55 protein-coding genes, 1 tRNA gene and 1 pseudogene (1 of these 57 running past the window's edge) are annotated in these 54,601 nt (G+C 72.0%); 29 read left to right on the top strand and 28 right to left on the bottom strand.

All coding sequences use genetic code 11. From position 1 onward, the window contains the following. From AMK18_RS17045 to AMK18_RS17025, 5 genes are all read right to left on the bottom strand, one after another. Positions 1-350, bottom strand: partial view of an alpha/beta hydrolase gene (locus AMK18_RS17045; protein WP_073863434.1) — the 5' end (the start) only. It extends 703 nt beyond the left edge of the window; only the first 350 of its 1,053 coding nucleotides appear in the window; it begins with the start codon at positions 348-350; the stop codon falls past the left edge of the window. A gap of 150 nt (positions 351-500) precedes the next feature. Next, entirely contained in the window at positions 501-1,184 is a 684-nt protein-coding gene (locus AMK18_RS17040) for a response regulator (protein WP_018103338.1), read from the bottom strand. Between the two features lie 13 nt (positions 1,185-1,197). Then, the gene (locus AMK18_RS17035) at positions 1,198-2,418 is read right to left on the bottom strand and encodes a sensor histidine kinase (protein WP_073863433.1); all 1,221 of its coding nucleotides are present in this window, start codon (positions 2,416-2,418) and stop codon (positions 1,198-1,200) included. A gap of 16 nt (positions 2,419-2,434) precedes the next feature. Beyond that, entirely contained in the window at positions 2,435-3,373 is a 939-nt protein-coding gene (locus AMK18_RS17030) for a DUF4429 domain-containing protein (RefSeq protein ID WP_073863432.1), read from the bottom strand. 87 nt (positions 3,374-3,460) lie between these two features. Further along, positions 3,461-4,672 (bottom strand): alpha/beta hydrolase, encoded by a 1,212-nt coding sequence (locus AMK18_RS17025; RefSeq protein WP_073863431.1) that lies wholly within the window; start codon positions 4,670-4,672, stop codon positions 3,461-3,463. 313 nt (positions 4,673-4,985) lie between these two features. Between AMK18_RS17025 and AMK18_RS17020 the strand changes: the two genes are divergently transcribed. Continuing rightward, positions 4,986-5,369 (top strand): peptidase inhibitor family I36 protein, encoded by a 384-nt coding sequence (locus AMK18_RS17020; protein ID WP_018103342.1) that lies wholly within the window; start codon positions 4,986-4,988, stop codon positions 5,367-5,369. 80 nt (positions 5,370-5,449) lie between these two features. Here AMK18_RS17020 and aceE read toward each other — a convergent pair whose 3' ends face one another. Then, positions 5,450-8,191 carry a pyruvate dehydrogenase (acetyl-transferring), homodimeric type gene (aceE, locus tag AMK18_RS17015; RefSeq protein WP_073863430.1) on the bottom strand — a complete coding sequence of 914 codons (2,742 nt, stop codon included), beginning with the start codon at positions 8,189-8,191 and terminating at the stop codon, positions 5,450-5,452. Positions 8,192-8,732: 541 nt separating this feature from the next. On the opposite strand from aceE, the gene AMK18_RS17010 reads away from it, so the two are divergent. From AMK18_RS17010 to AMK18_RS16985, 6 genes are all read left to right on the top strand, one after another. Next, positions 8,733-9,170, top strand: coding sequence for a DUF3052 domain-containing protein (locus AMK18_RS17010; RefSeq protein ID WP_018103344.1), 438 nt, complete (start codon positions 8,733-8,735; stop codon positions 9,168-9,170). Between the two features lie 228 nt (positions 9,171-9,398). Then, the gene (locus tag AMK18_RS17005) at positions 9,399-9,857 is read left to right on the top strand and encodes a peroxiredoxin (RefSeq protein WP_018103345.1); all 459 of its coding nucleotides are present in this window, start codon (positions 9,399-9,401) and stop codon (positions 9,855-9,857) included. Between the two features lie 149 nt (positions 9,858-10,006). After that, positions 10,007-10,582 (top strand): TerD family protein, encoded by a 576-nt coding sequence (locus tag AMK18_RS17000; RefSeq protein WP_026171553.1) that lies wholly within the window; start codon positions 10,007-10,009, stop codon positions 10,580-10,582. 159 nt (positions 10,583-10,741) lie between these two features. After that, positions 10,742-11,317 (top strand): TerD family protein, encoded by a 576-nt coding sequence (locus AMK18_RS16995; protein WP_018103347.1) that lies wholly within the window; start codon positions 10,742-10,744, stop codon positions 11,315-11,317. Positions 11,318-11,387: 70 nt separating this feature from the next. Beyond that, a complete protein-coding gene (locus AMK18_RS16990; protein ID WP_073863429.1) occupies positions 11,388-12,515 on the top strand; it encodes a DUF475 domain-containing protein in 1,128 nt (375 codons plus the stop codon). 154 nt (positions 12,516-12,669) lie between these two features. Next, on the top strand, positions 12,670-13,404 hold the full coding sequence (locus tag AMK18_RS16985) for a TerD family protein (RefSeq protein ID WP_073863428.1): 735 nt from the start codon (positions 12,670-12,672) through the stop codon (positions 13,402-13,404). Positions 13,405-13,410: 6 nt separating this feature from the next. On the opposite strand, the gene AMK18_RS16980 is transcribed toward AMK18_RS16985, so the two are convergent. Beyond that, positions 13,411-14,217, bottom strand: coding sequence for a TerD family protein (locus tag AMK18_RS16980; RefSeq protein WP_073863427.1), 807 nt, complete (start codon positions 14,215-14,217; stop codon positions 13,411-13,413). A gap of 221 nt (positions 14,218-14,438) precedes the next feature. Here AMK18_RS16980 and AMK18_RS16975 point away from each other — a divergent pair, with 221 nt between their 5' ends. The 4 genes from AMK18_RS16975 to AMK18_RS16960 all read left to right on the top strand — a co-directional run bounded on the left by AMK18_RS16975 (position 14,439) and on the right by AMK18_RS16960 (position 19,657). Continuing rightward, positions 14,439-15,602, top strand: a complete 1,164-nt coding sequence (locus AMK18_RS16975) for an HpcH/HpaI aldolase/citrate lyase family protein (protein ID WP_073863426.1) — start codon at positions 14,439-14,441, stop codon at positions 15,600-15,602. A 65-nt stretch (positions 15,603-15,667) separates the two neighbouring features. Further along, positions 15,668-18,145 carry a phosphoribosyltransferase gene (locus AMK18_RS16970; RefSeq protein WP_420707098.1) on the top strand — a complete coding sequence of 826 codons (2,478 nt, stop codon included), beginning with the start codon at positions 15,668-15,670 and terminating at the stop codon, positions 18,143-18,145. Further along, positions 18,142-18,969 carry an HAD family hydrolase gene (locus tag AMK18_RS16965; RefSeq protein ID WP_073863425.1) on the top strand — a complete coding sequence of 276 codons (828 nt, stop codon included), beginning with the start codon at positions 18,142-18,144 and terminating at the stop codon, positions 18,967-18,969. The genes AMK18_RS16970 and AMK18_RS16965 overlap by 4 nt, the downstream gene beginning before the upstream one ends. Positions 18,970-18,997: 28 nt before the next feature. Further along, positions 18,998-19,657 (top strand): O-methyltransferase, encoded by a 660-nt coding sequence (locus AMK18_RS16960; RefSeq protein WP_018103354.1) that lies wholly within the window; start codon positions 18,998-19,000, stop codon positions 19,655-19,657. A gap of 59 nt (positions 19,658-19,716) precedes the next feature. Here AMK18_RS16960 and AMK18_RS16955 read toward each other — a convergent pair whose 3' ends face one another. The 3 genes from AMK18_RS16955 to AMK18_RS16945 all read right to left on the bottom strand — a co-directional run bounded on the left by AMK18_RS16955 (position 19,717) and on the right by AMK18_RS16945 (position 22,404). Continuing rightward, positions 19,717-19,932: an FmdB family zinc ribbon protein gene (locus AMK18_RS16955; RefSeq protein WP_026171556.1), complete on the bottom strand. Its 216-nt coding sequence runs from the start codon at positions 19,930-19,932 to the stop codon at positions 19,717-19,719. A 74-nt stretch (positions 19,933-20,006) separates the two neighbouring features. Beyond that, positions 20,007-21,326: a hypothetical protein gene (locus AMK18_RS16950; protein ID WP_073863743.1), complete on the bottom strand. Its 1,320-nt coding sequence runs from the start codon at positions 21,324-21,326 to the stop codon at positions 20,007-20,009. A gap of 310 nt (positions 21,327-21,636) precedes the next feature. Then, a complete protein-coding gene (locus tag AMK18_RS16945; protein WP_018103357.1) occupies positions 21,637-22,404 on the bottom strand; it encodes a DUF4097 family beta strand repeat-containing protein in 768 nt (255 codons plus the stop codon). 174 nt (positions 22,405-22,578) lie between these two features. Between AMK18_RS16945 and AMK18_RS16940 the strand changes: the two genes are divergently transcribed. Continuing rightward, positions 22,579-22,650, top strand: a tRNA-Val gene (locus AMK18_RS16940). Positions 22,651-23,278: 628 nt separating this feature from the next. Here AMK18_RS16940 and AMK18_RS34755 read toward each other — a convergent pair. Further along, entirely contained in the window at positions 23,279-23,434 is a 156-nt protein-coding gene (locus AMK18_RS34755; RefSeq protein WP_158071804.1) for a hypothetical protein, read from the bottom strand. Positions 23,435-23,826: 392 nt separating this feature from the next. On the opposite strand from AMK18_RS34755, the gene AMK18_RS16930 reads away from it, so the two are divergent. The 4 genes from AMK18_RS16930 (at position 23,827) to AMK18_RS16915 (ending at position 26,056) form a co-directional block, all read left to right on the top strand. Continuing rightward, positions 23,827-24,090, top strand: coding sequence for a hypothetical protein (locus AMK18_RS16930; RefSeq protein ID WP_073863423.1), 264 nt, complete (start codon positions 23,827-23,829; stop codon positions 24,088-24,090). After that, a complete protein-coding gene (locus AMK18_RS16925) occupies positions 24,059-24,592 on the top strand; it encodes a DUF6879 family protein (protein ID WP_073863422.1) in 534 nt (177 codons plus the stop codon). The genes AMK18_RS16930 and AMK18_RS16925 overlap by 32 nt, the downstream gene beginning before the upstream one ends. 19 nt (positions 24,593-24,611) lie before the next feature. Beyond that, positions 24,612-25,466: a helix-turn-helix domain-containing protein gene (locus tag AMK18_RS16920; RefSeq protein WP_073863421.1), complete on the top strand. Its 855-nt coding sequence runs from the start codon at positions 24,612-24,614 to the stop codon at positions 25,464-25,466. A 248-nt stretch (positions 25,467-25,714) separates the two neighbouring features. After that, positions 25,715-26,056 carry a DUF5713 family protein gene (locus tag AMK18_RS16915; protein ID WP_073863420.1) on the top strand — a complete coding sequence of 114 codons (342 nt, stop codon included), beginning with the start codon at positions 25,715-25,717 and terminating at the stop codon, positions 26,054-26,056. A 163-nt stretch (positions 26,057-26,219) separates the two neighbouring features. Here AMK18_RS16915 and AMK18_RS16910 read toward each other — a convergent pair whose 3' ends face one another. Further along, positions 26,220-26,882 (bottom strand): M15 family metallopeptidase, encoded by a 663-nt coding sequence (locus tag AMK18_RS16910; RefSeq protein ID WP_073863419.1) that lies wholly within the window; start codon positions 26,880-26,882, stop codon positions 26,220-26,222. A 77-nt stretch (positions 26,883-26,959) separates the two neighbouring features. On the opposite strand from AMK18_RS16910, the gene AMK18_RS16905 reads away from it, so the two are divergent. Both AMK18_RS16905 and AMK18_RS16900 read left to right on the top strand, forming a co-directional pair. Further along, positions 26,960-27,934: a threonine/serine dehydratase gene (locus tag AMK18_RS16905; protein ID WP_443333223.1), complete on the top strand. Its 975-nt coding sequence runs from the start codon at positions 26,960-26,962 to the stop codon at positions 27,932-27,934. A 28-nt stretch (positions 27,935-27,962) separates the two neighbouring features. Continuing rightward, a complete protein-coding gene (locus AMK18_RS16900) occupies positions 27,963-28,349 on the top strand; it encodes a DUF6578 domain-containing protein (RefSeq protein WP_073863418.1) in 387 nt (128 codons plus the stop codon). 52 nt (positions 28,350-28,401) lie between these two features. On the opposite strand, the gene AMK18_RS16895 is transcribed toward AMK18_RS16900, so the two are convergent. After that, positions 28,402-28,869, bottom strand: coding sequence for a DUF4240 domain-containing protein (locus AMK18_RS16895; protein ID WP_073863741.1), 468 nt, complete (start codon positions 28,867-28,869; stop codon positions 28,402-28,404). A 63-nt stretch (positions 28,870-28,932) separates the two neighbouring features. Here AMK18_RS16895 and AMK18_RS16890 point away from each other — a divergent pair, with 63 nt between their 5' ends. After that, positions 28,933-29,445 carry a GNAT family N-acetyltransferase gene (locus AMK18_RS16890; protein ID WP_073863417.1) on the top strand — a complete coding sequence of 171 codons (513 nt, stop codon included), beginning with the start codon at positions 28,933-28,935 and terminating at the stop codon, positions 29,443-29,445. 13 nt (positions 29,446-29,458) lie between these two features. On the opposite strand, the gene AMK18_RS16885 is transcribed toward AMK18_RS16890, so the two are convergent. Next, on the bottom strand, positions 29,459-30,511 hold the full coding sequence (locus AMK18_RS16885; RefSeq protein ID WP_241836583.1) for a hypothetical protein: 1,053 nt from the start codon (positions 30,509-30,511) through the stop codon (positions 29,459-29,461). Between the two features lie 23 nt (positions 30,512-30,534). After that, positions 30,535-30,807: pseudogene (locus tag AMK18_RS35510) on the bottom strand (MerR family transcriptional regulator); the annotation flags it as partial. A gap of 169 nt (positions 30,808-30,976) precedes the next feature. On the opposite strand from AMK18_RS35510, the gene AMK18_RS16870 reads away from it, so the two are divergent. From AMK18_RS16870 to AMK18_RS16860, 3 genes are all read left to right on the top strand, one after another. Further along, positions 30,977-31,162, top strand: coding sequence for a hypothetical protein (locus AMK18_RS16870; protein ID WP_018103370.1), 186 nt, complete (start codon positions 30,977-30,979; stop codon positions 31,160-31,162). Between the two features lie 54 nt (positions 31,163-31,216). Continuing rightward, positions 31,217-32,461 carry an MFS transporter gene (locus AMK18_RS16865; protein ID WP_241836582.1) on the top strand — a complete coding sequence of 415 codons (1,245 nt, stop codon included), beginning with the start codon at positions 31,217-31,219 and terminating at the stop codon, positions 32,459-32,461. Between the two features lie 80 nt (positions 32,462-32,541). Continuing rightward, entirely contained in the window at positions 32,542-33,315 is a 774-nt protein-coding gene (locus AMK18_RS16860) for a class I SAM-dependent methyltransferase (protein WP_073863414.1), read from the top strand. Between the two features lie 62 nt (positions 33,316-33,377). Here the strand turns inward: AMK18_RS16860 and AMK18_RS16855 are convergent, their stop codons facing one another. The 4 genes from AMK18_RS16855 to AMK18_RS16835 all read right to left on the bottom strand — a co-directional run bounded on the left by AMK18_RS16855 (position 33,378) and on the right by AMK18_RS16835 (position 37,232). Next, a complete protein-coding gene (locus AMK18_RS16855) occupies positions 33,378-34,190 on the bottom strand; it encodes a hypothetical protein (protein WP_241836581.1) in 813 nt (270 codons plus the stop codon). Between the two features lie 237 nt (positions 34,191-34,427). Continuing rightward, complete coding sequence (locus AMK18_RS16845) at positions 34,428-34,766, bottom strand: PadR family transcriptional regulator (RefSeq protein ID WP_073863412.1); 339 nt, start codon at positions 34,764-34,766, stop codon at positions 34,428-34,430. Between the two features lie 25 nt (positions 34,767-34,791). Next, on the bottom strand, positions 34,792-36,081 hold the full coding sequence (locus AMK18_RS16840; protein ID WP_073863411.1) for an MFS transporter: 1,290 nt from the start codon (positions 36,079-36,081) through the stop codon (positions 34,792-34,794). Positions 36,082-36,275: 194 nt separating this feature from the next. After that, a complete protein-coding gene (locus AMK18_RS16835; RefSeq protein WP_073863410.1) occupies positions 36,276-37,232 on the bottom strand; it encodes a LysR family transcriptional regulator in 957 nt (318 codons plus the stop codon). 90 nt (positions 37,233-37,322) lie between these two features. On the opposite strand from AMK18_RS16835, the gene AMK18_RS16830 reads away from it, so the two are divergent. The 3 genes from AMK18_RS16830 to AMK18_RS16820 all read left to right on the top strand — a co-directional run bounded on the left by AMK18_RS16830 (position 37,323) and on the right by AMK18_RS16820 (position 39,587). Further along, on the top strand, positions 37,323-38,798 hold the full coding sequence (locus AMK18_RS16830) for an MFS transporter (protein ID WP_073863409.1): 1,476 nt from the start codon (positions 37,323-37,325) through the stop codon (positions 38,796-38,798). Positions 38,799-38,864: 66 nt separating this feature from the next. After that, positions 38,865-39,305 carry a DUF7144 family membrane protein gene (locus tag AMK18_RS16825; RefSeq protein ID WP_018103379.1) on the top strand — a complete coding sequence of 147 codons (441 nt, stop codon included), beginning with the start codon at positions 38,865-38,867 and terminating at the stop codon, positions 39,303-39,305. A gap of 57 nt (positions 39,306-39,362) precedes the next feature. After that, a complete protein-coding gene (locus AMK18_RS16820) occupies positions 39,363-39,587 on the top strand; it encodes a DUF2277 domain-containing protein (RefSeq protein ID WP_018103380.1) in 225 nt (74 codons plus the stop codon). Here AMK18_RS16820 and AMK18_RS16815 read toward each other — a convergent pair. The 5 genes from AMK18_RS16815 to AMK18_RS16795 all read right to left on the bottom strand — a co-directional run bounded on the left by AMK18_RS16815 (position 39,574) and on the right by AMK18_RS16795 (position 44,303). Continuing rightward, a complete protein-coding gene (locus tag AMK18_RS16815) occupies positions 39,574-40,233 on the bottom strand; it encodes a DedA family protein (RefSeq protein WP_026171563.1) in 660 nt (219 codons plus the stop codon). The genes AMK18_RS16820 and AMK18_RS16815 overlap by 14 nt on opposite strands. Positions 40,234-40,471: 238 nt before the next feature. Further along, on the bottom strand, positions 40,472-40,930 hold the full coding sequence (locus AMK18_RS16810) for a DoxX family protein (protein WP_018103382.1): 459 nt from the start codon (positions 40,928-40,930) through the stop codon (positions 40,472-40,474). A 470-nt stretch (positions 40,931-41,400) separates the two neighbouring features. Beyond that, positions 41,401-42,045 carry an HNH endonuclease family protein gene (locus AMK18_RS16805; protein WP_018103383.1) on the bottom strand — a complete coding sequence of 215 codons (645 nt, stop codon included), beginning with the start codon at positions 42,043-42,045 and terminating at the stop codon, positions 41,401-41,403. 370 nt (positions 42,046-42,415) lie between these two features. Continuing rightward, positions 42,416-43,078: an HAD-IA family hydrolase gene (locus AMK18_RS16800; RefSeq protein WP_073863408.1), complete on the bottom strand. Its 663-nt coding sequence runs from the start codon at positions 43,076-43,078 to the stop codon at positions 42,416-42,418. Between the two features lie 163 nt (positions 43,079-43,241). Then, positions 43,242-44,303: a peptidoglycan-binding domain-containing protein gene (locus AMK18_RS16795; RefSeq protein ID WP_073863407.1), complete on the bottom strand. Its 1,062-nt coding sequence runs from the start codon at positions 44,301-44,303 to the stop codon at positions 43,242-43,244. 135 nt (positions 44,304-44,438) lie between these two features. On the opposite strand from AMK18_RS16795, the gene AMK18_RS16790 reads away from it, so the two are divergent. After that, complete coding sequence (locus tag AMK18_RS16790) at positions 44,439-46,502, top strand: MDR family MFS transporter (protein WP_073863406.1); 2,064 nt, start codon at positions 44,439-44,441, stop codon at positions 46,500-46,502. A 7-nt stretch (positions 46,503-46,509) separates the two neighbouring features. Here the strand turns inward: AMK18_RS16790 and AMK18_RS16785 are convergent, their stop codons facing one another. Then, positions 46,510-47,013 (bottom strand): GNAT family N-acetyltransferase, encoded by a 504-nt coding sequence (locus tag AMK18_RS16785; protein ID WP_073863405.1) that lies wholly within the window; start codon positions 47,011-47,013, stop codon positions 46,510-46,512. Between the two features lie 56 nt (positions 47,014-47,069). On the opposite strand from AMK18_RS16785, the gene AMK18_RS16780 reads away from it, so the two are divergent. Further along, positions 47,070-48,164 (top strand): serpin family protein, encoded by a 1,095-nt coding sequence (locus tag AMK18_RS16780; protein ID WP_073863404.1) that lies wholly within the window; start codon positions 47,070-47,072, stop codon positions 48,162-48,164. Here the strand turns inward: AMK18_RS16780 and AMK18_RS16775 are convergent. Then, positions 48,161-49,291, bottom strand: coding sequence for a DUF2330 domain-containing protein (locus AMK18_RS16775; RefSeq protein WP_073863403.1), 1,131 nt, complete (start codon positions 49,289-49,291; stop codon positions 48,161-48,163). The two genes, AMK18_RS16780 and AMK18_RS16775, sit on opposite strands and share 4 nt — an antisense overlap. Positions 49,292-49,605: 314 nt before the next feature. Between AMK18_RS16775 and AMK18_RS16770 the strand changes: the two genes are divergently transcribed. Beyond that, positions 49,606-51,627 carry a bifunctional glycosyltransferase 87/phosphatase PAP2 family protein gene (locus tag AMK18_RS16770; protein ID WP_073863402.1) on the top strand — a complete coding sequence of 674 codons (2,022 nt, stop codon included), beginning with the start codon at positions 49,606-49,608 and terminating at the stop codon, positions 51,625-51,627. On the opposite strand, the gene AMK18_RS16765 is transcribed toward AMK18_RS16770, so the two are convergent. Beyond that, the gene (locus AMK18_RS16765; protein ID WP_073863401.1) at positions 51,590-52,546 is read right to left on the bottom strand and encodes an AEC family transporter; all 957 of its coding nucleotides are present in this window, start codon (positions 52,544-52,546) and stop codon (positions 51,590-51,592) included. The genes AMK18_RS16770 and AMK18_RS16765 overlap by 38 nt on opposite strands. Positions 52,547-52,661: 115 nt before the next feature. Here AMK18_RS16765 and AMK18_RS16760 point away from each other — a divergent pair, with 115 nt between their 5' ends. Continuing rightward, positions 52,662-53,939, top strand: coding sequence for an alpha/beta hydrolase (locus tag AMK18_RS16760; RefSeq protein WP_073863400.1), 1,278 nt, complete (start codon positions 52,662-52,664; stop codon positions 53,937-53,939). Between the two features lie 82 nt (positions 53,940-54,021). Here the strand turns inward: AMK18_RS16760 and AMK18_RS16755 are convergent, their stop codons facing one another. Then, a complete protein-coding gene (locus tag AMK18_RS16755) occupies positions 54,022-54,459 on the bottom strand; it encodes a transglycosylase SLT domain-containing protein (RefSeq protein WP_018103393.1) in 438 nt (145 codons plus the stop codon). Between the last annotated feature and the right edge of the window lie 142 nt (positions 54,460-54,601).

The raw sequence follows: 54,601 nt of genomic DNA, 5'->3' as shown, positions 1-54,601 counted from the left end.
AGGTGGGCGTAGCGGGGGTCGTGCGAGGCGTGCAGGGCAAGGGCGTTGGCCCGGTAGCGCAGTTCCACGGGGGCGCCGTCGAGGTTGCCGACGACGAGCGGATGCCGTGCGGCCAGGGCCTGTTGCTCGGCGTCGGTGAGACTCGCGAAGAACCGGGCCGTTTCGGCGGGCGAGTCCCGCTCCGGGTCGGGCAGTTCGCGGCCCAGCGTGTGGTCGGCCCGCCAGGACGCCGTGCCCGGCGGCGGGCCCGTGACCGCCTGCTGGGCGTTGGCCGTCACCCATCCCGCCGTCCCCGACACCACGGTGACCGCCAGCGCGGCCGCGACCAGGGTCCTCGCGTAACGCCGCATCCGCCCCGCCCTCCCTCTCCGGCCCAACCGGCCGGTCCCCGCACGCCGTTCGGCGCGACGGGAGGAAGGTAGGAACGCGGTGGGTGCGCGGGCGTCACACCGGGGAGCCAACTGCCGTGTGATACCCGGGTAGGGGGTGGGGCGGGTGCGTCAGGCGGAGCCGGGGACGACGAGCCCCGCCTCGTACGCGAAGATCACCGCCTGCGCCCGGTCCCGCAGGGAGAGCTTCGCCAGGACGCGCCCGATGTGCGTCTTCACCGTCTGCTCGGCGAGCACCAGCTTCCCGGCGATCTCCTGGTTCGACAGCCCGCGCGCGATGAGTTCCAGGACCTCCGTCTCGCGCGGCGTCAGCCCGTTGAGCCGCAGTGTCGCGCCGCCCCGGGCCGCCGCCGAAGGGCCCTGCTTCGCAAAGTCGGCGATCAGACGGCGCGTCACGGACGGCGCGAGCAGCGCGTCGCCCGCCGCCACCACCCGGACCGCCGCGATCAGGTCGGCGGGCGGCGCGTCCTTCAGCAGGAAGCCGGACGCCCCGGCCCGCAGCGCCTCGTACACGTAGTCGTCCACGTCGAACGTGGTCAGCATCAGCACCCTGGGCACATGGACCACGCCCGGTGGCGGTTCCAGCAGTGCGCGGGCCGCCGCGAGGCCGTCCATCTCGGGCATCCGGACGTCCATCAGGACCACGTCCGGGTGGACCCGGCGGCTGACCTCGACGCCCTGGCGCCCGTCCGGCGCCTCACCGACCACGTCGATGTCCGCCTGCGCCGCCAGCAGGGCCGCGAAACCCGCCCGCACCATGGCCTGGTCGTCGACGATGATCACACGGATGGGCACGGTTCCTCCGGACTCAGGGGGCGTCGTCGGGCCCGGCCGGGGACAGCGGCAGCCGCGCGGCGACCCGGAACCCCCCGTCCGGCAGCGGCCCGGCGTCCAGTGAGCCGCCCGTCAACCGTACGCGCTCCCGCATCCCGACCAGACCGTGGCCCGTTCCCGCCGACTCCAGCGGCGAAACCGGCTGCTCCGGCGGGCTGTTGACGACCAGCACCGTCAACTGGCCCCCGTCCGAGGTGACCGAGACCCGCGTCGGTGCCCCCGGCGCGTGACGGACCACGTTCGCCAGCGCCTCTTGAACGATCCGGTACGCAGACAAGTCAACGGCCGGCGGTACGTCACCCAGATGGGCAGCCAGCGACAGTTCGGCGGGCAGCCCGGCCCGTACCGTCGTCTCCACCAGCTGCTGCAAGCGGTCGATCCCGGGCTGCGGGGCCCGCTCGCCCTCCGCACCGTCCCCGCGCAGCACCACGAGCAGCCGCCGCATCTCGGTCAGCGACTCCCGCGCGCTCGCCGCGATCGTCCCGAACTCCTCGCGCGCCTCGTCCGACAGCTCCGGCAGCCGGTAGGGCGCGGAGTCCGCCTGGACGGTGATCACGGACATGTGGTGGGCGACCACGTCGTGCAGCTCCCGGGCGATCCTGGCCCGCTCCTCCAGCAGCGTCCGCCGGGCGCGCTCGGCCTCGCTGACGGTCTCCTGCTCGGCGAGCCGGCGCTGTGCGACGCGCCGTTCCCGTACCGCCGCGCCGATCACCAGCACCACGGCCGCGAACAGGGGCAGCAGCAGCGCGCTGCCGTTGCTGCGGTCGGCGCGGACCAGGTGGAGGATGAGGCTCGCCGCCGCGGTCGCCAGCCAGACGGCGACGAGCACCCGCCGGGACCGGCGCAGGGCCAGCGCGAGGAGCAGGAAGAGGCAGGCGATCAGCGGCGCGGGCGGCCACGGCCAGACGTCGTACTCGCGGGCCGGCTTCCCGAGGAGCACCAACGCGCCCGCGATGTCCGCCGGGAAGACGATCCACCAGGCCCACAGCGGCGACCGCGCCAGCATCAGCAGGGGTCCGCACTGGGTGACGGCGAGGGCGAGGGCGACCCCGATGTCGAGTCCGTACTGATCGCGGAGATTGGCCAGGGTGACGGGAAGGAAGAGCACCGTCAGCGCGACGGCGGCCGCCTGCGGCAGGAACCTCGTCCACCCGGTGGGGTGCGCGGGAGCGGGCGCGGGTATCGGCTCGGTCATCTCGGGCGGCGGCCGGTCACAGCTCGGCCAGGAGCTGCGCCTTCTTGGCGCTGAACTCCTCATCGGTCACCAGGCCCGCCCGGTGCAGCTCCCCGAGGTGGTGGATGCGCTCCGCGATGTCGGCCGGATCGCGCCGGGCGGCGGCGGTGAGGGGAGCGGCGGCCGGGGGCGCGGACTGCTTCCTGCGTACGGATTCGAGGACGGCCGCCGCGAAGGGCAGCGACTCGTGGACCGGGCCGTAGCCGAGCCCGAAGATCACCGCCGCGGGGTCCTGGTCGGCCCGGGCGGGCCGGGGTATCACCGGCTGGACGCCGGTGGCGGTCCCGCCCGTCGCGGGGCCGCTGAGCCCTCCGGACGCGTGGACCACCGCGTCCGAGCCCCTGGGCAGCAGCCGCAAGTAGCCCTCCAGGCCCTCCGGCGAGCGCCACTCGACCCCGCACAGATCCGTGACCGGGAACGTCTGGTCGCCGGCCTTCCACTTCTCCGAGGAGGCGCCCGTCCAGAACCAGCGGAACGAGATCCGCTCACCGTCGAAGCCGGCCCGCCCGTCGTACGCCTTGAACTGCATCGGGGCCTCCGGGGCCGCGACCAGGAAACGGTCCGCGGGCTCGTCCGCGTCCGCGCCGATGCAGGCCCGCAGCTCGTCCGCGTAGTACTCGGCCAGGGTCTCGCGCGCGGCGGGGAGCACCAGCCGGTACGGGTCGCAGCCGTCCTTGAGCTGCCCGGCGGCGGCTTCGAGGAGTGGATCGGCCCCGGGGCGCGGGACGGCGCGCAGCACCACCGTGCCCCGCTTGCCCGGGGTCAGCGTCACCGACGACAGCGCCGCGTGCGGGACGCGGCGCTCGCGGAGGCTCTGGAGGAGTCTCGGCGTGCGGATACCCCGTTCGTAGCGGATGAGCACGGAGTCGGCGTCGAACTCCCAGGTGGCATGAATTCCGGCCAGCACATCACCCATGCGCCTCATCGTATGCGGCACTTGCCCGCCCCGTCCCCTCTCGGAGTCGACCGCTTCCGGAGGCCGGACGCGGTGTCTCTACGCGCGTCAGGCTGTCGAGTTGGCGTACACCCCGTCGTTGCAGGTGCTGTCGGCCGTCGCACAGGTCACCGACGTGTACGCGCCAACTCCGATCGCGGCGAAGTTGTCCAGGCTCTCGGTGCCCGGCTCGAAGTAACCGCTGTGGCCGACCGCTCCGTCCGCCGAGACGACCCGGGCGCCGAAGCCGTGGTCCACCGGATCCGCCCCGTGGCCGAGGCCGCCGAACTCCAGGTTCGGCACGTCCTCGATCCAGTCGCCGCTGTCCCGCATCGCCCACACATGCGCCCGGGTGTGCAGCTGACCTGCGTTGTCCGCCCGCATGCCGGGGCTGCCGGCCACCGCGATGTCCTCGACCCGGCCGGGCAGCCTGCTCGCGGCGACCCCGCACAGGACGGAGCCGTAGCTGTGGCAGAACAGCGAGACGGGCGCCGGTCCCGGAAGGGCCCGGACGAGCGCGTCGAGCCGGACCGCCCCACGCTCGGCGAGATTGCCGAGGGCGGCGTCCATGCCGATGCCGACGGGCGTCGTGTAGTCGGCCCAGGCGATGACGGCGGTGCGCGCCCCGGGGCTCGCGGCGCGCTCGGCGGCGTACAGCGACTTGGCCATGCCGACGGGCGCGGCGTTGGTCTTGGGCCCGGTGCGTTCCAGGGTCAGCAGATTCGTGTCGACTCCGGGCACGACGAGCGAGATGCGCCGGGCCCGGTCCAGGTCGCCGAACACCTCGGCGGCGAGCCCGCGCCCCGACGGGTCGAACGCCAGGAAGTGGCGGTCCCGGGCGAGCATCGACCGGAAGCGGTCCAGGCGGTGCTGGGCCTCGGCGCGGCCGGACGCGGAGAGTCTGGTGTCGTGGACGCGTTTGCGCTCGACCGCGCTCGCCTGCCCGATCGCCCGCCGGTTCGCGCGGTAACGGGTGGTGACCGGGGCGCCGTTGAGGTTCCCCACGACGAGTGGGTACCGGTCGGCGAGGTGGGCGCGTTGCGCCGGGGTCAGCGTGGCGAAGAAGTGCGCCAGCTTGTACGGCGGGGTGTCGGCGTCCGGCAGCGGCTGTCCCGCTATCGACCCCTTGGCCCAGGCGGCCAGCGCGAGCGCGCGGGAGTCGCCGGAACGCTGATGGTGCACGGCGGTCCAGCCGGTCGTCGCGAGCATCACGAAGACGACCGCGACGGCGAGCAGTGCGCGCCAAGCGGTGAGCGTGGGAGAGGAGTCGAAGGAAGTCACTCCGGACCACCCTAGGAGACGGGTGGAGCCGGTTCGGGAGCAGGGTGACGTACATCACCCGACTGTGCGGAAGGACACGGTGATTGCCTCACCCTGTGTACGGCCCTCCGGCACGCTCCGCGCCTTTCGCGTCAACTCTGTGCGGACAGTCACCTTTCGGAGTGGATCCGGCCGCCGACCCTTCCGATTACTCTCCGTAACGGCGCAGGGTGGGTGCAGGGAGATCCACACCGGTGGACGACCCGCATCAGCCGGATCCGCCTCATCGGCGGTTCCCTCACGGCAGTTTCATCATCACGGGGGTTCAACTCGCATGCGTACGACCGTTGCCGCGGCCTTCCTGGCCGTCACCGCCCTGTTCCTGTCCGCGCCCGTCGCGTCCACCACGCCCGCGAAGGCCGCCGCGCCGGTCTCCCTCGGGAACTGCGCGAGCGGGCAGCTCTGCCTCTGGTCGAAGCCCGACTTCACCGGCGCCCGGCAGACCCATGAGCTGTCCACCATCGACATCGAGAGCTGCGTCCCGCTGAAACCCGGCACCACCGCCCAGGCCCTCGCCAACCGCACCGGCCGGCCCGTCACCACCTACCAGTCCGCCGAGTGCCAGGAGACCGGCGAGTTCGAGACGTACCCGGGCGGCGGCACCTGGCTGCCCCGCTCGCCGTACCAGGTGCGCGCCTTCAAGGTGTGGGAGAACTGAACGGGCCCGGACGCGCCGCGGGGCGGCGGCACCCTTCCCGGGTCCCACCGCCCCGCACCGGGCCGGTCTCCGCGCCCGCGTTACGCGTCGCCGCCCGCGGCCCCCGGATCGGCCGAGGCCACGTCCAGCAGGTCGTAGCGGTCGACCGCCGTCTTCAGCGCCGACCGGTCGATCTTCCCCTCCTTCGCCAGCTCCGTGAGCACGCCGAGCACGATCGACTGCGCGTCGATGTGGAAGTACCGCCGCGCCGCGCCCCGCGTGTCCGCGAACCCGAACCCGTCCGCGCCCAGCGACTGGTACGCGCCGGGCACCCAGCGGGCGATCTGGTCCGGCACGGACCGCATCCAGTCCGACACCGCCACGAACGGCCCCTGCGCCCCGGACAGCTTGCGCGTCACGTACGGCACGCGCTGCTCCTCCTCCGGGTGCAGCAGGTTGTACCGCTCCACGTCCACGGCCTCGCGCCGCAGCTCGTTCCAGGAGGTCGCCGACCAGACGTCCGCCTTCACGTTCCACTCGTCGGCGAGGATGCGCTGCGCCTCCACCGCCCACGGCACCGCCACACCGGACGCCAGGATCTGGGCCGGGATCTCGCCCCTCTCCCCGCTGCTGTAGCGGTAGACGCCCTTCAGGATGCCCTCGACGTCGACATCGGCGGGCTCCGCCGGGTGCTGGATCGGCTCGTTGTAGACGGTGAGGTAGTAGAAGACGTCCTCGTTCTCCTCGGGCGTCCCGCCGTACATCCGGCGCAGACCGTCCTGCACGATGTGCGCGATCTCGTACCCGAAGGCCGGGTCGTAGGCCACGCAGGCCGGGTTGGTCGACGCCAGCAGCTGGGAGTGCCCGTCGGCGTGCTGGAGCCCCTCGCCGGTCAGCGTCGTCCGGCCGGCGGTCGCGCCCAGCACGAAGCCGCGCGCCAGCTGGTCCGCCATCTGCCAGAACTGGTCACCGGTGCGCTGGAAGCCGAACATCGAGTAGAAGACGTACACCGGGATCAGCGGTTCGCCGTGCGTGGCGTAGGCCGAACCCGCGGCGATCAGCGAGGCCGTGCAGCCCGCCTCCGAGATGCCGTCGTGCAGCATCTGCCCGGTCGGCGACTCCTTGTACGCGAGCAGCAGATCGCGGTCCACCGACTCGTACTGCTGCCCGAGCGGGTTGTAGATCTTCGCGCTCGGGAAGAAGGCGTCCATGCCGAACGTGCGGTACTCGTCGGGGGCGATCAGCACGAAGCGCTTGCCGATCTCCTTGTCCCGCATGAGGTCCTTCAGGATGCGGACGAACGCCATGGTGGTGGCGATCGACTGCTGGCCCGAGCCCTTCTTCGCGGCCGCGTACGTCTTGTCCTCCGGCAGCGGCAGCGGCTTCGCGCGCACCACCCGGGTCGGGACGTAGCCGCCCAGGCCCTTGCGGCGGTCGTGCATGTACTGGATCTCCTCCGAGTCGCGGCCCGGGTGGTAGTACGGCGGGTTGCCGTCCTCCAGCTCCTTGTCCGCGATCGGGATGTGCAGCCGGTCCCGGAACCGCTTCAGGTCCTCGGCGGTGAGCTTCTTCATCTGGTGGGTCGCGTTGCGGCCCTCGAAGTTCGGCCCGAGGGTCCAGCCCTTGACCGTCTGCGCCAGGATCACCGTCGGCTGGCCCTTGTGGGCCTTGGCCGCCGCATAGGCCGCGTACACCTTGCGGTGGTCGTGACCGCCGCGCCCCAGGTGCAGGATCTGCTGGTCGGACATGTCCTTGACCATCTCGCGCAGCCTCGGGTCGTCCCCGAAGAAGTGCTCCCGGATGTACGCGCCGGTCTCCGTGGCGTACGTCTGGAACTGCCCGTCCGGCGTCGTGTTCAGCTTGTTGACCAGGATGCCCGTGCGGTCCTGCGCCAGCAGCGGGTCCCAGGACCGGTCCCAGACCAGCTTGATCACGTTCCACCCGGCGCCCCGGAACTGGGACTCCAGCTCCTGGATGACCTTGCCGTTGCCGCGCACCGGGCCGTCGAGGCGCTGGAGGTTGCAGTTGACGACGAAGGTCAGGTTGTCCAGGCCCTCGCGGGCGGCGATGGACAGCTGCCCGAGCGACTCCGGCTCGTCCATCTCGCCGTCGCCGAGATACGCCCACACATGCGAGTCCGAGGTGTCGGCGAGGCCGCGCGCCTCCATGTAGCGGTTCATCCGCGCCTGGTAGATCGCGCCGAGCGGGCCGAGGCCCATCGACACCGTCGGGAACTCCCAGAAGTCCGGCATCAGCCGCGGGTGCGGATAGCTGGACAGCCCGTTCGGCGCCTTCGACTTCTCCTGGCGGAACGCGTCCAGCTGCGCCTCGCTCAGCCGGTCCAGCAGGAAGGCGCGGGCGTAGATCCCGGGCGAGGCGTGTCCCTGGAAGAAGATCTGGTCGCCGCCGAGACCGTCGTCCTTGCCGCGGAAGAAGTGGTTGAAGCCGACGTCGTACAACGAGGCCGAGGAGGCGAACGTGGCGATGTGACCGCCCACGCCGATCCCCGGACGCTGGGCGCGCGAGACCATCACGGCCGCGTTCCAGCGGGTCGCGTTGAGGATCTTGCGTTCGATCTCCTCGTCGCCGGGGAAGAACGGCTCGTCCTTCGTGGCGATCGTGTTGACGTAGTCCGTGCTGCGCATCTCCGGCACGGCGACGCGCTTCTCGCGCGCTCGCTCGATGAGCCGGAGCATGAGATAGCGGGCCCGCTCACGGCCTCGCTCGTCGACGGCGGCGTCGAGGGAGTCGAGCCATTCCTGGGTCTCTTCGGGATCAAAATCCGGGACCTGACTCGGAAGGCCGCCAATGATGATCGGGTTGCGATCGGATCCGGAAGCCACGCTGTTCCTTCGCTGTTCGGTGCTGCGCTTCGGGGCCTGTTGCGGGAGTCCTGCCCCCGGGCATGAGGATGTGTACGCCATCCCCATCGTGTACCGCTGAAACGCGTACGTCATCTCTACCGAGAGGTAACCGCGAACGCGTCCCCGGCCGGGCTCCGCCGGGGCGGATGGACGGCCGCCGAGTGGGTATCGGTGCAGGCAGAAGGTGTCGGACAGGACGGGGCAGGCAGGATGGGAGGGGACGGAACGCCACCATACGCCCAAGGCGTGCAAGTGTTCCCAAAAGGCTGCTCGGCTCCGAATGCCGGACCGAAACGGCATAAGCTGTCCAAGGACGTAGGACACGACAGGAAGTGGAGGAGGACGCGGGCCCTCGCAGGGAGGCTGCCTGAAGGACGGCGACGTGACAGGAAACGTCACCGTTTAGGCGGTCTCGTACGCTGGGTACTTGCGCGATCCGCCGCTCCCGTGTGGACTACGGCCAACGCCCCGCGCACGCGCGTGGCTGAAGCATTTTCCGAACATGATCAGGAGGCAACCCGTGAGCGCGACCGCGGACCACGCGGAGGAGCGGACCAACCCGGCGGCACGCCTGGGGTTCGAGCCCGGACAGGTGGTCCAGGAGATCGGCTACGACGACGACGTCGAGCTGGAGCTCCGTGAGGGCATTGAGGCCATTACCGGCCAGGATCTCGTCGACGAGGACTACGACGACATCGCTGACGTCGTCCTGCTGTGGTTCCGCGACGAGGACGGCGACCTTACGGACGCGCTGGTGGATGCCATTGGTCTGCTCGAGGACGGCGGCGTGGTCTGGCTGATGACGCCGAAGACCGGCCGCGACGGATACGTCGAGCCGAGCGACATCAACGAGGCCGCCCAGACCGCAGGGCTCGCCCAGACCAAGAGCGTCAACGCGGGCAAGGACTGGTCGGGAAGCCGTCTCGTCACGCCCAAAGCGGCCAAGGCCAAGCGCTGACCCCACCAACCCCTGAAGGCCCCCGACGGCATCGCGCCGGCCGGGGGCCTTCGTACACCCGCTTCGCACATCCGCCGCCTCGCACACGCGTGTGCCGGATACCCGGTGGCTTGATCCGCTCGTGGGCGGGAAGCTTTCCCGGGCGCCGTACGGGCGCCCGGGGGGTCTGCGTAGGGTGGGGGTCACCCGGACAGCCCAGCCCGGTGACGTAGTGAAGGGACGCGTTTCATGGCGATCGAGGTCGGCACCCAGGCCCCGGATTTCGAGCTGAAGGACAACCACGGCCGGACCGTGAAGCTCTCCGACTTCCGTGGCGAGAAAAACGTGGTGCTCCTGTTCTACCCGTTCGCCTTCACCGGCGTCTGCACGGGCGAGCTGTGCGCGCTCCGCGACGAGCTGCCCACGTTCGAGAACGACGACACGCAGCTGCTGGCCGTGTCCAACGACTCGATCCACACCCTGCGCGTCTTCGCCGAGCAGGAGGGCCTGGAGTACCCGCTGCTCTCCGACTTCTGGCCGCACGGCGAGACCTCGCGGGCCTACGGCGTCTTCGACGAGGAGAAGGGCTGCGCGGTGCGCGGCACCTTCATCATCGACAAGGAGGGCGTGGTGCGCTGGACGGTCGTCAACGGCCTGCCCGACGCGCGCGACCTCAACGAGTACATCAAGGCGCTCGGCGCCCTCTGATCCGGCTCCGGGCGGATCGCGGGCCGAACCGGGGCGGAAAGCCTGTTTCGGCCGGGAACCGGTCACTAGGATCCACTCGTTGATCGGATGTCAACACGACGTGGAGGCGCCGGCACCGGCCGGCCCCCAAGAAACCAATGGGAGGACTCGTGGGAGTCAGCCTCAGCAAGGGCGGCAACGTCTCGCTGACCAAGGCCGCGCCCAACCTGACCGCGGTCATCGTGGGTCTCGGCTGGGACGCCCGTACCACCACCGGCGGGGACTTCGACCTCGACGCCAGTGCTCTGCTGACGAACGCCGAGGGCAAGGTCGCCAACGACGGCAACTTCGTCTTCTTCAACAACCTCAAGAGCCCCGACGGCTCCGTCGAGCACACCGGTGACAACCTCACCGGTGAGGGCGAGGGCGACGACGAGGTCATCAACGTCAACCTGGCCACGGTGCCGGCCGACGTCGACAAGATCGTCTTCCCGGTCTCGATCTACGAGGCCGAGACCCGCCAGCAGAGCTTCGGCCAGGTCCGCAACGCGTACATCCGCGTCGTCAACCAGGCCGACAACAGCGAGCTCGCGCGCTACGACCTGTCCGAGGACGCCTCGACCGAGACCGCCATGGTCTTCGGCGAGCTGTACCGCAACGGCGCGGAGTGGAAGTTCCGCGCCATCGGCCAGGGGTACGCCTCCGGTCTGCGCGGCATCGCGCAGGACTTCGGCGTCAACGTCTGACCTGCCCGGGGCCCCGGCCCCGGCACCAGCATTCCCGTCCGGCGCCGCACCACGTGCGGCGCCGGACGCGCTCGACGGACAGTTCCTCCGGCCCGCACGGGTCCGGCCGGCGGCTCCGTCCGGTACAAAGACGGTTCATAGACTCGGGGAGGACACACCATGGGCGTCACGCTCGCCAAGGGAGGCAATGTCTCCCTCTCCAAGGCCGCACCCAATCTCACCCAGGTGCTGGTCGGGCTCGGCTGGGACGCACGATCCACGACGGGGGCCGACTTCGACCTGGACGCCAGCGCGCTGCTGTGCCAGTCGGGCCGGGTCCTCGGCGACGAGTGGTTCGTGTTCTACAACAACCTCACGAGCCCCGACGGTTCCGTGGAGCACACCGGTGACAACCTCACGGGTGAGGGCGAGGGCGACGACGAGTCGATCATCGTGAACCTCACGCAGGTGCCGGCCCATTGCGACAAGATCGTCTTTCCGGTCTCGATTCACGAGGCCGACAATCGCGGCCAGACATTCGGCCAGGTCAGCAACGCGTTCATCCGCGTCGTCAATCAGGCGGACGGCCAGGAACTCGCGCGCTACGACCTCACCGAGGACGCCTCCACGGAGACCGCGATGATCTTCGGCGAGCTCTACCGCTACAACGGCGAGTGGAAGTTCCGTGCAGTTGGTCAGGGGTACGCATCGGGGCTTCGAGGCATCGCTCTAGACTTCGGGGTCAACGTTTCGTAAAGCCGCGCACGGCGCGGGGGAGCCCCGTGCACATCGGGGGAGACCCGTTACATACATGATGGGGTAGCCAGTGCTTCTGAAAACCTTCGGATGGTCGTTCGCGATCACCGTGATCGGCCTTGTGGCCGCGTGGTTCTACGGGGGGTGGGAAGCCTTCGGTGTGGTGGCGATCCTTTCCGTCCTGGAGATCTCGCTGTCCTTCGACAACGCCGTGGTCAACGCCGGAATCCTGAAGAAGATGTCCGCCTTCTGGCAGAAGATCTTCCTCACCATCGGCGTGATCATCGCGGTCTTCGGTATGCGGCTGGTCTTCCCCGTCGTGATCGTGGCCATTACCGCCAGCCTGAACCCGATCGACGCCATCGATCTCTCGTTCAACGACCCGGACCGCTACAAGGAACTGGTCACGGACGCCCACCCGGCGATCGCCGCGTTCGGTGGCATGTTCCTGCTCATGATCTTCCTCGACTTCATCTTCGAGGACCGTGACATCCAGTGGCTCCGCTGGATCGAGCGCCCGCTGGCCAAGCTCGGCAAGGTCGACATGCTGTCGGTCTGCATCGCGCTCATCGTCCTGCTGATCTCCGCGATGACCGTCGCCACCCACGCCCACCAGCACGGCGGCGGACATGTGGACAAGGCGGAGACCGTCCTGCTCGCCGGTATCGCCGGTCTGATTACGTATCTCATCGTCGGCGGGCTCTCCGGCTACTTCGAGGACAAACTCGAAGAGGAGGAGGAGCGCGAGCACGAAGAGGAGGAAGAGGCCAAGCGGAGCGGCAAGAAGATCTCCGCGGTCGCCCTTTCCGGCAAGGCCGCCTTCTTCATGTTCCTCTACCTGGAAGTCCTCGACGCGTCCTTCTCGTTCGACGGCGTGATCGGCGCCTTCGCCATCACCAACGAGATCGTGCTCATGGCGCTCGGCCTCGGTATCGGCGCCATGTACGTCCGTTCGCTCACGGTCTACCTGGTCCGCCAGGGCACCCTGGACGACTACGTCTACCTGGAGCACGGCGCGCACTACGCGATCGGCGCGCTCGCCGCCATCCTGCTCATCACGATCCAGTACGAGATCAACGAGATCATCACCGGTCTCGTCGGCGTCGTCCTGATCGCCTGGTCCTTCTGGTCCTCCGTCCGCCGCAACAAGGCGCTGGAGGCGGAAGAGGGCAACAGCGAAGTGACCGCCGGGGTGTGACCCGGTAGGAATTGAGGGAACGCTCTCTGCGGGGCGGCTCGTACGGCAACGGTTCCGGGACACACCCGGAGGCGGCCCGGAGCCGCCCCGCAGTGGTGCGTGCGTCGTATGCGCCGCGTGCGACGGGTGAGGGACCGAGAGGGCGGGGTCGGGGATGGCGTTCTGGAACAACCTGTGGCCGGGGCGGGAGTCGCAGTTCGAGTCGGGCAGCGCGGCCACCAACTCCATCGTGCTCACCCGGCGGCACGCCACGGTCTCGCTGACCAAGCAGGGAGCGCTGAGCGGGAACCTCCGCGTCAACCTCTCCTGGCGCATGCGCACCTCGGACATCGGGGGCCGCTCCCAGCAGAGCGGACGGCTGCTGCGCCCCTTCAAGCTCTTCCAGCCGGAGGCCGTCCAGGCGCACACCCAGGGGATGGTCAACGTCGACCTGGACCTGGGCTGTATGTACGAGCTGGCGGACGGCACCCGGGGCGTGGTGCAGCCCCTGGGCAATCTGCTCGGCGATCTGAACGGGCCGCCCTACATCAGGCTCAGCGGCGACGACCGCTTCGGCGCCCCCTCCGGCGAGACGCTCTACGTCAACCTCGATCAGCGCGAGCACATCAAACGGCTGCTGTGCTTCGTCTACATCTACGACCAGACGCCCGCCTTCGACCGTACGCACGCCAAGGTGACGCTCTACCCGGGCAACGGGCCGCGCATCGAGATCGAACTGGACGAGCGCGCCCCGCAGGCCCGCTCCTGCGCGGTGTTCACGGTGGAGAACATCAAGGACGAGCTGATCGTGCGCCGCGAGGTGAAGTTCGTCTACGGCTTCCAGTCCGAGCTGGACCGGATGTACGGCTACGGCATGCAGTGGGGGCGCGGCTACAAGAGCCGCACCTAGGCGTCCTCAGGGCCGTATGAACTGCGGACCCTGCGGGGGCAGCACGAAATTCGGGTCCGGAGCGGGCGCCGCCGCAGCGGGCTGCGGATAGCCGTAGGCGGGCTGCGCGGAGGCCGGCTGGGGATAGCCGTACGCGGGCTGCGGCGCCGGGGTGGCGGGCTGCGGATAGCCGTACGAGGGCTGCTGGTGCAGCACGGTCGCCTGCGAGTCCGGTACGGGGGCCGGGGCGGGCGGGACCGAGGGTGGCGCCGGGGCCGGCGGCTCGGGCTCCGCCTCGTCGACCGAGATGCCGAACGCGGTCGCGAGGCCGATGAGCCCCGTCGGGTAGCCCTGCCCGACCGCCCGGAACTTCCAGCCGTCGCCGCGCCGGTACAGCTCGCCGCAGATGATCGCGGTCTCCTCGCCGGTCTCCGCGCGCACGTCGAACACGGCGAGCGGTTCGCCGCCGGACGCCGCGGCGTCGTAGACCAGGATGCGCAGATCGCGTACGGCTCCGAAGGCGGCCCCGTCCGAGGACGCGGCGATGACCACCTGGTCGACCGAGGGGTCGAGCGCGTTCAGGTCGGCCTCGATGGTGTCCGTCAGGCCCTCGGGCAGGCTGCGCTTGGGCAGCCGGCGCACCAGGCCCGACGGGTGGCGCGGCTGGTTGTAGAAGACGAAGTCCTCGTCCGAGCGCACGCGCCCGCCGGCGCCGAGCAGCAGGGCCGAGGCGTCCACATCGGGCACCCCGGCGCCCGGCGTCCAGCGCAGCACGGCCCTTACGGCCATGGCGTCGAGGGGGACGTTCGAGCCTTTCACCATCGCGTGCGTCATGCCGGTCATCCTGCCTGCTGGCCGCCCGTGCGGACAACGCGGGGGGCGAGGTCCGTGTCCCGGGCGCCAGGCGGATTCACCCACTCCGCCACCTTTGAAATTCGTGCGAAACGGTCATGACACCCGGAATTCACCCAGGCTGGGAACCGCCGACACCCGGTCGTACGTACTATTACCGGCCACACGTTGTCCGGTCGGTCAGAGAGTACGGGGGGAATTGCATGCGTCATTTCGGGCATATTGCAGCTGCTGCGAAGGACGGACTGTTCTTCCAGGAACCCTGTGCATTCGACGCCGATTCGCCGGCCCCCCTCCTCTCCGCCGCCCTCGGCGCCACGCTCTACAGCCCCGCCACCCGCCCCAGGCTCGCCGACGACATCGTCAAGCTGGCCGGGCGCGGAGTCGTCTCGATGGTGCTGTGCCTGGAGGACTCGATCGACGACTCCGAGGTCGCCGGGGCCGAGGAGAACCTGGTCAGGCAGTTCGCGGAGCTGGACGCGCGCTCCATCGAGCTGCCGCTGCTCTTCATCCGGGTCCGCGAACCGGAACAGATCACCGACCTGGTGCGCCGCCTCGGCGCGTCCGTCCGGCTGTTGTCCGGCTTCGTGCTCCCCAAGTTCACGCGCGCCCGCGGCGTCCCGTTCATGGAGGCCCTGACCAAGGCCGAGGCCGCCGCGGGGCGCCGGCTCTTCGCCATGCCCGTGCTCGAATCGCCCGAGCTCCTCCACCTGGAGACCCGCCGCGACACCCTCCGGGGCATCGCCGAGACCGTCACCGCGCACCGTGACCGGGTCCTCGCCCTCCGCCTCGGCGTCACCGACTTCTGCTCCGCCTACGGACTGCGGCGCTCGCCCGACATGACGGCGTACGACGTCGGCATCGTCGCCCACGTCATCGCGGACGTCGTCAATGTGCTCGGCCGGGCCGACGGGACGGGCTTCACGGTCACCGGCCCCGTCTGGGAGTACTTCCCCCGCCAGGAGCGCATGTTCAAGCCCCAGCTGCGGAACAGCCCCTTCCAGGAGAACCGGGCCGAGGCGCTGCGCACCGCGCTCATCGCGCACGACCTGGACGGACTGCTGCGCGAGATCGACCTGGACCGGGCCAACGGGCTGCTCGGCAAGACCTGCATCCACCCCTCGCACGTCGCCCCCGTGCACGCGCTGTCCGTGGTCAGCCACGAAGAGTTCAGCGACGCCCAGGACATCCTGCGGCCCGAGAGCAACGGCGGCGGGGTGCTGCGCTCCGCGTACACGAACAAGATGAACGAGGTGAAGCCCCACCGGGCCTGGGCCGAGCGCACCCTGCTGCGCGCCGAGGCCTTCGGCGTGGCCCGGGAGGACGTCGGCTTCGTGGACCTGCTGGAGGCCTGCGTCGCGGAGTGAGCGGTACCGGCGGGACGATCGGAGAGGGACACCGGCGCCGAGCAGGCACCGGGTCCGGCAGTCGAGTGGAAAGAGGGACGACGGACGTGGTGTGGTCGGGTAGCTGGGTGGCGGAGCGACTGGGCGTCGGGCTGGTGGGCGACGGGGAGCTCCGCGAGCTGCTGGGCCTCGCCCTGCGGCGCAACCCCAAGCGGGCACACCTGCTCGTCTCCAACGTGCTCGGCAAGCACGTGCCGCAGCGCCCCTCCGTGGTGTACGGAGCCGGCGTCGAGCTGGGCCGCCGGGTGCGGGCGCTCCTCGGCGAGGACGGCGCGCGGCGCGCGGTCGTCGTCGGCTACGCGGAGACGGCCACCGGCCTCGGCCACTCGGTCGCCGACGGCCTCGGCGGGGCGCCCTACCTCCACTCGACCCGCAGGCCGGTGCCCGGCGTGGCCCGGGCGGGCGGCTTCGAGGAGGCCCACTCGCACGCCACCTCGCACCTGCTGCTCCCCGAGGACCCGGACCTGCTGGCGGCGGACGGGCCCGGCTCGGCGCTCGTCCTGGTGGACGACGAGTTCTCCACCGGCAACACCGTCCTCAACACGATCCGCGCCCTCCACGAGCGCTACCCCCGCGACCACTACGTCATCGTCGCCCTGGTCGACATGCGCTCACCGGCCGACCGGGGCCGCCTCACCGAGTTCGCGGCCGAGATCGGCGCCCGCGTCGACCTGGTGGCCCGCAACACCGGCACGGTCACCCTCCCGGACGGCGTCCTGGAGAAGGGCCAGGCCCTGGTCGCCCAGCAGGAGGCCGCCGGGGACGCCCCCCAGGACGGCCCCCCGCACCCGCGCCCCCACACCCGCCTCGACCTCCCCTGGCCGGCCGGTGTCCCCGACGGCGGGCGGCACGGCTTCACCGAGGCCCACCGCGCCCTCCTGGAGCCCGCGCTCCCCGCCCTCGCGGACCGCATCGCCCAGGCCCTCGGCGACGGCCCCCGCCGCGTCCTCGTCCTCGGCTTCGAAGAGCTGATGTACGCGCCGCTGCGCCTGGCCACCGCCTTGGAGGACCGCACCGACGCCGAGGTCCGCTACTCCACGACCACCCGCTCCCCGGTCCTCGCCGTGGACGACCCGGGCTACGCGATACGCACCCGGCTGGTCTTCCCGGCCCACGACGACCCGGCCGACGGCCCCGGCGAGCGCTACGCCTACAACGTGGCCGGTGCCGGTTTCGACGCCGTCGTCCTCGTGGTCGACTCCGCCGCCGACACCCCGGCCCTGCACGCCCCCGGCGGCCTGTTGGACCGGCTCGCCCCGCACACCGCGCAGGTCCTGCTCGCGGTGATCCCCTCGTACGTACCGGGGGCGCCCGCCCCCGAACGGCAGGAAGAAGTCCCCATGCAGCTGCCCGAGCCCCTGCGCGGCCCCGCGTTCTCCTCGTACGCGCCGGACGAGGTCGGCTGGCTGCTCCAGGACCTCTCGGACACCCGCCTCGAAGCGCCCACGGAGGAGCGCGAGGAGGCGATACAGAGCGGGGGCGCGCACTACGCGGAATCGCTCCCCGTCGAGTACCAGCCCTCCGACGCGTACCAGGAACTCTTCAAGAGCGCCCTCGCGCTGTCGGCCGCCCGGATCGCCCGCGCCGTGGGCACGGTCACCGAGACCGTCCTCGCCGAGCGCGGCCCCCGCCCGGTCCTCGTCTCGCTCGCCCGCGCCGGTACGCCGGTCGGCGTGCTGATGCGCCGCTGGGCCCGGGCGCGGCGCGGCCTAGACCTGCCGCACTACGCCGTCTCCATCGTGCGCGGACGCGGCATCGACGCCAACGCGCTGCGCTGGCTGGCCGAGCACCACGACCCGGCCGACGTCGTCTTCGTGGACGGCTGGACCGGCAAGGGCGCGATCACCCGCGAACTGGCCGCCGCCGTCGCCGAGTTCGAGAAGGCCGGGGGAGTGGCGGGCTTCAACCCGGAGATCGCGGTGCTGGCGGACCCGGGCGGCTGCGTGCGGACGTACGGCACCCGCGAGGACTTCCTCATCCCCTCCGCCTGCCTCAACTCCACGGTGTCCGGGCTCATTTCCCGTACGGTCCTGCGCGCCGACCTGGTCGGTCCCGACGACTTCCACGGCGCGAAGTTCTACCGCGAGCTGGCCGGCGCCGATGTCTCCGGCCTCTTCCTCGACACGGTCGCCGCCCGCTTCGACGAGGTCGCGGACGCCGTGGACACCGAGGTGAAGGAGCTCCTGGCCGCCGACCGGGCCCCCACCTGGGAGGGCTGGGCGGCCGTGGAGCGCATCAGCGAGGAGTACGGCATCCACGACGTCAACCTCGTGAAGCCCGGCGTCGGCGAGACCACCCGGGTCCTGCTGCGCCGCGTCCCCTGGAAGATCCTCGCCCGGCGCGGCGCCGGCCCGGACCTCGACCACATCAGGCTCCTGGCCGAGCAGCGCGGCGTACCCGTCGAGGAGGTCGACTCGCTCCCGTACACCTGCGTCGGACTCATCCACCCCAAGTACACGCGCGGGGCGACCGGCGCCGACGGCAAGGCGGTGGAGTCCGCGTGACGGCCTCCCCGGTCACCCTCGTCGCCAGCGACCTCGACCGCACCCTGATCTACTCCTCGGCCGCGCTCCAGCTCACCATGGAGGACGAACGGGCGCCCCGGCTGCTGTGCGTCGAGGTCTACAACCACAAGCCCCTGTCGTACGTCACCGAGACCGCGGCCGGGCTGCTCACCGACCTGACCTCCGCCGCCTCCACGGTGTTCGTCCCGACGACCACCCGCACCCGCGAGCAGTACCACCGCATCCGGCTCCCCGGCGCCCCGGCCGAGTTCGCGATCTGCGCCAACGGCGGCCACATCCTGGTGAAGGGCGAGTCCGACCCGGACTGGCAGCGGACCGTGGCCCGCCGCCTCGCCGACGAGTGCGCCCCGCTCGCCGAGGTCCGCGCCCACCTCGTCGCCACCGCCGATCCCGGGTGGCTGCTCAAGGAGCGCGTCGCCGAGGACCTGTTCGCGTACCTCGTGGTCGACCGCGCCGAACTGCCCCCGGAGTGGACGAAGGAGCTCGCCGCCTGGGCGGAGCCGCGCGGCTGGACCGTCTCGCTCCAGGGCCGCAAGATCTACGCCGTACCGCGCCCGCTCACGAAGAGCGCGGCCATGCGCGAGGTCGCCCGGCGCACCGGCGCCACGCAGACCCTTGCCGCCGGTGACTCCCTCCTGGACGCGGACCTCCTGCTCGCCGCCGACCGGGGCTGGCGCCCCGGCCACGGCGAACTCGCCGACGCGGGCTGGAACGCCGCCCATGTCGAGGCCACCGCCGAACGGGGCGTGGCGGCGGGCGAGGAGATCCTGCGCCGTTTCCTGCGCGCCTCGGAAGTCGGGTAACCCCTGCGGGCGACCGTAGAGTTGTGCGATGACCAAGGGAAACTCCACCAAGATCACCGATGAGCTGTACGCGTACATGCTGGCGCACAACCCGCCACTGGACGCCGTACAGCGCGAACTGGTCGAGACGACCTACGCGCGGCTGCCCGACCACGCGGGCATGCAGTCGGCCGAGGAGCAGGGCCCGCTGCTCGCCTTCCTCGTCCGGCTGACCGGCGCCCGGCACATCGTGGAGGTCGGCACGTTCACCGGCTTCTCCGCCCTGGCGATGGCCCAGGCGCTCCCGGCGGACGGGCGGCTGATCGCCTGCGACGTCTCGGAGGAGTGGACGGCCTACGGCCGCGAGGCGTGGGAGAAGGCGGGCGTCGCCGACCGCATCGACCTGCGCATCGCCCCCGCGCTGGACACCCTGCGCGCGATGCCGGAGGAGCCCCACATCGACTTCGCCTACCTGGACGCGGACAAGGGCAACTACATCGCGTACTGGGAGGAACTGGTGCCGAGGCTGCGCCCGGGCGGGGTCATCACCACGGACAACGTGCTGTTCCACGGCCGCGTGACGGACCCGGACGCGACGGGCGCGGCGAAGGCCATCCAGGAGTTCAACGACCACGTCTCGGCGGACGCGCGGATGGACAGCGTGCTGCTCACGGTGTCGGACGGGCTGACACTGTCGCGCAAGCGTTAGCCGCCCGGGGGCGGCGGCTTTGGGGGCGGTGGTCCGGTGTCCCGGGCGCCGCCCCGGGTTCAGCCGCAGCAGCCTCCGCCGCAGCAGCCGCCCCCGCCACCGCCGCCACCGGCGGAGGGCGCGGGCCGGGAGCCGCCGACGGCGACGGCGGACAGCAGCTTCACGGTGTCCTCGTGCCCGGCGGGGCAGGAGGCGGGAGCGGACGACTCGGCCATGGGACGGCTGAGCTCGAAGGTGTCTCCGCAGGAGCGGCAGCGGTACTCGTAACGAGGCATGACGCCAGGTTATCGGCGACGACCCTCGGGCTGTCCACAGCGCGAGAACCCCGGACCGTCCGAGGCGGACGGCGTCAGTGACCTCCCGCGCCGCGTTCCTCGCGGATGTCGGCGACGACGTCCGCGACGGTCTGGCGCAGGCCCTCCGTCACGGTGAGGAAGTGCCAGTAGTCCGGGTGGCGGTTCTCCAGGGCCGTGACCGCCTGGTCCAGGCGGGCCACCGCGTCGTCCAGCGGCCGGGCGTGCCGCGGCTCGGGCGTGTGGCGCCCGGCCATGGCGAGGCGCTGGGCGTCGCGGATGGCGAACCGGGTGCGCTGGATCTCCTGCTGCGGGTCCTTGGCGACGTCATCGAGCCGACGGAGGCGGTCACCGGCGGCGGACACCGCCTCGTCGGTGGCGTTGAGCAGGGCGCGTACGGTGCTGAGCCGGGACGTGGCGTCGGCCCAGCGCTGTTCGTCGCGGGCCTGGGCCGCCTCCTTCAGCTTCTCCTCGGCCCGGCGCACATTGACCGCGGCCTGCTCCGGCACCGGCTGGAGGTCCTGCCAGCAGGCGGCGGAGAACCGGCGCCGCAGCTCGCTGAGGACGGGCTCGACGGACGCGGACCGGGTGGTCAGCGCCTGGGCGCGGGTGCGCAGGGACACCAGCCGACGGTCGATCTCGGCGGCGCGCTCGGGCAGCTTCTCGGCCTCGGCCCGTACCGCTTCGGCGTCGCGCAGCACGCGGTCGGCGCGTTGCAGCGTCTCGGTCACGCCGTGCCGCCCGGCGCCCTGGTTGAGCTTGGTCAGCTCGGGGGCGAGGGCGGCGAGCCGGGCGGCGAGATCGTCCGCCCGCAGTCCGGACGCCCGCACCGCGTCGAGAGCATTGCTCGCGCCGAGGAGCGCCTGTCGCGCGCGCTCGACGGCGGGGGCGAGCCGGGCGAGCTGCGTCTCGGCGCTCCCGAGGAGCGGCCCGAGCCCGGCACCGAACCGGTCGAGCTCCCCCTTGACCCGTACCAGCTGGTCCTTCGCGGAGGTCAGCTCGGCCCGGGCCCGGGAGGCGACGGACGGTTCGAGATCGTCGCGGTCGAGGTCGTGGGCGTCGACGGCGGTGATGTACGCGTGACTCGCCTCGTCGATGCGCCGGCCGAGCGCGTCGAAGTCGTCCACGGCCTTGCGGGCGGCCGGCGAACTGTCGACGGCGGTGATGGTCTCGATGGAGATCTTGAGGTCGCGCTGGGCGGTGTCCAGCTCGTAGAACGCCTCGGCGGCCGCGTCCTTCGCCGCCTGGGCCTCGGCCCGCTGCCCCTCGCCACGCCCGCCGAACCACCGCCGCGTACCGCCGCCGGTGACGGCGAACGGGAGGGCGACGGCGAGGAGGGGGAGGGGCGCGAGGACGAGAACGCACAGGTCGCGCAGGCCGGTGGCGCGCCGGGCACGCCGGTCGCGCGACCTGGAAACGGCCTGGGCACCCGGATCCGCGGCCTGTGCACCCGGATCTGCGGCCTGGGTACCCGGATCCGAGGCCTGGGCACCCGGATCCGCCCCCACCGCACGACGCCGACTCCGCTCCCGGACCGCTCCGGCGATTCCCGCCCGCGGCTGCGCGTCTGTCGCCGTCACATGCCTCTCCCGTGCCGTTCCGCCCTGCCGGATACATTCTCCCACCAGTAAGGACGAACACACGTGCCGGTTAGTTCACGGCGAGCGCGACGACCGCGCCGATTTCTCAGCCGGCGTGCCGGACGGCGACCCCGCCGTTGTCGCTGTGGGCCTTCACCACGTGTCGGCTGCCGTCGCTGCGCGGCACCTTCACGTCGACGTGCCCGTTGTCGGCCGACGCGGAGACGGCGTACGCGGTCTTGCCGGCGGGCAGGTCGATCGCGATGCGCCCGTTGTCGCTGACGGTGTCCACGAGGTCCGGGACCCGGGTGAGATCGAGGTCCACGGACCCGTTGTCCGACCGCGCCACCACGGACCGCGAGGAGACCCGCTCGGCGCGTACGGACCCGTTGTCGCTCTTCAGCTCCAGGGGCCCGCTGACGTCCCGGACGACGACGCCGCCGTTGTCGGAGTAGAGCTTGAGCGGGGTGGTGAACTTGGACGCGGTGACCTTCCCGTTGTCCGCGTCCACGGTCAGCGCGAGGTCGCGCGGCACCTTCACCGTGTGGCGGGCCTCGCAGTTGCTGATCATCGCCTTGCACTTCACGCGAAGGGTGAGCGTGTCCCCCTCCAGCTTCCACACGGGGTCCGGCCCGCTCCCGAGGACGACCCACCCGTCGACCCGCCGGGTCACCTCGATCTCCTTCACGTCGGCCGGAACGACGTCCACGGTCGAGTTCTCCGCGTCGATGGTCAGCGCCTTCCCCCCGAACGCGAACGACTTGTGCTCGGCGGGCGCGTCCTCCGCGTCCGTGCTCCCGCACCCGGCGAGCGCCGCCACGAGCAGAACGGTGCCCCCGACGGCCACGAACGCGCTGCGATTACGGATGGTCATGGTGATCAGGTCCCCCTGGGCCGGCGCTGCGATGTGCCCCCACGGTAGGCAACCGGGGCCACCCCGGACGATCCGGACGGCTACCGTCTCCGGGGTGGGGCTATCCCCCGTAACCCCACCCCGAACCGATTGTCGACACGCCCCACGAGCCATGTAACCTGTTCCTTCATCCACGGGTGCGTAGCTCAGGGGTAGAGCGCTGCTCTTACAAAGCAGATGTCGGCGGTTCGAAACCGTCCGCGCCCACCGACGATATCGAGCAGGTCATGGCCTGTTTTTGACCCCCCGTCCGATCTTGGGCGGGGGGTCTTCTCGTACCCGGAGTCCGCTGAGAGTCCACGTCCCCACGGGGATCTCGCTCTCGCTCACTCGGTCGAGGGAGGATTCCGCAATATTGGTGGGCCCCTCTGCTGCCCACGGCAAGCCGCCCAGACCCCCGGGCGGGACGGTGCGGGACGCCTTGACCAAGTCGTGGCGTCTTCCAGCGTGCTGGCGGACACGCGAACACCAGCACGCAGGTCGAGGAGAGATCCCGGCCGGAACGACCATGATCGAATATGCGCCATCGATGGTACTGACATAGATCACGGCAGGCCAGAGCGTTAACCGGGTGCCCGCCCCGCCCCTCCCCGACTGGGTCCCCGCCTGTCGCCGGGTCATCGGAGACCGCATCCGCGCCGCACGCCTCGCCCCGGAGGAAGTGGCCGGCCGGGACGGGCAGCGGGTCAGCGGGTCGGGTACGACGGCGGGGTGCTTCGGGACCGCTTGCATCGGACCTTGCACAGGATGACGATGCGGCCCGGGCCGCTCGCACCCTCGATCGGGTACCGCTCCGCCGTCTCCCCGGTGAGGGGACGGCCGCAGTTTGCGCACCTCATCCGCGTACCCGACGCCAGGCCCGGCCGAGCCGGGTAGCGGTGACGCACGGCGCGCCGGCGCGGCAGGTCGCGCAGGCGACGGTGTGCCCGATCAAGCTGCGGTACGCCTCGTCGGCCGACGCCGACTTCGCGGAGTTCGTCTGTGCCGTCACGCCCGGTCCTTTCGGCAGGTGGGGCAGCAGCGGGGGTACCAGCGCACCGTGGGGCCGAACTCGGGGAGCGAGAACGGTCGCGCGCCGAGGTCGACGGCTTCGGTGTTGGTCAGCGGAGTGGTGCACCAGACGCAGTGCGCTCCGCGCTGCTGCGCGTCCGACAGCGTGGCGGGATCCGGTAGAGGTAACGCGGTCGTCATGGACGTCCCCCCGTTCGCGGCCGGTGGATACGGCAGACCGTAGGGGCGGAATGTGCGCGCACTCCAGGCATGTGCATATCTGTGCACAATCAGTCCTCGTACGGGTGGATAGCTCCTTCGCGCTCTTGACCGCTCCCACCATTAGCAGGACCGTGTCGCACAGAACTGCACACCGCGTGAGTGGAGGGTGCCATGTCGTTACTGTTCATCGGGATCGACCCCAACACCGGGGACCACGAAAGCCCCACCGTGTGGGTCGACCAGGACAAACACGAGCTTGTGTTCCAGGGATGGAAGCCGAGCCCGGAACTCGAAGCGGAGTGCGCAGCGCTGGAACTCCCGGGCCACGCTGTGGGTATCCCTGAGGGCGAGGCCGTGATCCGTATCCCAGCCAGGATGGTGCACATGATCAGGGAGGCGTGCGATGCCGTCGAACGTGCCGCAGACCTTCCTTGACCTGCTCGGCAACTGCATGCAGTCGGCGGTGCACCTGGAGATGAGGGACGTCTACGCCGTGGACTACGAGCGGGGGCCCTTCGCGGACTGGCGCGCCGGTCGCCGCCATTACGACCTCGCTGACCGGGCATCGTGGTGGCGGCCGTGGCTCGAGGTGGTGGCCGAGGCAACCAACCGCGGCGTCACGATGCGCCGGGCCCGCATCGTGTCCGAGCCTGTCAGCGAGTACACCCGATACCTGTACGACAACACCTTCACCAACGTGGCCGCCGGTGAGCAGGTACGGTGGCTACCCCGTCGGCAGGCGTCCGATATCCCGCTGCCCGGGAACGACTTCTGGTTGTTCGACGGGCAGCTCGTCCAGTGGAACCACTTCGCTGGCGACGGCTCCTCACTGGGGCCTGAGGTCACCAAGGACCTGGCTGCGGTGGCGTTGTGCGACGACGCCTTCGCAGCAGTGTGGGAGCGCGCGAGCCCGCATGGCCAGTACGAGATCCACTGAACGGGACCACCGGACCGATATGACGCTGCCCTCCTCTTCCGCACAGTCCGCACGCGAGGTTGTCGCCCGGCGCCTGCGCGACCTGCGGAAGGGGGCGGGGCTCACCGTCGTGACGCTGGCCAGCAGCTGCGGGTGGCATCACTCGAAGACGTCGCGGATCGAGACCGGGCGCACCGGCCCGACAGCCACCGACATCCGCCTGTGGTGCCGCGCCGTCGGTGCCGAGCGAGACGCCGAAGACCTGATCGCCCAGTCGCTGCACGCCGAGTCGATGTACAGCGAGTGGAGGCATCGGACCCGCACCGGACTGAAGGCGCTCCAGGACAGCGCGGTCGCGTTCTTCCAGCAGACGGAGCTGTTCCGGGTCTACTCCTCGTCCCTCGTCCCGGGCCTGCTCCAGACCGAGGGCTACGCCGCCGCCGTGCTCAGCATGAGCGCGCATTTCCGGGATGTCCCCGTGGACGACAGCGCGGACGCCGCGCGGGCCCGGGTTGAGCGGTCCCAGATCATCCACGAGCGCGGCCGCCGTTTCGTGTTCCTCATCGAAGAGGCCGTGCTCCGGTACCGCATCGGCAGCCCCGACGCGATGGCCGCCCAGCTCGGCTACCTGCTCACGGCCGGTGCCCTACCTGCCGTGTCGCTCGGCATCATCCCGTCCACGGCGTCTCGGGGGCAGTGGCCGCGCGAGACGTTCCACGTCTACGACGACGCGCTGGTGTCCGTCGAGTTGGTGTCCGCGCAGGTACGAATTACTCAGCCGAGCGAGATCGGGCTGTACCTGCGCGCGTTCGAGCAGATGCGTCGCACCGCCGTATACGGAGCGCAGGCGCGCGCCCTGATCGTGTCCGCCATCGATGTCCTGGAATCACCCTAAATGTGACGAAGCGCCCCCGCTACCGGCCGAAGCCGAATCGCGGTGAGCAGCGGACAGCCTGCACGGCCGTTGACCGATTTACCTGGTCGGGGGCCGTTCACCTGCGTTGGGTGCGGGAATTCAAACCACGGTGAATCGCGCCACGACGGTTTCAAGGCCTCTCCATGAGATCGCAGTTGTGCAAGCGGGCTTGTCAGTGGTGTGGTGCATGATCGGCGCATCGGTTCTTCACGGGGATGGGGTAGACGATGGCCATTACGAACAAGAAGGTAGCGGCGCACTCGTTTTTGCAGGGCATGTACTCGGACGGGTACTTCCCCGATCACGTTGTCGACAAGGGTAGGGACACCTTGCTCCGTCTCTGCGCGCGGATCGAGGCCGAGCGACCGGCGGATGTAGCATCCCTGTACGTGCTCACTCAGGCCGCTACAGAAGAATTCAACTCCTTGGAAGCGGAGTTCGAGGCAGCGGGTAGCGAGATCGAGACGATTGCCCGCGAAATCATTGCCGAGGACTTCTGGTTCGTGGCGTCGGCATACGGGTTCTCGGGAGCCGACGCAGAGGAACTGATCGCGACCCGTGATTGGTGACAGGCTGCGGAGGCCAGCTGTGCAGCAGCGAAGTACAGCAACCACAGCAACCGGCCCCGTCAGCTACCGCTGACAACAACGACGCTGTACAAGGCCGTACGCGGGCCTTCGGCGTTCGCATCTGCCATATGACCGGTCGGGCAGGTGGGGGAGGGGCGGCCGGTTACCCGAGTGGGGTGATCTCCTTTGGGCCGTAGCAAGCGGTGGGGTTTGCTGTGGTCAGGGCCCAGTAGCGGTCGCCGAAGGACCAGTGCCACCATTCTGTGGGGTAGTTCACGAGGCCGACCGCCGTCAGGGCGGAGCCCAGCAGTCTGCGGTTGGCGCGGGCTTCTTCGCTGATGTTGTCGGCGTGGGTGTAGCAGGCGCCCTCACTCTCCTCCGGGTCCGCGTTCATCCGTGTACCCAGGTCCAGTTCGTTCCCGGCGGCGTCGGCCAGGGTGAGGTCGACGGCCGCACCGGCGCTGTGCGGGGCGATGTCGGGCGGTGATACGTAGCGGCTCGCCGCTGAGTGGATCTGCTGGGCGGGCCATTCCGGGTGGGCGGACCGCAGTTGGCTCGCGTACTCCTCGAAGTACTGCCGCTGAAGGGAAGGGGGTCGGTATCCCTCGACGAACAGCAGGCGCAGGTTCTGTGGGAGGCCCGCCTGGGCCTTGAGCAGCCGCGCCAGCACGCCTTCGCGCAGGTAGGCGAAGGAGTTTGCCGGGTCCTGCTTGCGTGCGTCGACCAGCAGGGAACCGGCGGTGCGCACGTCCACGAGACGTTCACCGCACTCCGAGACTGGAATGGCGGCGACCTTCGGGTCCGACATCAAGACGATCTCACTCATGAGGCGATCATCTCGCAGACCTTCGACACGGCGATCTCATGGAAGGTCGGTAGGTTGATCCTGTCGACCTACTGAGCGTGGAGGGGAACGTGCTGATCACCGTCGCGGATGTGGAAGCCGAGGCCGAGCGGATTGCCGCGTATGTGGTGCGGACGCCGACCGTGGCCAGCCCGGGGCTCTCCGCTTTCCTTGGGGCGCCGGTCACCACCAAGCTGGAACTGCTGCAGCGCACCGGGTCCTTCAAGGCGCGTGGGGCGACGGCGAAGTTGCTGGCGCTCAGTGAGGCCGAGCGGGCCGCTGGGGTCGTCGCCGTGAGCGGGGGCAACCACGGCATCGCGGTCGCGGAGATGGCCGGTGCGCTGGACATCAAGGCGACCGTCGTCATGCCCCGGTCCGCCCCCGGCCGCTCCGTGGAGATCGCCGAGGCAGCCGGGGCGAACGTCATCCTCGCCGACACCATGGGCGGCGCCTTCGCGCTCGTGGGCGAACTCCAGGAGTCGGGGCTCGCGTTGGTCCACCCCTTCGACGACCCCGTCGTCGTCGCGGGCCAGGGCACGGTGGGCCTGGAGTTCGCGGAGGATGCCGGTGAGCTCACCGACGTACTCGTCAGCATCGGTGGCGGGGGTCTGATCTCCGGTGTCGCGGCCGCGCTGCACGCCCGCCGTCCGGGTGTACGGGTCTGGGGCGTGGAGACCGAGGGTGCGCGAGCCATGTCGGAGGCCCTGGTTGCCGGGGGGCCGGTGCCCGTCGAGCTGTCCTCGATGGTCTCGACGCTGAGCGCCCCGAGCGCCTCGGCGCTCACCTACGAACACGTCTCGGCCCTGGTCACCGATGTCCTCACCGTGACCGATGCCGAGGCCGTGCAGGGGATCCTCGATCTGGCCGACCACGCGAAGGTCTGGGCCGAGCCCGCCGCCGGATGCCTGCTGCCCGCGGCACGCCAGGTGCTCGAACGCGTCGGTGACGGTGTCCGGCTCGGGCTGGTTGTCTGCGGCGGCAACGCGACCACCGCCGATGTGGCCACCTGGGCCGAACGCTTCGGGCTGCGCTGACCCCTACCGCGCGGCGCACAATGGCCGGATGACGTTGACGATTTGGGTCGATGACTGGCAGATGCAGTGCTGCGGGGACCCCTTCGCGCCCGGGGACGTCGTGTCGTGGGCGTTGATGGAGGTCGATCCCGAGGATTACGAGGACCTCGTCGGCGAGGAGCGCGCGGAGGGGATCGACTTCCGCGAGGAGCATCACGGCGGAGAGGAGGGGGTCCTGCCGGTCCCGTTGGAGGTGGTGTCCGTCGTGGAGGTGCACTGCCGTTACGCGGCGCTTCCCGGCGCGACGGACCGGGTTCGCGGCCCCGTTCCGGGCACGACCGAGCTGGTTCCGGTCGAGGGCGCGGCGGACGGGTGGGCGAAGGCCCAGGACGGGGTGAGCTTCGCGGGCTACCTGGTGACGGCCAGGCGGCAGTGAGAGAACGGCCGCCCGTGACGTCAGTGGTCGTACGTGAGCCGTGCCGCCCCGGTCAGGTACGCAGGTGGGGCCAGCCTTCCTTGTTGGAGAAGGATTCGTAGCAGTAGCGGGTCCCGCGGTGCCACTCCTTGCCCGTGGCCAGTTCGTACGCCTCGTCCGGGATGTACAGCAGGCGTTCGCCGTCGTAGTCGAGTGAGGTGTACGGGGCGAACTCGGCGGGGTCCGCGAGGGCGTTCTCCCAGGTCTGGCGGCCCGCTGCCACCACCGCGCAGCGGGCGTAGAGGAAGGAGTCGCCGGACTGCGGGAAAGGGCCGCCGGTCTCCGTCGTCATGCCGATCACCGGGAGGGAGCCGAACTGCTCCTGGTCCAGGCGGTACAGCGCTTCCGCGTGGTGTTCCGCGAAAGCGGTGATGTCGGGGAGGGGGCGGCGGCTCAACCGCTTGGCGAGGCGGTGGCAGTTGGCTTCGGTGGCTCTGCCGTTCAGGGTGGCTGTCAGCGCCCAGAAGTCGGCCCATGTCATGGTCACCGGGGCAGGATGGCAGGCTGGTCCGACAATCGTGACCGCGCCCGTGGAGGATGACCCGTGTCCGAAGTCCTGGTTCGTCTCCGCGAGGACGCCGATCTGGGCGCGGCGGCTGCCGTGCTCGCCGGTGTGCACGAGTCCGACGGGTATCCCGTCGAAGGGGTGGCGGACCCCGAGGCGTGGTTGTCGCCCGAGGGGCTGGTCGCGGCCTGGGTCGCCGAGCTCGACGGGCGGGTCGTGGGGCATGTCGCGGTCAACCGGGCCCGGCACGGGGAGGACGTGGCGCGGCTCTGGCGGGAGCGCGGCGGCGCCGGGGACGCGGAGGTCGCGGTGCTGGCCCGGTTCTTCGTGGGGCGGGACGCGCGGGGCGCTTCCGCCGGTGCGCGGCTCATGGGCGCGGCGGAGGGGTATGCCCGGGCGCACGGGCTGCCGTTGGTGCTTGAGGTCCTGACCAAGGACGCCGCCGCCATCCGGCTGTACGAGCGGCTCGGATGGCAGCGGATCGGTGGGCTCCGGCACTTCTTCGCCGGGCGGCACTTCGACGCCCTGTGCTTCGTGGCGCCGAGTGCCTGAAGGCCGGAGGCGGTCAGGCGGCCGGTGACGTGTGGGCGTACCACGTCTCCGTCTCGTCCGACGGCAGTACGCGGATGAGCTCCGCCCTGCCCGGCAGGTGCGGGAAGAAGCGGTCGGCGTTCCAGGTGCGTGCGTAGGACGGGGCGTCCAGGACCAGCAGCCGGCGGCCCTGCACCCACGGGATGTCGTCCGGCAGGCCCTCGTTCCAGATGCGGGTGCCGTCCGGGGCGAGGAGTTCGAAGAAACCGGTCGCCACCGCGTCCGATTCGCCCTCGGCGGGCTCGGGGCTCGTCGCCAGGCGGACGCTCTCCGGGGAGGGGGCCGTGCCGGGGACGTGGCCGCCGCCGACCAGGACGTGGGCGAGCAGGGTGTGGAGCTGGAAGTTGTCCCCGATGCCGTCGATACGTATCTCGAAGGCCGTCCCGGTCGGGCGGTGGAGCACGATCACGGGTTCGTCGTTCAGCACTGCCAGCGCGTACGACAGGCACTTGAGGTCGTGCCGGTCCAGGGCCTCCACCGCGCGGCAGAGCGGGAGGAGGTCCGACGCGTGCCGGCGGCGTACCTCCGTGCTGCGGCACAGCACCGCGAGGGCGGGCGGCTGCCACTGGTCCAGGGAGCACCAGGCGAGGGCCAGGCGGGTCGCCTCGTAGTCGTCGTCGCCCAGCCGGGCCAGGAACGCCTCGTCGATCAACTCCTCGTCCGGGGCGGGGAGTTCTTCGCCCTTCGCCGTCCAGCGGCGCGCGAACTCCGCCGCGTCCAGCAGGTCCCGGCGGACGCCGTCCAGGATCGGTTCCGCGCAGGCCAGTGGGTCGGCGCCCCGCTCGACGCAGTAGCCGGCCGCCATCGCGAGCATCGGGCGCGGCCCGGTCGGCGGGAAGGCGGGGAGCAGGGCCGCGAGGCGGGGTCCCGCGTCGACGCACTCGGCGTCCGAGGCCGACTCCGCACTGCTCATCACGGCGCCGAACGCGCGCCCGGTGCGGTCGCCGTCGCGGGCGGCGACCGCCTCCTCCAGGTCGGACACGGCGGCGGTGAGGCGCGCGGCCTCGGGCTTCCTGTTGAAGATCACCGGCACACCTTAGGGCGTGGCCGTCATGCCTCCTCCGCCCGGGCCGCCGTGACCAGGACGGACAGCGACGAGCGGGTCTCCTGGAGTGCGGAGATGCGGTCGTCCAGGCCCTGGAGGTGCTGTTCCAGGGTGTCGAGCTTGCACAGGGCCACCGTGCCGTCCTGCCGTACGCACGGGAGCAGGTCGCGGATGGTCCGGGTCGGCAGGCCCGCGTCGAGGAGCGAGCGGATGCGGCGGACCACGGCGGGGGCGTCGGCGTCGTAGCGGCGGTGACCGCCCGCGAGGCGGTGGGAGGCGAGGAGGCCCTTAGGAGGACCTGGACCGGCACAACGACCTGCCCGCGCTGCGCGCCCTTCTCGACAACCTGCCGGCCTTCCTGGAGGGGCCGCCCGAGGTGTACGTCGACACCATGATCAGTCCGTACGCGAACTCCGCGGAGAGCGCTCCACTCGGTACAGTCCCCGTGTGACCAGCGAGCCCGAACCGAAGATTCCCGAGATCACCCGCACCGACTGCGCGCGGTGCGGCACCGAGGTGCACGGTCTGGCCGGGCGGTACGCCTGTGCGCTCTGCGGGTGGGTCAACCACTACTCGGAAGGGCACGAGGAGTTGCCCGGCCTGGACGCCGACCCCGACCACGGGCGGCGCTAGGGCGCGTTCCGAAAGCCGGGTGCCCTCCGGCCGTGCCGCCCCTACCCTGCCGGGATGGCTGACACGCGTGCTGGACTGATGACCGTCGGCGACCAGGGCGTTTCGCCGTTGCGATTGCCCGCCTTCCGGCGGTTCCTGCTCGCTCACCTCGTCTCCGCGACCGGGTCCGCGATGGCCCCCGTGGCCCTGGCGTTCGCCGTGATCGAGCAGGGCGGGGGAGCACGGTCGCTCGGGATCGTGCTGACCGCCAACACCGTGCCGGCCCTGGTCCTGCTGCTCCTCGGCGGCGTGCTGGCGGACCGGGTCTCGCGCAGCCGGATCCTCTTCCTCGGCAACCTGGTTGCGGGCGCCGCGCAGGCGGTCGTGGCCGTGCTCATGGCGACCGGGACGGCGACCACCGCCGCGATCAGTCTGTGCGCCTGCGCCTCGGGGGCGGCGGCCGCGTTCACCACGCCGGCGGCCCAGGGGGTCGTGCCCCGGCTCGTGGGACCCGGGCGGCTTCAGCAGGCCAACGCGCTGGTCCGGGTGCCCAGGAACGCGGTCAAGGTCGTCGGACCCGTCGTCGGCGGGTTCGTCGTCGCGCTGACCGGGCCCGCTTGGGCGCTCGGGTGGGACGCCGTGACCTTCATCGTGGCCGCGCTGCTGCTGGCGGGGCTGCGGCTCGCGGGGACGGTGTCCGCCGGAGGTCGGGGCGCGGGGCTGCTGGCCGATCTGCGGGTCGGGTGGGCCGGCTTCAGGTCCCGGGTCTGGCTGTGGAGCTACACCCTGTGCGGTACGGCGGTCGTGGCCGCCTGGCTGGCCGGGTACCAGCTGCTCGGGCCGCTCGTGGCGGACCGCGACTACGCGGGCGCCGGGTCCTGGGGGCTGGTGCAGGGGGCGTTCGCGGCCGGGCTGCTCGCGGGGACGTTCGTCTGCCTGCTGTGGAAGCCGCAGCGGCTCGTGCTGGTCTGCGTGGTGACGAGTTCCGGGCTCTTCCTGCCGTTGGCCGCGATGGGGCTCGGGCTGCCGCTGCTCTGGGTGCTGGGGGCGGCCGCCGTCGCCGGGGCGGGGATGGACGTGGCCATCGTCGCCTGGTCCACCGCCATGCAACAGCAGGTCCCCGACGAGGAGTTGGGGCGCCTCAACGCCTTCAACTCGCTGGGGGAGCAGATCGCGATCCCCCTCGGCTACCTCGTGGTCGCGGCCGCGTCCGCCTACTGGTCCGGCGGGCACATCCTCCTGGTGTGCTCCGCCGTCATCCTCGCCGCCGGGGTCGCCAACGCCTGCGTACGCGATGTGCGCCGGATCAGGCGGAAGTGAGGCGCCCCGGCGCCTCCGGTTCCGGGCAGGCCGAAGAGTCGTTGGTTTGCATATGTCGGTCACCGACCTATAGTGGCGCCATGGCATCCAAGAAGAACCTCGTCGCCAACCGCGAGTCCCTGGCCCACAAGGTCCGTTACGCCGCGAGCCGGCCGGACCGCATCGCGCCCTACCTGAAGCGGGCCGCGCGTGACCGGTGGCTGGCCTTCAAGCACCCGGACCACGTGAACTACTACCGGGCCGTGATGGCCTCGGACACCCGGCGCAACCCGGAGGCCGCCGTCGGCAGCCAGACGCACGAACGCTGGCTGGCCCTGGGGCAGATGCAGTTCGACTACCTCGTGGAGCACGGGCTCGCCCCCGGCGCCAGGATGCTCGACATCGGGTGCGGGAACCTCCGGGCCGGCTGGCGGTTCATCGACTACCTGGAGCCCGGGCACTACTACGGCATCGACATCTCGCCCGACATCCTCATCGCCGCCAAGCAGACCCTGACCACGCAGGGGCTCCAGACCAAGGTGCCGCACCTGACCATCACCAAGGACCTGACGCTGGACTTCCTGCCGGACGCGCACTTCGACGTCGTCCACGCGCACAGCGTGTTCTCCCACTCGCCGATCGAGATCATCGAGGAGTGCCTGGCCCATGTGGGCCGCGTCCTGGCGCCCGGCGGGCACTTCGACTTCACCTTCGACCGCACCACCGGCGCCGAACACCAGGTGCTGCGCGAGGACTTCTACTACCGCACCGAGACCCTGATCGCCCTCGCCGCCCGGCACGGGCTGCGGGCGCGGTTCATGGAGGACTGGGAGAAGCTGGGGCACGGGCAGTCGAAGATACGCGTGACCGCCTGACGCCCCCGCGCCTCGGCTGCTGCCCGCCCGGCCCTCCGTCGGCCGGTGCCCGCCCGGCTGCCTCAGCCGGTGCTCGTCCCGCCCCGCAGCCGCCACAGCCGCAGCGCCACCCCCGCCGCCGCCACGACGGCCAGCGCCGGGACCACGGTGTCCCGGTCCACCGCCCCGGCGCAGTACCCCATCGCGACGAACGGCGCCCCGGCCAGCGCGAACCGGCCGGGCGTGCGCAGGCGGGCCAGTGCCGGGCGGCCCGCGAGGAGCAGGGCGGCGGCCATCGGGACGCCCAACCGCCAGAGCACGTAGGCGAGATGGCTGCCGGTGTCCGCCAGGGTCAGGGCGGCCACCGCGAGCCCGGTCCACAGCAGCAGCGCGATCCGGGCCGCGGCGCCCAGGGAGCGGCCGGGCGGGCGCAGATCCGGCGGGCAGGCCAGCGGCAGCGCGGCCACCGCGACCGGGGCCAGGAGATACGGGGCGGCGGCGGTCGGGGGCAGTACCCCGGCCGCCAGCGGGACCACGAGGAGCGCGAACTCCTGGGCCAGCGTGCCCGCGAACGCGCACCGCGCCCCCGCCGCGAACCGCCCGCCCAGCGCCAGGACCGCCCCCGCCAGCGTCACCAGGTCGCAGCCGATCATGACGAAGCTGAGCGGGACCAGGAAGTCCGGGTTCCCGCTCAGCCGCCAGTCGCCGAGCATCGAGACCAGGCCGAAGGCGGCGTACGCGGCCGTCGCGGCGAGCGCGAAGGGCGCGGCGGCCGCGAACAGGCGGCCGGCGGGCTGCGCGGAACCTGCGGGGGCGCCTTGTCGATCAGGGCCGGGTCCGCGACGCCTGGCACGGCACCTCGCGGCGTTGCCGGAACGACCGAATGGCTCCGCCATTAGGACGTTCCGGCGCCTTGCGATGCACCGCACCAGCCGCCGCGGCCTGATCCGGCCCTGATCGACAAGGCGCCCCCAGGCGCAGCCGCATCCGCAGCGCGTGCGCCACCAGGTCGCCCGCCTCCCGGAACCGGGCGGTCCGGCCCGCGCCCTCGGTCGCCTAGCGGTACGCCTCCGCGATGTCCGCCCCGAACGCGCGGCGGTACCCGGCCGGGTAGAGCCGCAGGAGCGGGGTGCTCACGCGGTGGCCGGCTTCCCGGCGACCCCCAGGCGCCGGGTCGCCTCGCGGGCGGTGGCGGCGATCCGGCGGGCCTCGGCGGCCAGGGTCTCCCGGCCGGTCGCGGTGAGCGTGTAGGTGCGGCGGAGCCGGCTGTCCACGACCTCCTCCGCGTGCACCTCGATCAGGCCCTCGTTCAGCAGCCGTTCCAGCGCCCCGTACAGCGTGCCGGTGCGCATTTTGACCCGGCCGCCGGAGATCGTCTCGACCTCGCGCGCGATGGCGTATCCGTGCCGGGGCTCGTCCGCCAGGGCGGTCAGGAGGAGGAGGGTCGGTTCCTGCATCGCGCGTTCACTCATGCCCGTATCGTACGCCAGGCATGGGTCACTCACCGGCATATGACGGGCCGCCCTGAGCTGCGACGGGAAGGACCTTCCCCAGGCGGGCCAAGGGGGAGAGCGCCATGAAGAGCGGGGAGAGGGCGAGCGCGACCGCCGTGACGAGGAGGCTCGGGCGCAGCCCCCACGTACCCGCGAGGAAGCCGCCGAGCAGCGAGCCGAACGGGGTGAGGCCCATCCCCGCGAAGTTGATCGTCGCCACCACCCGCGCCTGGATGCGGACCGGCGTGACCGCCTGCCGTACGGACATCACCGTGACGTTGACCAGCTGGCCGAACGTACCGAAGACCAGGTTGACGGCCATCAGCGCGGGCAGGACCAGGGGCCCGGAGCCGTGCAGCGCCGGTACGCCGAGCATCACGCCGTCCGCCAGGACCGCCGACCCCACCAGCACCACGCCGTACCCCAGCCGCTCCGGCAGCCTCGCCGCGAGCAGCGACCCCAGCACCGCGCCCGGGCCCGTCGCCGCGAGCGCCAGGCCCACTTCGGCGCCGGACAGGCCCAGTTCGCGCGGCAGGAACAGCAGATAGACCGTCATCAGCGCGGCGAGCGAGAACTGGAACAGGGCCGACGCCAGCCCCACCGCACGCAGCGCCGGATGCCGGGCCACGAAGCGGAGCCCCTCGTGGATGCGCCGCAGGACCGGTGCCGGAGCCCCGGCGGGGGCGGGTACGCGTTCCGGGCGGCGGATGCGGCCGATCGACACGGCCGACAGCACGAAGAAGCCCGCACCGGTGACGACCGCGAGCAGCGGCGAGAACAGCGACATCAGCGCGCCGCCGAGCGCCGGGCCGCCGATCCGCGCCGCCGACCTGCTGCCCTCCAGCGCGCTGTTGCCCCGCATCAGCAGCTCGCGGTCCACCAGCCGCACCAGCGACGCCTGGTACGCCACGTCGAAGAACACGCTGCCCACCCCGAGCAGGGCGGCCACCACGAGCAGGACCGGCAGCCCGAGCACGCCGAGCAGCAGCGCCAGGGGCACCGCCGCCAGGGCCAGCGCCCGGCCCAGGTCCGCCGCCACCATCACCGTGCGGGTGCGGCGGCGGTCCGCCCACGCGCCCGCGAACAGCGACAGCAGCAGGATCGGCGCCTGCTCCACCGCGCGCAGCAGACCGAGCGCGCCCGCGTCGGCGTGCAGCGAGACGACGGCGACTAGCGGCAGCACGACCAGGAGCGCCTGCTCACCGAACTGGGAGGCGGTCTGCCCGGCCCACAGACGCAGGAAGGCGGAGTCCCGCCGGAGGGCGGGGGAGGGGATACGGGAATCGGGATGCACGGGGGCCCCTTCGGGCTGCGGACGGCAAGGCTCCGCCGCCGCGCGACGCAGAGGTGTGCGTCGGCGGTCCGGCGGGAAGGGCTCGCTGTGCCGCGCTCGGAGGCAGCACGCGATGACGGGTCGTTCTACGACGTCAGCGCGTGCGAGGGCTACCGGGCAACTTTCCCTCCTTCGGGTCGTCGGGTGAGGGGAGGCTAGCCGCCCGGCGGAACGGGGAACAACGGATTTCCGCCGTCGCCGTCCGGCGCCTCCTCGCGGGCCAGCTGCCGGAAGCACTCCCGCAGCCAGGCGTGGGCCGGATCCGCGTCGTGGCGCGGGTGCCAGGCCATGCCGAAGGGGAGCGGCGGCAGCGCGAAGGGGATCTCGAACGTCCGCAGCCCCAGGGGTTTTGTCAACGGGCGCGCCCGCAGGGAGGTCAGCCCGACCAGGTCGCTGCTGAGCAGGATGAACAGCGACGACGGAAGGGTGCCCACACTGGCCACGACCCGCCTGCTCAGGCCGAGTTCCGCGAGGGCGGTGTCCACCGGGCCCGCCGTCCGGCCACGACGGGACACCGTCACATGGTCGGCGGCGGCGAACCGGGCCGGGGTGATCTCCCCGTCCAGGAGCGGGTGGCCCGGGCGCACCACGCCCATCATCCGGTCGTTGTAGAGGTGTTCGCGGCGCACCTCGGGGGAACGCGTGTCGAGCACCCCCACCTCCAGGTCGGCGGCGCCCTCGCGCAGGAACGGGCCGTCCACATGGCTCTCCATCAGGAAGCGGAGCCGTACGCCCGGCGCCTCGCGGGCGATCCGGGCGAACAGCGCGGGGCCGGAGACCGCCGCCAGGGTGTCCTGGGCCAGCACCGTGAACGTCCGCGACAGGGCGCGCAGGTCCACCTTGCCGCCGGACAGGAACAGTCCGCGCGCCCGCTCCACGACCGCGCGCACCTCGCCGTGGATGGCCAGGGCGTGCGGGGTGGGCACCATCGTGCGCCCGGCGCGCACCAGCACCGGATCGCCGAGCGCCTTGCGGATGCGGCCGAGGGTGCGGCTCATCGCGGGCTCGGACAGATGCAGCCGGGCGGCGGCCCCGGAGACGCTGCATTCGTCCAGGAGGACGTCCAGGGCGACCAGAAGATTGAGGTCAAGGCCGGATTGCGTCACGCGCATACATCCCTTGTCGAAGATGCATTGGAAAGCAAGTCGCGCCAACTCTACGGTGGAAGCACATCCCACCCGCCACGGCTCCCAGGAGGAGCGTTGTCCCCGTATGCCCAGAAGCCCCCGCGCCTTACGCCCGCCGCGCAGTACGTGCTCTGCGCCTGTGTGCTCGTCGCGCAGGGCATGGTCGCCGCCGTCAACCTGCTCATCCCCCAGCTCGCCGCCTCCGCCCTGCACCCGTCCTCCAGCGAACTGCTGTGGTCGGTCGACGCCTACGTCATCGTCTTCGCCGGACTGCTGATCCCGGCCGGGGCGCTCGGCGACCGCTTCGGCCGCAAGGGCGCCCTCCTCGCCGGACTCGGCCTCTTCGCGGCGGGCGCCGCCGTCAGCGCGCTCGCCACCGTCCCCGCCGTGCTCATCGCCGGACGCGGGATCTGCGGAGCCGGGGCCGCGCTGATCATGCCCGCGACCATGTCTCTCCTGATCACCCTCACCCCGCCCGCCCGCAGGTCCCAGGCGCTGGCGACCTGGACGCTCGCGGCGGGCCTCGGCGGCCTCGCGGGCAACGTCGGCGGCGGCCTCGCCGGCCAGTTCTCCACCTGGCGCGCCCTGTTCTGGGCGATGGTGCCGCTCGCCGCGCTGCTCGCGCTCGCCGTCGCCCGCCTCACGCCCCGCAGCCCCGAACGCACCGACTCCGCGCCCGACCCGCTCGGCTCGCTGCTGCTCGTCGCCGCCCTCACCGCCCTGGTGTACGGGATCATCGAGGGTCCGCCGCAGGGCTGGGGCTCGGCGCGGGTGCTGACCGCCTTCGGCCTCGGAGCCGTACTCCTCACCGTGTTCACCGTCCACGGGCTGCGCGCCGCACGGCCGCTGCTCGACCCCCGGATCTTCGCCTCGCCCGTGGTGCGCGCCGGGACCCTGGGCATCGCCACCGCGTTCTTCGGGCTGTTCGCGCTGTTCTACGTCAACTCCCAGTACCTCCAGTACGTGAAGGGCTTCCCGGTCGGCCTCGCCGGGGTGGCGATCGTGCCGCTCACCGTCGGGATGGCCGTCATGCCGAAGTTCGGGGCGCGCTGGCAGGACCGGTACGGCATCCGCCCGGTGGCGGGCGGCGGGCTCGCGGTGATCGGCCTGGGCCTGCTCCTCGTCTCGACCGCCGACGGCAGCACCCCGTACGCGCTGTACGCCGTCTACCTCCTCGTCATCTCCGCCGGTACGGGGCTCTGCGCGCCCGCGCTCACCGTGGCCGTCGTCGCCGGGCTGCCCGCGCACCGCAGCGGGCTCGGCTCCGGGCTCAACACTGCGGCGCGCGAGATCGGGGCGGCGCTCGGTGTCGCCGTCGTCGGCACCGTGCTGGCCTCCGGGACGGGCGCGGACCACACCGGGGCCGCCCACGCGGCCGCCTTCGCCCCGGCGATGTCCGATGGGCTGCGGGTCGTGGCGGCGGTGCTCCTGGTCGCCACGGTGTTCGTGGTCCTGGGGACGTCGGGGCGGCCGCGCGGTGCGGCGGAAGGGCCGGACGGCGGGGACGGGGCGGAGGCGGGGAGCGTCACCCGTACGGGCGCGTCCGCGTAGCCGGGCCGGGAAGGGCGGCGCAGGGTCGGTCTGACCTGTACGTTCCCCTCCGGCTCAGGAGTCCCCATGGCCCAGACCGCGCCCCCGCCGGGCACCCCGTCCCCGCCCTCCGCACCGCGCCCGCAGGAGGAGAACCCGTGGGCGTCCGGCGGGGTCATGTTCGCCGGTGTGCTGCTGCTGGTGGACGGGGTGCTCGACGCGATCAAGGGCATCGCCGGTATCGCGTCGGACGAGGTGTACGCGCGGATCAACGACTACGTCTTCAAGTTCAACGTGACGGCCTGGGGCTGGATCCACCTCATCCTCGGCATCGTCATCGCGATCGTCGGCTGGGGCATCCTCAGGGGCTCCGCCTGGGCGCGCGGGGCCGGTGTGGGACTCGCGGCGCTCAACATGATCGCCAACTTCATGTGGCTGCCCTACCAGCCGGTCTGGGCCGTGGTCTCCCTCGCCATCGACACGTTCGTCATCTGGGCCCTGTGCACGGCACGGAAGCCGGTCATCTGACCGGTCGCTGCGGGCAGGGTGTGTGCCGTTGTCAGTGGCACGGGTCACACTGGAGACATGTGCCGCAGTATCAAGACCCTCCGACCGCCCGCCCTGCCCGAAGAGGCCACCGAGGACGACATCCGAGCCGCCGCCCTGCAGTTCGTCCGCAAGGTGTCGGGCTTCCGCGCCCCGGCCGCGCACAACAGGGAAGTCTTCGACCGTGCCGTGGACGAGATCGCTGAGGCGACCGCCCGGCTGCTCGACGGCCTGGAGATACGGGGCGGTGTCAGGACGCCATAGGGGGCGCGGCGGCCGCGGCGGCGGCCGGGCGTCGCATGAGCAGCGCGGCGAAGGAGCCCGCGAGGAACAGGGCGAGGACCGAGACGGCCGTGCCGAGCCAGCTCGCGCCCAGCCACTGCGCGCCGAAGTAGCCGAGCCCCACGCTGTAACCGGCCCAGGCCACGCCCGCGACGGCCGACCAGGGCAGGAACTCCTTCACCTTGCGGTGCGAGGCGCCCGCGCCCAGCGAGACGACCGAGCGTCCGGCCGGGGCGAAGCGCGCGATGACGACGAGGATGCCGCCGCCCCGGCTCAGGGCGGCGCCGAGGCGTTCCTGCGCGGAGGTCAGGCGGCGGGAGCGGGCGATGGCGCGGTCCAGCCGCTCGCCGCCGTGCCGGGCCAGCCGGTACGCGGCGAAGTCGCCGAGCACCGAGGCGGTGGCGGCGCACAGGACGAGGGCCAGCAGGGAGGGGACCTCGGTCACCTGGCGGGCGGCGCCCGCCGCGTCGGCGGCGACACCGGTGGTGCCCGCCGCGGCGGCCGTGGCGGCGGTGATCACCAGCACGCCGCTGGGCAGTACGGGGAGGAAGACGTCCAGCAGCACGGAGAGGGCGACCGCAACGTAGATCCATGGGCTGCCGGTCAGCGCACCCACACTCTCTAGCACCGTCTACTCCCCGATCGGCAACAGCGCCGCGGCGTCGCAGGGGAGCGGCAGGAGCGGCAGGGTCAGCTGTACAGCGTACGCCTGCCGTTCACCCGGTGATCCCTATATATGCGTGATGTTGGGCACCCCGGTCGGGGGCGGCTTGGGTGCGCACCGCCGGGGAGCGGTTTTCCCGGCGGTACGCGAGGGGTGTGCGGGGCCCGGTCGGTCAGCGGGCCCGGGGGAGTGGGGAGAGGCGTCAGACGGCGACCGGGGAGCTCTGTTCCTGGGCGTGGTCCCGGTCCTGACGGTCCGGGGTGCGGGCGGTGAGGAGGTTGTCCAGGGCCAGGGCGCCGGGGCCGGTGAAGACGAGGAGCAGGAAGACCCAGCAGAAGACGGCCGACGGTTCGCCGCCGTTCTGCAGGGGGAGCAGGGCGTTCGACTGGTGGACCGTGAAGTAGGCGTAGGCCATGGAGCCGGACGAGACCAGGGCGGCGGGACGGGTGCCGAGGCCCAGGGCCACGAGGACGCCGCCGACGAGCTGGATCACCGCCGCGTACCAGCCCGGCCAGGTGCCGGCGGGTATGGACCCGCCGCCGTGGGCGCCGCCGAGGACGCCGAAGACCGAGGCGGCGCCGTGGCAGGCGAAGAGGCCGCCGACGACGATGCGGAAGAGCGCGAGGACGTAGGGCTGTGCCCGGTGGAGGTGTGGGGTCATGGGGGGAGGCTCCTTCGGTCTGGTGGGGACGTGAACCGACTGGGCGCAAAAGATTAGGTAGACCTCACCAATACTTGCAAGTTCAACGTTTCGTCGACTGGCTGAAATTCGACGGGCTGTTGTGAGCCGTTCGGCGCGCCAATACCGCCTCGAACTGGGCAGCCTCGTTCCTTTGCCTGGCCTGAACCAATGGCGGCGCAGTTTTCCGGCCACGGGCGTCCGGTTCCGTCAGTGGGGGCTCCCACCACGGCACCCCCGGCTCTCACTGGAGTCCCAGTGGAGTTCCGGGCCCCTCGTGCCCCATTGGCGGACTGTGGGCCCGCCGGCCAGGCCGTCGGGCGGCAGGTGGCTTGTCATGGACAGCCGTAGTAGGCCGAAAAAACACGTCGGTGGCCCCGCCGGCCGGCCCGTCGTCGGGGCATCGGCCGGTGGGGCCACCGGGGTTGGGGGCGCGGTCGGGTGTTTCCGGGTCAGCAGCCGCTGAGCGCGGACTGCAGGGCCGACTTCTCGGCCGAGTCGACGGACAGGTTGTAGTAGTGCTTCACGTGGATCCAGGCGCGCACATAGGTGCACTTGTACGCGGCGCGCGGCGGCATCCAGGACGCCGGGTCCTTGTCGCCCTTGGACTGGTTGACGTTGTCCGTGACCGCGATCAGCTGCGGGCGGGTCAAGTCGTTCGCGTACGCCTGCCGTTGGGCGGTGGTCCAGCTGGAGGCGCCCGAGCGCCACGCCTCGGCGAGCGGGACCATGTGGTCGATGTCCACGTCGGACGAGGCGGTCCAGGTGGCGCCGTCGTACTCCGAATACCAACTGCCGCTGGTCGCGGCGCAGCTGGAGTTCTGGGAGACGTTCGTGCCGTCCCGCTTCAGGACGACCTCGCGGGTGTCGCAGGCTCCCGACTGGGTGATCCAGTGCGGGAACTTGTCCCGGCTGTAGCCGCTGGACGAGCCCTCCGCCTTCACGGTGAGCTCGCTCAGGTAGGTGCGGGCGGTGGACGCGGCGATCGGGGTGGGCATGGCCGCCTGGGCGCTCGGTGCGGTGAGCAGGCCGGTGGTGGCGGCGAGTGCGGCGGATGCGGCGAGGACGGCTATGCGACGCGCGTAGACACCTGACATGCGAACTCCCTTGATGTGGGGGGATGTGGACGGGCTGTCATGAACGGCCCGGCCATCGTGGCGGCGCCGGGTTTCCGTGGGGTGGGCGCCAGGTAACAGGGTGGCGACATGGGCACGTCACATCAAGGGATCTGACAAAGGGGTTCGTGGTGCGGGGGGCGTGCGGACCCGTGCGCGCGGGCGCGATGAGCCGGTCCGGCGCGGCGCCGGCGCCCGTGACCTGCGGAGGAGCGCATGCGTAAGGCCCCCGCCCGGGAGGGGCGAGGGCCGTACGGAGGTTCGTGGTGCTGGTGTTTGACGTGGGGTCAGTGGCCCCGGTGTGCGCGCAGGCGCACGTGGTCGGCGGGGTGTTGCGCGCCCCGCCCGGAGACTACCGCGCCTCGACGTGCAGCGTGATCGTGCCGTCCGCCGCCGCCTCGACGCGCAGCTGCGTCAGGTCGGCCACATGGGCGTCCGGGGAGTGGGCCCCGGCGCGCGGGCCGACGCCCACCACGCGCATGCCGGCCGCCCGGCCCGCCGCGATGCCCGCCTCGGAGTCCTCGAAGACCACGCAGTCCGCCGGGGCGAAGCCCAGCGCCGCGGCGCCCTTGAGGAAGCCCTCCGGGTCCGGCTTGCTGGCGCCCACGCTCTCGGCGGTGATGCGGAGGTCCGGCATCCGCAGCGAGGCGGCGCCCATCCGGGCCGTCGCCAGCGCCAGATCGGCCGAGGTGACCAGGGCGTGCGGAAGGGCGGCGATGGCGTCCATGAACGCGGGGGCGCCGCCGACCGGGACGACGCCCTCGGTGTCGGCGGTCTCCTCGGCGAGCATCACCTTGTTGTCCGCGTAGTTCTGCTCCATCGGGCGCTCCGGAAGCAGGACCGCCATCGTGGCGTAGCCCTGGCGGCCGTGGACCACCTTCAGCGCCTCTTCCGGGTCGAGACCGTTCCGCAGCGCCCAGCGCCGCCAGCAGCGCTCCACGACGGCGTCGGAGTTCACCAGGGTGCCGTCCATGTCGAGCAGCAGGGCGCGGGCGGTGAGGGCGGTGGCCGGCATGGGCGGGCTCCAGAGCGGGGGGAAGCGATCGCCGCGGGGGTGAGCGGCGCGGGAGATCAAGCGGCCCCCGCCCGCCGGTCAGGGTGTGCGCGCAGGGGCCACTTTGTTTCTCCACGATACAAAAACGGGGTCGCGAATGCGAATCCCCTCCGGGGGGCGGTCGTCAGTGGCGCCCGCGCCCCGTCGTCACCGCCTCCAGGCGGCTCCGGGTGTTCGGGCCGTAGACGCCGTCCGGGTCCCCGTCGATGTTCCACCAGGTCTGGAGGTCGCTCACGGCCTGCTCCGTGCGGTCCCCGTAGTCCGAGTCGACCGGGCCGTTGTACACCCAGACCTCCCGGAGCCGGTTCTGGAGCTCCGCGACCTCCGTGCCCCGGTCGCCCCGCCGCAGGGTCCCGGCGTCATCCGTCGACGAGGGGGGCGGGGCCACGCCCTCGACCGGGGCGCTGCTGCTCGCGGTCGCCGACGGGGACGCCGGGGCGCCCGCGCCGGGGGCCGAGGAGGACGCCGTGGCGGACCGGGAGGGGGAGGCGGAGGACGAGGCGGAGGCGGACGACGAGGCGGAGGCCGATGCCGACGAGGTGGGGGAGGCGGAACGGCTGGGCGAGGCGGAGGCCGAGGACGAGGCGGACGGCGCGGGCTCGCCGCTCTCCTCGGGGAGGCTGGTCACCGTGGAGGGCAGGGCCTGGTCCAGGTCGGCCTCCCCGCCGCCGTCCCCGTTGAACAGCCCGCCGACGAAGGCCGCGGTGCCGACCACGGCGACCACGGCCGCCCCCGCGATCACCGCGGCGAACGGCTTGCGGCGGCGCGGGGCCACCGGATCGGGGCCGGTGAGCAGGAGAGCGGTGTCGGGCTCCCCGGTGCCGGGCTCCTCGGTCTGCTGCCCGGCGCCCGCCGCCGGGTCCAGGAACAGCGGCATCGTGGTCGCCGCGTCACCCTCGGGGCCGTAGACCTGCGGGGCGCCCGGCGGGGGCGTCGTGGCCGCCGTCGCGGTGCCGTCGCCCAGGGTCACGTACGGGCGGATGCGCAGCGGGTCGAAGTCCTCCGCCGCGGCCATCTCCGCGGACCGGCCCGCGTGGTGCTCGTCGGCGACGCGCTGCTGCTCGGCGGCCCGCTCCGGGTCGGTGACGTAACCCGGCGCACCGGTGTTCCGGCCCGCGCAGGCGCAGCCGGGAGCGGCGCCCGGTCTGCTCTCCGTACCGCACTCCGGGCATATATGTCCGGCCATCGTGGGTCCCCTCCCCTTGAACTGCCTGCGATTATGCAGCCCGCCGCCGAGAAGCCCAATCATCCGGCCTCCCGGCAGGCCATAACGGGGCAGAGCGGACAGGATGGGGGTGTAGCGGACCCGAGGAGACGTTTCATGGCCCAGCAGCAGAGCCCCCCGGCCCCCGGCGCCCCCGGCGCAGAACACTCCACGCGGTCGGTCCTGGTGGCGATCGGCGCACTGCTCCTCGGCATGCTGCTCGCGGCACTCGACCAGACCATCGTCTCCACCGCGCTCCCCACCATCGTCAGCGACCTCGGCGGGCTCGAACACCTGTCGTGGGTGGTCACCGCCTATCTGCTGGCCTCGACCGCCGCGACCCCGCTCTGGGGGAAGCTGGGCGACCAGTACGGGCGCAAGAAGCTGTTCCAGACCGCGATCGTCATCTTCCTGATCGGCTCCGCGCTCTGCGGTCTCGCCCAGAACATGCCCCAGCTGATCGGCTTCCGCGCACTCCAGGGGCTCGGCGGTGGCGGTCTGATGGTGCTGTCCATGGCGATCGTCGGCGACATCGTCCCGCCGCGCGAGCGCGGGAAGTACCAGGGGCTCTTCGGCGCCGTGTTCGGTGCGACGAGCGTCCTCGGGCCGCTGCTCGGCGGCTTCTTCACCCAGCACCTCAGCTGGCGCTGGGTCTTCTACATCAACCTCCCGATCGGCGTCGTCGCCCTCCTCGTGATCGCCGCCGTGCTGCACATCCCGGTCCGCCGGACGAAGCACACCATCGACTACCTGGGCACCTTCCTCATCGCCTCGGTCGCCACCTGTCTCGTCCTCGTCGCCTCGCTCGGCGGCACCACCTGGGCCTGGGGCTCGTGGAAGATCATCGGCCTCGCGGTGCTGGCCGTGGTGCTCCTGATCGCGTTCGTATTCGTGGAGCGGCGCGCCACCGAGCCGGTGCTGCCGCTGAAGCTGTTCCGGATCAGGACCTTCAGCCTCGTCGCGGTGATCAGCTTCGTCGTCGGCTTCGCGATGTTCGGCGCGATGACCTATCTGCCGACCTTCCTCCAGGTCGTGCACGGGATCACGCCGACGATGTCCGGTGTCCACATGCTGCCCATGGTGTTCGGGCTGCTCATCACCTCGACGGTGTCCGGGCAGATCGTCAGCCGTACGGGCCGCTGGAAGGTCTTCCCGGTCGCCGGTACGGGCATCACCGCGATCGGGCTGCTGCTCCTGCACCGGCTGACGGTGTCCAGCGGCACCTGGGAGATGAGCGCCTACTTCTTCGTGTTCGGCGCGGGCCTCGGCCTGGTGATGCAGGTGCTCGTCCTGGTCGTGCAGAACGCCGTCTCGTACCGGGACCTCGGTGTGGCGACCTCGGGGGCGACGTTCTTCCGGTCCATCGGTGCCTCGTTCGGCGTGGCGATCTTCGGCACCATCTTCACCAACCGGCTCACCGACAAACTCGGCGACGCGCTCGCCGGACGGCCGCTGCCGCCCGGGGTCGACGCGGAGAGCCTGGCCGCCGACCCGCGCGCCCTCGGACAGCTGCCGGACGCGCTGCGGGGGCCGGTGCTCCAGGCGTACTCGACGTCGATCACGGACGTCTTCCTGTACGCGGCACCCGTCGTCCTGGTCGCCTTCCTCTTCGCCTGGCTGCTCAAGGAGGACAAGCTGCGCGGCTCGGTGACGGCGCCGGACCCGAGCGAGACCCTGGCGTCGAACCCGGTCGAGCGCTCCTCGTACGACGAGTGCGCGCGGGCCCTGTCCGTGCTGGCCACCCGGGAGGGCCGCCGCGAGGTCTACGTCAAGATCACCGAGAAGGCGGGCTTCGACCTGCTGCCCGCCGCCAGCTGGATGCTGCTGCGGATCAAGCGCCACGGCACGGTGGAGCCCGCCCGGCTCGCCGAGGTGGCGCCCGTGCCGCTGCGGGTGATCAACGACGCCGCCCGGCAGCTGGAGGGGCGCGGGCTCGTCCGGCGCGTCGGGGTGCAGATGGTGCTCACCGAGCCGGGCGCCGAGGCGGTGGTGAAGCTTTCCCAGGCCCGCGAGGACTCCCTCGCCGAGCTGCTGGGCGACTGGTGGGGTCCGGACCGGCCGACGGACCTGGTCGCCCTGGTCTCCGAGCTGACGCGGGAGACCAGCGGGTCCAGCAAGGAGCGCCCGCACAGCCCGGAGCCGAAGCGCGACCACGCGGCGGGGCACCCGTACCGGGACTGACCCGCTGTCATACGGGAAGGGCCGGGGCTTCCGGGGCCACCTCCTTCGCGAACCAGTGCTCCGCGTACGGCCCCCGGTTGAACGCCGGGACCTCCCGGAAACCGTGCTTCGCGTACAGGCCGCGCGCCTCCACCAGGTCGTGCCGGGTGTCCAGCCGGAGCACCGCCGCCCCCAGTGCCCGGGCCCGCTCCTCCAGCGCCGCGAGCAGCAGCCCGCCGCCGCCCGTGCCCCGGAACTCCGGGCGGACGTAGACCCGGGTGAGCTCGGCGGTGTCCGCGGTTACGAGGACCAGGCCCGCGCAGGCGGCCGCCCGGCCCCCGGAGCGGCCGACGACGAAGTCACCGGTCGGGGCGGTCAGCAGCGCGGCGCCGTCGTCGGTGAGCCCGTCCTCGATCTCCTCGGCCGTCGCCGGGCGCCCCCAGTAGCGGCTGGCCACCTCGTCGTAGTAGTCCCGCCGGAGCAGGGCCGCGTCCGGGGAGTCGACGGGTTCGGGTGCCACGGTCCAGGTCATGGGGGCATTCTTGCTACCGCACAGGTGTATGAGCCAGGTGATTTCGAGGGGGCGGCGTGGTGGCGCAGGGGAACGGGGCCCAGGTGGTCCGGCGGCTCGGCGAGCGGTGGATCCGGGAACTGGCCGGTTCTGGCGGCGACTTCGTCTGTTCGCCCGCCGGGCTCTGGCTGGCCCTGACCGCGCTCGCGGCCGGGGCGCGCGGGGAGACCGCCGACGAACTGCGGGCGGTGCTCGGGGCCGCCGGGGACGAGGCGGCCGGGGCGGCGACGGTCACGGCCCGGGCGCTGGCGGCCACCGACGGGCTGGGCGTGGCGACCCGGGTGTGGACGCGGACTCCGGTGCGGCGCGGGCTCCGGAAGGCGCTGCCGGACATCGGCTTCGGGCCCATGGACCCGGACGAGGCGGACGCCTGGGTGCGGAAGACGACCGGCGGGCTCATCGAGCGACTGCCGGTGACCGTCACCGACCAGATGCTGCTGGTGCTCGTCAACGCGCTCGCGCTCAAGGCGGACTGGGCGATCCCCTTCGAACGGGAGGCGACCGAGGACCGGCCCTTCACCGACGCGGACGGCGTCACCCGCAAGGTGCCGACGATGTTCGGGACGCCCCCGCCCTTCGACGTCTGGATGACCGGGGGCGCGTTCGTCCTCGATCTGCGGTGCGCCCGGCGGGGGCAGGGCGGGCCGCCGCCGGTCAAGGTGCGCCTGGTGCTGGGGCGGCCGGGCGAGGGGGCGGCCGAGGTGCTGCCGGCGGCCTGGGCGCCGAAGGAGGCACGTACCGCCCTGAACGCGGACGCCGTGACCCTCGCGGTCCCGCGCTTCACCCTTCGTACGCACATCCGGGCGACCCGCCATCTGGCGGCGCTCGGGATCCGTCTCGCGACGACCCCGGCCGCCGACTTCTCCGGGCTCTCGGCCACCCCGCTCATGCTCTCCGAGGCGGTGCAGGAGGCCGTGCTGAAGGTGACCGAGGAGGGCCTGTCGGCGGCTGCGGTGACGGTGCTGCCCGCACCGGCCGGCGCGGCGCCGGGCCCGCCCCCGCGCCGCCTGCACCTCGCCTTCGACCGGCCCTTCGGCATCGCCGTCCTGGACCCCGGCGAGGAGGTCCCCCTCTTCGTCGGCTGGCAGGCGGAGACGCCCTCGGCGGACTAGCGCAGCGGCGGCGGCGTGAACACCGGCGGCGGGGGCAGGACCGGCCGCCGTCGCCGGGCGCGTACCACCAGGAACAGCGGCAGGGCCACCACCAGCAGCGCGCCGCCGAGCAGCGTCAGCACCCAGGCGGGCATACCGCCCCAGGTCAGCAGCGCGTCCCGGTACACCACGGTCCGGTACGGGGTGTCCTCGGCGGTCGCCCGGAGCTCGTGGTCGCCGTCGATCCGCTGCGGCGACGGAAAGTACTGGTCGATGGCCGTCACGAAGACCGGCTTGTCCCCGGTGACCGCCCCCAGCGCCTCGTACGGCTGCTTCGCGGGGTCGACGCGGCCCGCGTACGAGACCTTCGGGGGCCGCCCGCCGATCGAGCCGCGCGGTTCCATGCGGTGGTCGGCCAGGATGTACAGGCCGAGCGACTGCGGGGTGGCGGCCAGCTTGGACAGGCGCATCGGATAGACCAGCCGGTCGCTGGCGAAGCGCAGCCGCAGCGGTTCGAGCGTCCCGCTCAGCGTGCCCCCCTGGTTCTCCGGCGCGAGGCGCACCGCCACGTACTCCCACTTCTGATCGACGTACGGGGTCAGGGCCGCGGCGAGGCGGTCCGGCAGCTCGAAGCCGTTCTCCTTCAGCCAGCTCTCCAGCGCCTCCGGGTCGGTCGCCGCGAGGCGCGCCACGTCGAACGGGCCGAGCCGTTCCCGGCCGACCACGTCGACCGGGGCGGCGGCCCTGGGGGCCCCGGCGCCGTCGGCGGACGAGTTCCCCGAACCGCCGAACGGCCAGTCCTTGTCGCGGGGCCAGAAGTAGTGCCGCTCCTCGGTGACCGGGGCGGTGATCGCCTGGAGCTCGGAGAAGAGGGCCGCGTCGCCCAGCTCGACCGTGGCGCGGTGCGGCACCGGCATGATCCAGGCCGCGTCCGGCGCGTTACCCCGGACGCTCAGCTGCATGACGATCTGCTCGGTGCGACCGTCCCAGCCGACCGCCGACGTCTCCCGGTCGACCGACACCTGACTGTCCCGGTGCACCACCATCGCCCCGCAGCCGCAGGCGTACGCCGGTGCGATCAGCGACCCCACCTGGAGCGACACCAGCATCAGGAGCAGGGAGAGCCCCCGGGCCGCCCAGCCCCCCATCCCTCTTTCTCTCCCCGCGCGGCGCATCTTCCGTCCTCCCCGTCGTTACTGATCACGGGCTCAGACGTGCGCGGGCCCCGGCCGGTTCCGGTCCCCGCGCCCACCCGGGCGGGCGGACTTTCGGCCAAAGCCGGGTGACAGTCAGGCGTAAAAGGGGTTGATTGGGTCTACCCAAGAGCACAATGCGAAGGTTTCACACATGCCGGACAATCGGCCGGCACCAGACCTGGGAGGGTCGGCGCAGCGTGGCGAACGCGGAGCACGGTGGCAGCACAAGCGCGACGGCGGGAGCGGGAACCGGAACGGTACGGGCGGTGCTCTGGCTGGTCGCGGCCGCACTGGCCGTCCGGCAGATGGCGGTGGTGCTGCGGCAGCCGCCGGGCCAACGGCTCACCGATCTGGAGACCTGGACCGGTGACAACGGGGTGCTCCATGTGACCGGTTCGCTGTACGACACCGACCGGTTCACCGGCACCCAGTTCTCCGGGCTCGTCCTCAAGCCGCTGACCCGCACCGCCGAACAGAGCCTCGGGGTCGCCTGGACCTTCGGCTCGCTGCTGCTCGTCGCCGCCCTCGGCCTCGTCGCCGCCCGCGCCCTGCCGGGGCCCGTCGGCCGGCGCACCGCGCTGCTCGCCGCGCCCGTCGCGATCAGCCTGCTGATGCTCTCGCTGCCGGTGCGCAACGCCCTCCACCTCGGCCAGGTCAGCATCCTGCCCGTCCTCCTGGTCCTCGTCGGCCTCTTCGCCGTCCGGGGGGAGCGCGGGGCCGGGGCGCTCATCGGCGTGGCCGCCGCCCTCCAGCCGACCGTGCTGCTCTTCGCCCTGCTGCTGTGGCTCACCGGAAGACGCCGTTCCGCGCTCACCGCGGCCGCCGCGTTCGCCGCCTGCACCGCGCTGGCGTGGGCCGCGATGCCGCACGACTCGTGGACGTACTGGGTGCACCACGTCGCCGGGGCGGGCCTCGGCGACCAGACCGACGGCCTCGCCAACCAGTCCCTGCACGGGGCGCTGCTGCGCCTGGGCCTCGCCGGTCCGGCGGAGATCGCGCTGTTCCTGGCGCTCGCCGCCGCCGTCTGCGTCATCGGCCTGCGTCGCGCCGTGCGGTACGCGCGCGACGGGCAGCTCCTCCTCGCGGCGGCCGTCACCGGCTGCGTCGCCGTCGCCGTGTCGCCGACCGCCTGGCAGCACCAGCTGCTCTGGGTGCTGCTCGCCGTGGTCGGCCGGGCGGGCCGCAGCGCCTCCGACCGGTTGGTGTGGCCGGCCGTCGTGGTCCTGGTGACGACGCTGCCGGGCACGATGCTGCTGCCGAACGTGGGGGCGCTCTTCCCGGTACGCGACAACGTGCTGCTGATCGCCGCGCTCGGGGCCGCCTGTGTGACGCCGTTCCTGCCGCGCACCTCCCCGTACTGGCGGAAGCCCGTGCCCACCGCGTACGCGGAGCCCGTTCCGGCCCGCTGGAGCAGGGTGCCGCTGCTGCCCGTCTGGCGGCGGGTGCTCAGCCGGCCCAACCTGCTCCTGGAACTCCTCCTGATCCGCGTCGTCTACTCCGCGTACGGGCACGTCCGGCTGGCTGCCACGGCCGGGCGGGACACCGCCGAGCGGCACGGGCACCAGATCCACTCGCTCGAACAGTGGCTGCACATCGACATCGAGCACCGGATCAACCACGCGGCCGCGGGCGTCGGCCCGCTGCGGGGCTTCTTCGACTACTACTACTCGACGTTCCACTTCATCGTCCCGTTGGCGATCCTCGCCGTGCTGTACGTGCGCCGCCCCGCCGACTACCGCTGGGCCCGGTCCACCCTCGGCTTCGCCACGCTCCTCGCGCTCGTCGGCTTCTGGCTCTACCCGCTGGCCCCGCCGAGGCTGATGCCCGGGCTCGGCTTCATCGACACGGTGCACGGGGTGCAGGACTTCACGAAGCCGGACTACGGGGCGCTGACGGCGGTGACCAACCAGTACGCGGCGATGCCCTCGCTGCACTTCGGCTGGTCCCTGTGGTGCGGGGTGATCATCGTGCTGCTCGCCCCCAGGCCGTGGATGAAGGCGCTCGGGGTGCTGCATCCGCTGTTCACGGTCTCCGCGATCGTCGCGACCGCCAACCACTGGGTGCTGGACGCGGTGGGCGGGGCGGCCGTCGTCGCGCTCGGGTTCCTCATCACGTACGTGCTCGCGGGACCCCGGCGGCTGCGGCCGACGCGAAGGGGCGCGGGGACGGAAAAGCGTCCCCGCACCCCTTCAGGTGGATCGTCGCCCCTCCAGCATCCGCCCGGAGCCTCCGCCCCGCCACCCGAACGGCTCACGGCCCCAGCGCCCACGCGGCCACCGACAGCGTGACCATCGACACCAGCGTGGAGGCCACGATCGCGTCGCGGGCGAGCCCGGTGTCGAGGCCGTACTCGCGGGCGTAGATGAAGGAGTTCTGCGCGGTGGGCAGCGCCGCGCACAGCACGACCGCGAGCAGCTGGTGGTCCGGGAGGTGCAGCAGCGGGCCCGCGACCAGCAGGGCGGCCAGCGGCTGGCCCAGCGTCTTCACGGCGACCACCACCGCCGTCTCCGCCCGCTCCCGGCGCGCCCGGCCCCCGCCACCCGGGCCCCGGTGCAGCGACAGGCCGAGCGTGATCAGGGCCGTCGGCACCGCCGCCGCGCCCAGCACGTCGCACGGGTGCGTCACGGCGGCCGGCAGCCGAAGGCCCGTCGCGGAGACGGCCACCCCGAGCAGCGAGGCCAGGATGATCGGATTGCGCAGGGGCATCGTGAGCAGCCGCCGCACCCCGCCGCCGGGGCGCCGCCCGTCCGCCCCCTCCGTCCCGGACTCCACCAGCGTCAGCACCACCGGCGAGAGCACCAGCACCTGGAAGAGGATGACCTGCGCGACGAACGAGGCATCGCCCAGCACCTGCACCGCCACCGGGATGCCCAGGTTCGCGGAGTTCACATGGCCCGAGGACATGGCCCCGATCGCCGCGTCCGCCCGCCCCCGGCCGAAGACCCGCCGGACCAGGAAGAACCCGGCCCCCGCCGCCACGGCCGTGCTCGCCGCGAACGCCACCATCGACGGATGGCCGAACACGTCCGGGCTCGCCCCCGACACCATCGTGAACAGGGCGGCGGGCATGGCCACATGGAAGACGAACCGGCCGAGCACGGCCTCCGCCTGCTCCCCGAGCAGCCCGCCGCGCCCGACCGCGTAACCGATGCCGGTCAGGACCCAGATGGGGGCGAAGGCGGAGAGCAGGGCATGCATGGCCGCCATGATCCCCGTACGCCTGTTCGGCACGGTGGCTGCCCCCCGGCCCGGGGTGCACTCAAGTGCACTCCGGGCCGGGGGTCCACGCGGATGCCGACGCGGAGCTTCCGCTCCTACGGTCGTGGACATGGACAACAACGCGATCAACTCGCCCCGGAATCACGGCGTTCGGCGCCTTCTCGCGGCGGCCACCGTGGTGGTCCTCGCCGCGCTCGGCACCGTGCCGGCCACCGCCGCGCCCCGGCCCGCGACCGGCCACGACGCGGCGGTCACCGGCCGGCACGAGGCGCGCGGGACCCTCCTCGCGGTCACCCCCGTCGCCCGCCACGACCGGGCCGGGGTGACCGCCTTCCTCACGGAGGCCGGGATGAGCACGGACACCGTCCGCCACGGGGTCCGGGCCTACCGCCTCACCTACGCGACGATCACCCCGCAGGGCCGCCCCACCACCGCGACCGGCCTTCTCGTGCTGCCCGACGGCGGCGGCCACCGGCTGGACCTCGTCTCCGACACCCACGGCACGATGGCCCACCGCGACTACGCCCCCTCGGTCGGCGAGGACTTCGGCCGCTACGCCCCCTATCTGCACGCCGCCGCCGGGCGCGCGGTCGCCGCCCCGGACTACCTCGGACTCGGGAAGGGCCCCGGCCGCCACCCGTACATGGACACCGCCTCGGCCGTCAGCGCCTCGCTCGACATGCTCCGCGCCTCGCGCACCGCCGCGCTCCGGCTGGACCGCCCGCTCACCGGCGACGTGTACGCGAGCGGCTTCTCGCAGGGCGGCCAGGTCGCCATGGCCCTGGGCAAGGCCCTTCAGCGCGGCGCCGACCGGCACTTCCGGCTGCGCGCGCTGGCGCCCGTCTCCGGCCCGTACGACATCGAGCACGCCGAGACGCCCGCCCTCTTCGACGGCCGGGTCAACGACACCAGCGGCCTCTTCTACATGACGTATTTCCTCACCGCGCAGAACCGGCTGCACCCGCTGTGGAAGGACCCGTCCGAGGCGTTCCGGGAGCCGTACGCGGATGTCGTGGACGGCCTCTTCGACGGCGAGCACTACGAGGAGGAGATCATCCCGGCCCTCCCGGCGAACCTGAAGGAACTGCTCACCGATGCCTACTACCGCGAGCTCCAGCACCCCACCGGCGCCCTGCTCGCCGCGATCCGCGCCCAGGACGGAACCTGCGCCTGGAAGCCCGCCGTCCCCGTGCGGCTCTACACCTCCTCGGGCGACACCGACGTGCCCGTCGCCAACGCCCGCAGCTGCGCGGCGGATCTGGCGCGGCGGGGAGTGCGGGCGCCGGTCGTGGACCAGGGTGACCTCAGCCACAACGAGACGTACCTCACCTCGGGCCCGCAGATCGTGCGCTGGTTCGACCGGCTGGCGGCGCACGGCTGACGTCCGGCTCCGGACACGCCGAAAGCCCCGACCGCGCGGGGCGGTCGGGGCTTTCGGGTTCACTGGCTCAAGCCGGGCCGGCTCAGTACCAGTTGTGGGCCTGCCAGAAGGACCAGGCGCCACAGGGGCTGCCGTAGCGGGAGTTCATGTAGTCCATGCCCCACTTGATCTGCGTGCCGGGGTTGGTCTTCCAGTCCGAGCCGGCGGACGCCATCTTCGAACCGGGCAGGGCCTGGACCAGGCCGTACGCGCCGGAGGAGGCGTTGGTCGCGCTCGGGTTCCAGCCGCTCTCGTGGCTGACGATGTTGCTGAAGCACTGGAACTGCGCGTCGTCACCGATCATCTGCTTCGCCGTGTCCTGGGCACTCCCGGCGGAGGTCGGTGCGGCGGTCGGGGCCGCCATGGCCGGGGAGACACCCAGGCCGATGCCGGTGGCGCCCAGCAGCACGGAGGCGCCTGCGATGGCGGCCTTGCGACGGGTGGTGCGGGGCTTGGCGATGAGGTTACGGGCGAACGTCACAGGGAACCTAACGGTGGGGAACGGGGGAGTCGCGGCTCGGTCCGAATCCTGCGCTGACCGGCGCTCGTTGACCGCGATCCATGGTGAGGACCCTGCGGTGCTCGGCGACGGGATCCAGTCTTAGCGAGCCCGTTCGGCGGTG

It is taken from the genome of Streptomyces sp. CB01249 (assembly GCF_001905735.1).
Taxonomy (GTDB): domain Bacteria; phylum Actinomycetota; class Actinomycetes; order Streptomycetales; family Streptomycetaceae; genus Streptomyces.
This window is presented reverse-complemented; position numbering and strand designations above follow the sequence as displayed.

What these genes read in the sequence shown, in the direction of transcription:
- AMK18_RS16945 (WP_018103357.1), bottom strand. Translation starts at nt 22,404, where the DNA reads ATGACCATCCGTAATCGCAGCGCGTTCGTGGCCGTCGGGGGCACCGTT.
- AMK18_RS16790 (WP_073863406.1), top strand. Translation starts at nt 44,439, where the DNA reads ATGGCCCAGCAGCAGAGCCCCCCGGCCCCCGGCGCCCCCGGCGCAGAA.
- AMK18_RS16930 (WP_073863423.1), top strand. Translation starts at nt 23,827, where the DNA reads ATGTCGTTACTGTTCATCGGGATCGACCCCAACACCGGGGACCACGAA.
- AMK18_RS16805 (WP_018103383.1), bottom strand. Translation starts at nt 42,045, where the DNA reads ATGTCAGGTGTCTACGCGCGTCGCATAGCCGTCCTCGCCGCATCCGCC.
- AMK18_RS16825 (WP_018103379.1), top strand. Translation starts at nt 38,865, where the DNA reads ATGGCCCAGACCGCGCCCCCGCCGGGCACCCCGTCCCCGCCCTCCGCA.
- AMK18_RS16920 (WP_073863421.1), top strand. Translation starts at nt 24,612, where the DNA reads ATGACGCTGCCCTCCTCTTCCGCACAGTCCGCACGCGAGGTTGTCGCC.
- AMK18_RS16795 (WP_073863407.1), bottom strand. Translation starts at nt 44,303, where the DNA reads ATGGCCGGACATATATGCCCGGAGTGCGGTACGGAGAGCAGACCGGGC.
- AMK18_RS16985 (WP_073863428.1), top strand. Translation starts at nt 12,670, where the DNA reads ATGGCGTTCTGGAACAACCTGTGGCCGGGGCGGGAGTCGCAGTTCGAG.
- AMK18_RS16820 (WP_018103380.1), top strand. Translation starts at nt 39,363, where the DNA reads ATGTGCCGCAGTATCAAGACCCTCCGACCGCCCGCCCTGCCCGAAGAG.
- AMK18_RS17020 (WP_018103342.1), top strand. Translation starts at nt 4,986, where the DNA reads ATGCGTACGACCGTTGCCGCGGCCTTCCTGGCCGTCACCGCCCTGTTC.
- AMK18_RS16910 (WP_073863419.1), bottom strand. Translation starts at nt 26,882, where the DNA reads ATGAGTGAGATCGTCTTGATGTCGGACCCGAAGGTCGCCGCCATTCCA.
- AMK18_RS16860 (WP_073863414.1), top strand. Translation starts at nt 32,542, where the DNA reads ATGGCATCCAAGAAGAACCTCGTCGCCAACCGCGAGTCCCTGGCCCAC.
- AMK18_RS16775 (WP_073863403.1), bottom strand. Translation starts at nt 49,291, where the DNA reads ATGGGGGGCTGGGCGGCCCGGGGGCTCTCCCTGCTCCTGATGCTGGTG.
- AMK18_RS17030 (WP_073863432.1), bottom strand. Translation starts at nt 3,373, where the DNA reads ATGGGTGATGTGCTGGCCGGAATTCATGCCACCTGGGAGTTCGACGCC.
- AMK18_RS17005 (WP_018103345.1), top strand. Translation starts at nt 9,399, where the DNA reads ATGGCGATCGAGGTCGGCACCCAGGCCCCGGATTTCGAGCTGAAGGAC.
- AMK18_RS16845 (WP_073863412.1), bottom strand. Translation starts at nt 34,766, where the DNA reads ATGAGTGAACGCGCGATGCAGGAACCGACCCTCCTCCTCCTGACCGCC.
- AMK18_RS16975 (WP_073863426.1), top strand. Translation starts at nt 14,439, where the DNA reads ATGCGTCATTTCGGGCATATTGCAGCTGCTGCGAAGGACGGACTGTTC.
- AMK18_RS16835 (WP_073863410.1), bottom strand. Translation starts at nt 37,232, where the DNA reads ATGCGCGTGACGCAATCCGGCCTTGACCTCAATCTTCTGGTCGCCCTG.
- AMK18_RS16980 (WP_073863427.1), bottom strand. Translation starts at nt 14,217, where the DNA reads ATGACGCACGCGATGGTGAAAGGCTCGAACGTCCCCCTCGACGCCATG.
- AMK18_RS16960 (WP_018103354.1), top strand. Translation starts at nt 18,998, where the DNA reads ATGACCAAGGGAAACTCCACCAAGATCACCGATGAGCTGTACGCGTAC.
- AMK18_RS16900 (WP_073863418.1), top strand. Translation starts at nt 27,963, where the DNA reads ATGACGTTGACGATTTGGGTCGATGACTGGCAGATGCAGTGCTGCGGG.
- AMK18_RS16955 (WP_026171556.1), bottom strand. Translation starts at nt 19,932, where the DNA reads ATGCCTCGTTACGAGTACCGCTGCCGCTCCTGCGGAGACACCTTCGAG.
- AMK18_RS16925 (WP_073863422.1), top strand. Translation starts at nt 24,059, where the DNA reads ATGCCGTCGAACGTGCCGCAGACCTTCCTTGACCTGCTCGGCAACTGC.
- AMK18_RS16800 (WP_073863408.1), bottom strand. Translation starts at nt 43,078, where the DNA reads ATGCCGGCCACCGCCCTCACCGCCCGCGCCCTGCTGCTCGACATGGAC.
- AMK18_RS17035 (WP_073863433.1), bottom strand. Translation starts at nt 2,418, where the DNA reads ATGACCGAGCCGATACCCGCGCCCGCTCCCGCGCACCCCACCGGGTGG.
- AMK18_RS16855 (WP_241836581.1), bottom strand. Translation starts at nt 34,190, where the DNA reads ATGGCGGAGCCATTCGGTCGTTCCGGCAACGCCGCGAGGTGCCGTGCC.
- AMK18_RS16785 (WP_073863405.1), bottom strand. Translation starts at nt 47,013, where the DNA reads ATGACCTGGACCGTGGCACCCGAACCCGTCGACTCCCCGGACGCGGCC.
- AMK18_RS16810 (WP_018103382.1), bottom strand. Translation starts at nt 40,930, where the DNA reads ATGACCCCACACCTCCACCGGGCACAGCCCTACGTCCTCGCGCTCTTC.
- AMK18_RS16995 (WP_018103347.1), top strand. Translation starts at nt 10,742, where the DNA reads ATGGGCGTCACGCTCGCCAAGGGAGGCAATGTCTCCCTCTCCAAGGCC.
- AMK18_RS16915 (WP_073863420.1), top strand. Translation starts at nt 25,715, where the DNA reads ATGGCCATTACGAACAAGAAGGTAGCGGCGCACTCGTTTTTGCAGGGC.
- AMK18_RS16865 (WP_241836582.1), top strand. Translation starts at nt 31,217, where the DNA reads ATGGCTGACACGCGTGCTGGACTGATGACCGTCGGCGACCAGGGCGTT.
- AMK18_RS16765 (WP_073863401.1), bottom strand. Translation starts at nt 52,546, where the DNA reads ATGGCGGCCATGCATGCCCTGCTCTCCGCCTTCGCCCCCATCTGGGTC.
- AMK18_RS16895 (WP_073863741.1), bottom strand. Translation starts at nt 28,869, where the DNA reads ATGACATGGGCCGACTTCTGGGCGCTGACAGCCACCCTGAACGGCAGA.